The sequence below is a fragment of the Alteromonas sp. B31-7 genome (assembly GCF_015767655.1).
GTDB lineage: Bacteria > Pseudomonadota > Gammaproteobacteria > Enterobacterales > Alteromonadaceae > Alteromonas > Alteromonas australica.
Map to the genome: position 1 here is coordinate 980,411 of NZ_CP065233.1, position 57,671 is coordinate 1,038,081.

Consider the following 57,671-nt stretch of genomic DNA (forward strand, 5'->3'; position numbering starts at 1 on the left):
TAACTCCCCATTTCGTTGCGTGGTTTCAGCCACCGAAAACGTCTCTTGCGCAATCGACTTAGTATGGGATGTTACCTGGTTGGCTAACTCACCGCTAAGATATAAAAATTCGTTGGCAGAGCCCGCCATCACGACGTTAACTAAAAACAAATTTCCTTGGGTAATTTGCGTTAGCGTAAAAAAGTCTTCTTCGGCTTTTTCTAGTCGATAGATAAGTTTGCTTTCAGTGTCACCCTGGGGGATAGCCATCGCTCTCACCGCTGCAATCGCACTGTTAAACTGAGTCATTAACAGCATATCGGGCTTTATCATATATTGCAGGGCAGCGTTTTCTGCTACGCCAATCTGACGTTTAATGGCTTCAATAAGTTGAGTAGGAAAAGCCGCCGACGACTCGGCTTCTTCCAGGACCCTTTCTATCACCACAATATCAGCGAGGGTGCCATCCACCAGTAAATCGTCACGTTGACGACGTGCGTCAACCACTTGCTTAAAGTTTTCTTGATACGCACTAAGGTGTTCACGCATACGTGTGAGTACAAAGTTATTGTTTTCTGCATTCAGTGACACTTGAGATTGAGATAGTGTGTCTAATTTTTCATTAATGGTGGTCATGAGCCGTTCAAAACGGGTCACCGCAGACTGGCTGGCATTTTCTTTAAAGATGAGCACATTGCGCTGTAAGTCCAGTACGTCTCTTTCCAATTCTTTGACTAAGCTAACATCCACAACGGCGGTACTGGTTGCCGTCATTCCTTTAATTAAGGCAGCTTGATTTTCCCTGGCAATATAGCTCTGCAGCAGCAGTAGGGTGACCAATGCAATTAAAACGAGCACTAACTGTGTTCTTATTGATGCGAGCATATGTAGCTTTACGCCTATTATTATTAATTATCTTCAGATGCAGTCTGTAGCATCTATGAGGTAATGAATTCATACCATTTTTGCAGACTGTACTCATAGGTTGGCATAACCGTATTCCACACTGCAACATGACTAAATCTATCTTCGTAGCTTCCCCCTGTACGTTGGCTCCCTTTTTGTACACTAATTCGGCCATCAGTTCCTGCCAGGGGCTCTCGGGCGGGTAACCCTTTATACCAATAATCCCATTCGGCTTGGCTTAAGTGAGCGGCAGAACGTTGCGGGTTAGAAATATAATAGCCCTGCCGGGCGATAAATGCGCCAGGCCAACCTGATAGCCACCAGTTCATATAGTCGTATGCTGCATCTTTGTTTCGCCCATTCACCGCTGAAGATAAACACATTACTCCGTGCCAGCCTCGATAACCTTCTTTTGGGGCAGCAAAGCGCACGGGAAGGTGTTGGCTATTGAGGGCGGATACCGCAGGGGAAAACATGCTCTCAATATTAACGCGCTTGCTCTGCATAAACTGCACAGATTCAGGCACTGATGTCCAAAAGCCGCTGAAGTGATTTAACTGAGACAGCTCGATAAGCACAGTAAATAAGTCGTCTAATTCGATTTTGGTCATGGCGCCAATATCATTGAAGGTTACGTAGCCTTTTGCTTCAGCTGCAAGGGCTAAATCAAATAACCCTATGGTAGGGTCATTCACAATGGCGACTTTTCCTGAGTTTCGGCTATCTAACAACCAGCCCCAGCTTTCAGGCTGACTTTTGAGGCCCTCTGGTAGAGTGTTAAGGTTGTAACCAAACGAATCCACATTGTGCACATAGGGAAGAAAGCTAATGTGGTCGGTATGGTTCACACCCAGTTTGCCATCCTCTTGGATGTGTAAAATTTTATGCGGCGCGTCACCGGCACCCATTTGGGCGTTGGGGGTTATTTTTCCGGTTTTCGTTAGCGAGTTTATTTCCTCCCAATAGGTTAGCTTCTTTTTCTCAATCGGCTGGATGGCTTTCGAACGCCATAGTACATTAATACTGTTCGACCACTGCTCATATAAATCAAAGGAATGGGGGGCCATTGACGCTTTTTGCAATACGGCGGCACTACCTCCCGGTTGAAACGCGATATTGATGCCTAAATCGGCCATGGCCTGTTGGCGAATCTCTTCTTGTAAGGTAACGTGAGTGCCGAGCACTCTGATGGTAGGGGGTGGCTTACCAATAGCAAATGGCGTCACGCCAGCGGTTACCCCAAATGCAGCCGAGCCCTTTAAAAAACTTCTTCGATTTTGCGTAGGGGAAATGGAATGCGGTGATTTCCCTGTCATAGACATTATCCAGCATTGATACTCTATGACTAATTTTGGCACCCTTTTCTTATCTTACCAACTTATTTTGTTAATGCTTTGTTGTTGGGCGTAATTTTTATCAGCAAGCCTTCGTATTGCTGGGAACTTGGGTAATGACTTCTACTCGGTTTCTGCCTCCACGCTTAGCGGTATACAACGCGTTGTCAGCCATATCCGGTAGCTCACGGGCTGTCATGTTCTGTAACATTTGCGCGCAGTAAGCGCCTACACTGACAGTAAATTGCTTTTCTTTGAGCTCAGCATAACGTAAAGGTAACGCTTCTACTTTTTCTCGTAATCGCTCTACTACGCAGTTTACATCGTGCTCCTTGGGTACCACCATACAGAAACCAAATTCTTCGCCCCCCAGTCGACCGATACCGTCCTCTTGTCTGAAAAAGGTTTTTAGGAGGTTAGCGAATATAACTAACACGTCATCACCAAATCCGTGACCGTAGGTGTCGTTAAGCTGTTTGAAGTGGTCTATGTCGGCAATACCCATCAATAATCCAAATTCGTGTCGATGGGCAAAATGAATGGCTTTGTCTAAGGCGTCGTTAAAGGCTCTTCTATTGAGGATATCAGTAAGGGCATCGAAATAGGCTAGTTTTTCTAGCTTAACGTTAGCATTGCGCAACTCTCGGGTCTGCTCAGTCACGAGTGTTTCTAAGTTTTGCTTTATCAACTTCAATTCTTGGTTGCGGCTATTAAGCTGCTCTGAATGAAATTTAGTTGTGCTAACGTCCCGCTCAACCGACGCAAAATGCGTGACCTCACCGAGTTGGTTTTTCAATGGGAAAATGTTCATTTCCACCATCCAGTATGGCGTGCCGTTTTGTGAATAGTTAATTAAGGTTTCAGTCACCGATTCTTTTGCCAGCAGCGCTTCTCGAATTCGTAACGTTGCTGTTGAATCTGTAAGGGCGCCCTGAAAAATACGTGGCGTTTCACCAATAAGCTCGTCTTGTGTATAGCCACTTACCCGGCATATTGCATCGTTAACATAGATAATCTTTGGCGATAAAGGCCAGAGACATTTTGCGCTTCTGTAACAATGATCATGTCCTGAGCATTTTTCACGATATCTTCAAAAGAAAAATGGGTGAGTTGTTCGGTGACTTCAGTGAAGTAAACCACCACAAATCCAAGCTTTGTATCTGAGTAGGTTTCGGGGTAGGCACTCACTTTTGCCCAACGTACCTGCCCAGTTTGCCTGCAAACGATCCCCACGATTTCTTCGTTGATAGCGGCATTCAAACGAATCACCTTATTTACAGGGAATTCATCTTTGTGTAGCCGTCGATTCTGCCTATCGATGAATTCCCATTGCTCATCTAATCCTGAAGACTTTTTGATGTGCTCTAGGGTCACATTAAGCAAAGAAAGTGCCGCTGGGTTGGCATACCCAACTTGGGTATCCCACGTATGAATAACCACGCCAATTTGGGCGTTATCGAGTAAGTGCAGTAGGTTAACGTTTTTTAAGCTCATCATAAAAGCACACCTATATCATAGCCTGATGACAAGATTACCTAACCGAGGAAATCTTCTTTATTCTTTTACTAGGAGGTGTATATGCATTTAACTTCTCGGCGTTTCTTATAAGGTACGGCTTGTATGGTGATGTTAAACGCGTGCTGTTGCTACTTTAGTATAGTAGAAGAAATGCAAAAAGCTGAACAATGATTGTTCAGCTTTTGGACAGTTTATTTTTACCGGTTCAGTTTAGTGTGTGAGACTTTTTACTTTTCAGGTAAAGCGTGGCAAGCAGTAAGGCCAGAATGCTGAATACACCAGTGCTACCGCCGTGTTCTTCCACAATGACCACAGTATCTTCGTAAATATATTCGTGATTATCACTTTCTAAGCTTAAGTAAGCTAAGTCTGCATCGTCGTAGCTATCGCTATAGGCGAGTAATTCATCACTGTGTGCATCATAAATTTCCACGAGTACATCGTATTCTGAGGGAGGAAAGCCACTTAATAGGGTGCTTTCTATCACAAAGCTGTCTGAAGCATCTTCGCCGTATATATTGAATTCCGAACTCATGTGTATGGCATCATAAAGCCCATCTCTTCCTAAATAGAGCACAGCATACACTCTGGCACTTGAAAAGTAGGTGTCGGCATCAAACTCCACGGTAAAGCCTGAGTAGTAGCCATCGTAATCGATATCGCGGTCGAAGGTCACCCAGCTGTCGTAAATCCAAAACTCACTGGTATACACGTAAGAAGATGGCGAATATGATTGATTGTTGGTGCTGACTAACGCCGTTCGTTGTTTGTGTTTTTCACTTTGTTTCGATGCATCTGCGCTGGTAGAGGCGGCTTGCTCTACATAAGGGGTATCAAACTGAAATTCAGACACAGATACTTTGACGGTCGACGCTGAATTATCTTGCGATGCATGAGCAAAGGGTAGGGAAGCGCCACAAACAATCAGTAGCGCCGCTATCATTTTATAAGTGTGTGTTAGAGCTTTCATCGCTTTTATCCTTTCCTGATGAACAATGACAGGGCCATTGTGTGCAGAAATACATGAATAAAAGCTGAAGCAAGCCTTAACTAACCACAGAATTAATCGTCTAAGAACTCACCCTCACCTTCGTAAGACTCGTCGCCTCGTGGCATAAAGTAAGTGCCCCAGCCGTCGTATTGCACGTCGTGCTTGTCGGCAATCTTCAATAATGCATCAGAATCTGAATCTAGTGTTTCGCGTTCAAGTTCGCGTTCTACAACGGCATCAAAACAGAAAATAGTGCCGCCGTCATCCAGCATAAGCTCTTCAGCATCCGTCACTTCAAAGCCTGCTTTAAAGCAGTCAACGGCTGCTTTCTCAAGCTTATCGAAGTCGTTGCTAGCAAGGTGATGTTCGATGGTATAGGTCGCATCTTTTTGGCTACCATCTTCAAGTAGCGCATCAATGGTTTCTTGATTGAACGCGTACCATTCTTCTTTTTCGTCAAACTGGTTCATATTACTTAGGCCTCGTATTTTTCCGCAAGTTTACTCGCTTTTTTCCAATTCATCGACCCGAGTATTAAGCGCTTCAAACTTTTGTTTCATTTCGCCATTAAAGTAATGCATCCATTCTTTAACGTTTTTTTCGTCGGTCAATGCTTGAGGGGCTGAAATATCGATAAGCACAATACCATTATTCCAACGATTCCATTTAATCTTATTGTGCAGATTACTGGCCGTCACCATCACTACCGGTTCGTTTGTGCTTTTGGCTAAACGAAATGCGCCTTGTTTAAAAGGAAGTATCCCCCGTCCATAACTACGAGTCCCTTCAGGAAAGAGCCATACTGACGTGCGTTTTTTGGCGATCCGATTTGCAGCAATATCTAATGTGTTTCTTGCTCTACCGGAGTTTTTTCTGTCGATCATAATATTGCCTGATAGCCAATAAATCTGACCGAATATAGGTATCCACTTTAAACTCTTTTTGCCAATGGTCACCACACCTGGCATGGCGGCTTTACAAATGGTAATGATGTCATAACTATTTTGGTGGTTAGCGATGTACACGTAGGGCTCTGTTTCGTTCACCTTGTCATTTTTGGTGATGACAATTTTAATCCCCATAATTTTCGCCATTAGGGAGTAAAGTTTGCCGGCGGTATGAACGTTATCTTTGTGAAATGGACGACAAATACATACAACAAGCAGTGCAAGATTAATAAGAAGAAAAGCTAAAAATAACAGGGGAACACGTAATAAAGCGATCAAAACAACTCCTAAATACTGGTGACGCGCGCAGTATAATGTAAGTTTCAGCGTACACTTGTCCGATGAGTGTAGACCCGCTTTCCACTAAAAATATAAAATGTTCACCTTAGTCGGCATTCATTTTTCACGAATTATGATAGATACTCACCTTTAGTATGAGGCAAGTAATCGAATAGCCGCTTACAATAAACAAGATATAGCCAATCTCCATAAACCTGGATTTATTACATGCAGACTTTCGTCCCTGATGAATTAGAAGAAGACATCCTTTCCGACTTAATGGAAGAAATAAACGAGCTCTATGAATCCAGTGAACAAACACTCATTGAATTGGAACTACGTCCCGAAGACAACGAACTGCAACGTGCACTTTTCCGTTCTATACATACGATTAAAGGGGATTTAGGTTTAGTTAATTTCACGCCTATGATCCCGCTTCTGCAACACGTAGAAGACTTACTCGATTACTTACGTAAAGGGCAGGTATCGTACACCAGCACCATGAGTGACTTGGTGTTACTAACCATGGACAGGGTTAAAGCGTTTGTTGAGGCCGTGATGGCAGAAGGTAAAGCTGAGTATGACAATACCTTACACGAGCAATTGGTGTTGGCCATTAGCCGAATTTCGCCGGACAACACTGTTGAGCATGAGAAATTGCTTACCGAAGCGGTATTGCTGCTGAACCCCGCACTTGACGTGGTCACTGATGGTGGTGACCCTGATACGGTTCAGATTAAACCCCCCACGCTGGCGACCACCGGCATTCCCAAAGACATGAGTAGCGAGAAGAAGCTAGATGTGCTGTTCTTTCGCGATTTAATGCAAACCATTGAGAGGCGTTCTAATTACTGGGCAGGAAGAGGCGATAGAATTGCTAAGCTTGCTATGTATATCAACGACATTGCGGGTAACCCCATAGAAGAAGATCAATTGGCGGTAGCAAGCTATGTACACGATTTTGGTATGGCTTTTATGCCATTAAAAATACTGCATAAGGGCGACGCGCTAAGTGAAATTGAATTCAACTTAATGCGGTCACACGTCTACAAGAGTGCGCGATTATTAGAACACCTTGACCAGTGGGACATGGCACGAAAAATAGTTATGCAGCATCATGAGCGCACCGACGGCACAGGCTACCCGCTTGGTTTAAAAGAGGAAGGTATTTGCGAAGGCGCAAAGTTGCTTGCCATTATTGATACCTATGATGCCATGACGCATTCTCGTGCTCACAATGAAGACAATTTGTTGTCGAAGAAAGAAGCTGTTATTGCCATTAACCGTTCGGCAAAAGGTCAATTTAGCATGAAATGGGTCAGGCATTTTAATCAGGGCATGACCAGCTTGTTAACCAAAGGGGCGTAGCCAGAAGGGCTGAGAAGTTGCGGGTGGAACAGGAGCAACGCGAGGCAAAGATGAAAGTGGGCTTACTTCCCACTTTCATTGCGTAAGATAGAGGAAAACTAGCTTATTCCAAGTTCTTTTAGTTTACGTGTCAAGGTGTTTCTGCCCCAGCCAAGTCGTTTGGCTGCATCTTGCTTATGGCCATGAGTATGCTGAAGCGCGCGCTCTAGCATGATTTTTTCAAAGGTTAACATGGCATCATTTAAAATGTTGTAATGCCCGTCTTTAAGTTGTTTGTCAGTCCAACTGGCAAGCAGTTCTGGCCAGTCACCGGCAGCGGAACTGGCTTTCTCAATCGAGCTCTCAGAGTGAATCTCAGGCGGTAAATCGCTAGGCAACACTTCTTGGCCACTGGCCATAACGGTTAGCCAACGGCATACATTCTCAAGCTGGCGTACGTTACCGGGCCAGGGCAATTGCGCCATGAGTTTTTCAGCATCTTTACTCAGCGACTTCGCTTCAACGTCTAGTTCTTTTGCGGCTCTACGCAAAAAATGTCGAGCGAGTAACGGAATATCTTCTCGCCTTTCTGATAATGAGGGTAAGTGCACGCGAATAACATTGAGGCGGTGGAAGAGATCTTCCCTAAACTTGCCTTCGGCGACACGTTGTTCAAGGTTTTGGTGGGTGGCAGCAATAATGCGCACGTCCACTGACACTGACTGATGGCCACCTACGCGGTAAAATTGTCCGTCGGCCAGTACCCGAAGCAATCGCGTTTGCACATCTAAAGGCATATCACCGATTTCATCGAGAAACAGGGTGCCACCATCAGCTTGTTCAAAGCGGCCTTGGCGGGTAGTTTGTGCGCCCGTAAACGCGCCCTTTTCATGACCAAATAACTCAGACTCTACTAAATCAGCAGGAATAGCGGCCATGTTAAGCGCAATAAAAGGGTTGCTTGAACGTGGGCTATGGCGGTGCAATGCGTGAGCGACCAGCTCTTTACCGGTTCCAGACTGGCCGTTAATTAAGACACTAATGGAAGAGCGAGATAATCTACCTATTGCGCGAAACACCTCCTGCATGGCTGGCGCTTCACCAATAATTTCAGTTTGCGATTCATCAGGCACGGCTTGCTGAGTTCTAGATTGTTCTCTAGCATGGGCGAGGGCTCGCTGGGTAAGAGTTACTGCTTCATCAATATCAAAAGGCTTAGGTAAGTACTCAAATGCCCCTTTTTGGTAGGCATTAACCGCGCTGTCTAAATCAGAGTGGGCGGTCATGATAATGACCGGCAACATGGGGTGTGACACGTGCACTTCATTCAACAAGGTCATGCCGTCCATTTGTGGCATACGTATGTCAGATATGATCACTTCCGGCGCTTGACCACTTTGAAGCTGTAGCAAGAGGTCTTGTGGGTTTTCAAAGCTCAAGCACCCAATATTTGCTGCCTGTAAGGCTTTTTGAAGCACCCAACGAATTGAACTGTCATCATCGACAATCCATACAGATTCATTCGTCATTGCCTATCTCCTTACGCTCTATCGGTATATAAATTACAAATTCAGTGTGACCAGGGTGGCTTTCTACATCTATCTTGCCGCCATGGTGATTAATTAGTGTTTGAGAAATGGAAAGCCCAAGCCCGCTGCCATTTTGTTTACTGCTCACCATGGGATAAAACAGGGTGTCTTTAATTTCTGTTGGGATCCCAGGCCCGTTATCTACAATACGCAGTTTCGCAACTAAGGCATGACGTTTTGTTTGAATGGTCATCTGCCTTTCAATTCGGGTTACCAACCTAATTTGTGGGTTGGGTGTTTTGTGCTCTGTGAGTGCCTGAACACTATTGCGTACAATATTCAGCACGGCTTGCTGAATCATATCTGGGTCGATGCGCAGATTGGGAATACTTGGGTCGTAATCTCGAATAATAGTAATCGGTGTGTCGGAGTCTACACGCATGAGTGATCGCACTTTTTCCAACGACTGATGCACATTACACTCTTCGAAACGAGGTAAAGAATTAGGCCCTAACAGCCTATCTACCAAATTTCGTAACCGATCCGACTGTTCTATAATCATGCGAGTAAACTCTTTATGTTCCTCGCTGAGTTCTTTTTCTAATAATTGCGCTGCACCACGAATGCCCCCTAAAGGGTTTTTAATTTCGTGTGCTAAACCCCTGATTAACTCACGTGCTGCATAATGTTGTGCATTTTGTAAGTTTTCTCTGGAAATACGTTTTTGCTGGTCAATTTTTTTAACTTCAAATAACAGATGGGGGCCGTCCTCCATCTGTAGGTTTGTCACCGTCAAGTCAGTCATGACATTGCGGCCGTCACGGAACGTCAAGCGCATTTCATTTTCAGTGAAATCTTCACCTCTACGCATAGCCGCTCTTAGGCGCGTTGTCTCTATAGAGCCTGGCATAAAAAAGTCGCTTAACGGATGACCGATAAGTTGCTTTTTCCCCGTTTCAAACAGGGCTTCACCTGCATGATTGGCGAAGGCAATGTTCAGTTGTTCATCAACCATTACTAATGCCGTATTTAGGCTATTGAGTAAAAGTTGCGTTTCTAACTCGGTAGATTGCATCCGAGTTTGTCTCCTTGCACTTTAATGGTGCATTGTATCACGAGTGGAATATAAGCGTGCAATGTAACACGGTTGTCATATTCGCTATGACCCGCTATGGTGCGGGCGCTGCGCTACAATTGAACCCTAGTTATTGTTTATGAGCACTGATGCTTGATGCAAATACAGCGTTCTTACTTCAGACGATGCAAGAGTCTTGCCCTTATTACCAATGAGAATAACTTGGAACTGATGTGCACCACGGTCGACACCTTTTAGCGCAAATTTGCCCGATGTATTGGTTGCTTTTTCTTTACCATCTAAGAGTAGACGGTAGCGAGGTGCGTAAGGCTTTGAAGGCTGTGTTGCCTCTATAGTGATGTTCCCTGCATTGTTTCGTATGGTTTCTTCATCAGCAGGGGAAAGCAGTTTTACCGAGTACGTTGCTGTTGAGGGAGGCGCTGAAGAAGATAAAGGTTTGGGTGAAGAAGTGAGGTTAGCGGCAGGAACCAGGTTTTGGGTTTGGTTCGCAAATGTTATTTGCTCTGCTTGCGCTTGAGGTTTATCAGTAAACACATAGCTGCCGTCGGCAAGCTTCACTTTGAAGATGCTTTTTTCTTCAGGTACAGTTTGCTGTGCCTGAACTATCTGGCTTGCTTGTGCTGCAAGGCCTAACGAGGCAATGCTTAAAGTGATTGCTAAACATACGCGGTTCACGGGGTTACTCAGTCACGCGATTATAAATACATAATAGAAAAGCTTTGCCAATAAAAAAAGCCCGCAATTGCGGGCTTTTGTATCAGACTTAATACCTAACAGCTTATACGCTGTAGTACATGTCAAACTCAACTGGGTGAGTTGACATATTAAGGGTAGTCACTTCTTCAGACTTAAGATCAATGTATGCATCAATCATGTCGTCTGTCATTACACCGCCTTCCTTAAGGAAGTCACGATCGTTATCTAGTGCTTCAAGCGCCATTTCTAGCGAGCTTGCAACAGTTGGGATTTCTGCTGCTTCTTCTGGAGGAAGGTCATAAAGATCTTTATCCATTGAATCGCCAGGGTGGATCTTGTTCTTAATTCCGTCAAGACCAGCCATAAGCATTGCAGTAAATGCAAGGTACGGGTTAGCTGTTGGGTCAGGGAAACGTACTTCGATACGACGCGCTTTATCGCTAGTTACGTATGGAATACGGATTGACGCAGAACGGTTACGAGCAGAATAAGCAAGCATTACTGGCGCTTCAAACCCTGGTACAAGACGCTTGTACGAGTTAGTTGATGCGTTTGCGAAAGCATTGATAGCACGAGCGTGCTTAATGATACCGCCAATGTAGTAAAGTGCTTCTTCAGAAAGACCTGCGTACTTGTCACCTGCAAAGATGTTTTTACCATCTTTAGCAATAGATTGGTGGCAGTGCATACCAGAGCCATTATCACCTACAAGAGGCTTAGGCATGAAAGTCGCTGTTTGACCGTATGCGTGAGCAACGTTGTGAACAACGTACTTGTAGATTTGAATTTCGTCAGCTTTCTTAACAAGGGTGTTGAATTCGCAAGCGATTTCGTTTTGACCCGCAGTCGCCACTTCGTGGTGATGCGCTTCAATAACTAAGCCCATTTCTTCCATTACCATACACATAGCAGCACGAATGTCGTGGGCAGAATCTACTGGAGGTACTGGGAAGTAACCACCTTTTACGCCTGGACGGTGAGCCATGTTGCCGCCTTCAAACTCTTCACCAGAGTTCCACTTTGCTTCTGCAGAGTCGATTTTGTAGAAAGAACCGGCCATGTCAGTATGGAATTTAACATCATCGAATAAGAAAAATTCTGGCTCAGGACCGAAGAATACAGTATCACCGATACCGGTAGACTTAAGATACTCTTCTGCGCGACGAGCAACTGAACGAGGGTCACGTTCGTAACCTTCCATAGTAGAAGGCTCTACGATGTCACAACGAATATTAACTTGCGTTTCTTCTGCAAAAGGGTCAACTACGCAGCTGTCTGCATCTGGAAGAAGAACCATGTCAGATTCGTTGATGCCTTTCCAACCTGCAATTGAAGAACCGTCGAACATTTTGCCTTCTTCAAAGAATTCATCGTCAACTTGGCTAGCAGGGATTGATACGTGTTGTTCTTTACCTTTAGTATCAGTAAAGCGTAAATCTACAAATTTCGCTTCACTCTCTTTAATAAGTTCTAATGCCTTATCTACTGACATCGTGTCCTCCAGGTTTAATGTAAAAATGCGGAATGATCAGCTTCATTCCAACAGTGCTAAAGTGAAAGCGATTATCATGCCATTTATCGCTATTCCTATTTATACGGCATCGCAGCCGATAAAGTCCTTTCTGTCATTAGATTTTTGCACTTCAATGGTGCATTAAGGCACTGCAAGGGTGCAATGTAAAATTATTGTTGTCAGCTAGCCTAGAGTAAGTCGCCGAGGGTTGCCACTTAAACCTGCATCTTTTTCGCTAACCGTTTTACCATATGCGTTCTTTAACACGTTTTAAAGTACGCCATTCAAAAACATTTACGGTTTGTCGAAAAAAAGAGGCGCAAACGTCGTGGTTTTTCTGTACAATCCGCGCAAATTTCTCTATCTGCATTTTTTGCAACAAATCTAATGCATACTATTTTGGTATGTATCGATTTACACAGGCTCTATTAAGCATGAATACCACTGATATTAGTAAATTGCGTAACATCGCAATCATTGCCCACGTTGACCACGGTAAAACAACATTGGTTGACAAACTGTTACAACAGTCGGGCACCCTTGAATCTCGAGGCGAGCAAGAAGAGCGCGTGATGGACTCGAACGACATCGAGAAAGAACGCGGCATTACCATCTTAGCGAAAAACACTGCAATTAACTGGAATGACTACCGTATCAACATTGTTGATACTCCGGGACACGCCGATTTCGGTGGTGAAGTAGAGCGTGTTATGTCAATGGCTGACTCTGTACTTCTTCTTGTCGACGCACAAGAAGGTCCAATGCCGCAAACCCGTTTTGTTACACAAAAAGCGTTTGCTCAAGGTCTTAAGCCAATTGTTGTTATTAACAAAATCGATAAGCCAGGCGCGCGCCCTGACTGGGTAATGGATCAAGTTTTTGACTTGTTTGATAACCTAGGTGCTACAGATGAACAGCTAGATTTCCAAGTTGTTTACGCTTCAGCGTTAAACGGCTGGGCGTCATTGGATGCCGATGCGCCTACCGATGACATGACACCACTTTTCCAAACTATCGTTGACCAAGTAGCTGCGCCTGACGCAGACGTTAACGGCGGTTTCCAAATGCAGATTTCTCAACTAGATTACAACTCTTATGTAGGCGTAATTGGTGTGGGTCGTGTAAGCCGTGGTTCTGTTAAGCCTAACCAGCAAGTCACGGTGGTCACTGCTGACGGTAAAACACGTAACGGAAAAGTGGGCCTCGTATATGGTTACCTTGGTCTAGAGCGACACGAAGTTGATGCAGCCAATGCGGGTGATATCATTGCTATCACAGGTCTTGGCGAACTGAAAATCTCTGACACGATTTGTGATGTCAATGCGGTTGAAGCACTTCCACCTCTTTCGGTAGATGAGCCAACGGTTACCATGACCTTCCAAGTTAATACTTCACCGTTTGCGGGTAAAGAAGGTAAGTACGTTACGTCTCGTAATATCCTAGAGCGTTTGAACGATGAACTGGTTCACAACGTAGCATTGCGCGTTGAAGAAATGGCCGATCCGGATAAGTTCCGCGTGTCAGGTCGTGGTGAACTTCACTTAGGTATTCTTATTGAGAATATGCGTCGTGAAGGTTACGAGCTTGCGGTATCACGTCCAGAAGTTATCTTGAAAGAAGAAAATGGCGAAACGCAAGAGCCGTATGAAACCTTGACCATCGACTGTGAAGAGCAGCACCAAGGTTCAATTATGGAACAACTTGGTTTACGTAAAGCTGAAATGACTGATATGTCTCCAGATGGCAAAGGTCGTGTACGTATTGACTTCGTTATTCCTAGCCGTGGCCTAATCGGTTTCCAAACTGAATTCATGACAATGACGTCAGGTTCTGGTTTGCTTTATCATACATTCGACCATTACGGCCCGTACAAAGGCGGTATTATTGGTAAGCGTAAGAATGGTGTTCTTATCGCGAATGCGAACGGTAAAGCCCTTACTAACGCATTGTTTAACCTTCAAGAACGTGGTCGTTTATTCATTGGCCATGGTGTAGAAGTATACGAAGGTATGGTGATTGGTATTCATAGCCGTGACAACGACCTAACGGTTAACGCGCTTAAAGGTAAGCAGCTAACTAACGTTCGTGCATCGGGTACTGATGAAGCACAAACACTTGTGCCGCCAATCAAAATGTCTCTCGAGCAAGCGCTTGAATTTATTGATGATGACGAGCTAGTCGAAGTGACGCCTGAGTCTATTCGTATTCGTAAGAAGCTTCTTACTGAAAACGAACGTAAGCGTGCTTCTCGCGCACCTAAGTCGTAAACCATTTTACGCGGTAAAAAGCCAACCTTGAGGTTGGCTTTTTTGATCCTGGCGAAAAATATCGACCAAAGGAGTGTTGGCAAAGGCCATTTCTACTTCTATCATCACCAATATACACACAAGAAGGGCGTTATCCGTGCTATCAATTGCAGTTATAGAAGATGATCTTGTTACGCTCGATCTCATTACCGATGCGCTCGAGAATCGAATAGGGGCGACGGTTTATCCGTTTAGCAGAAGTAAAATTGCCCGTGATTTTTTGCTTCAGCAAACCCCAGACTCCTTGCACTTAATCATTAGCGATCAGGTCATGCCTGAGTACGATGGGTTAAGCTTGCTAAAAACCTGTCACGCGGCTCGTTTACAAATCCCCTTTTTGCTGATTACCGCTGACCCTAACAAAAACGTTGTCATGGAAGCCAGAAAGCTAGGGGTGAATGGTTTTCTGGCTAAACCGCTCAATATGGAAGAATTAACCAGCAAGGCGGTGGAAGTCACGAACGGATAAAAAAGTTCGAATTGATATAAGCAGCGCTAGTTTCCTTACGCCTGAGTTATTACACTAGGGGCTAATTAAATTGGTAATAGGACGCTAGTGTGACTTTTAACTTCGACGACACCCCATCTCGCAAAGAGACATTTTCATTCAAGTGGCAGAAATACAACGGGAAGGATATTATCCCAGCATGGGTCGCCGATACGGAGTTTCGTTGTGCTGAACCCATATTAAATGCCATTTCACGCCATGTAGATCATGGTAACTTAGGCTATATTCTACCTGCCCAACAAACAGACGCGGTGAATGCCGTTGTCCGCTGGCTTGCCGACAAACATGATTGGAAAATTAAGCCTGAATGGCTGGTATGGACCCCAGGTGTGGTACCCGCATTTAATGTTGCATGTAAAGCCTATTGTGAGCCTGGCGATAAGGTGCTAATTCAAACGCCTAACTATCCACCTCTATTAGCTGCGCCTAAAATTAACGATTTGGAGCGAGTGGATATTGGCACGGTGATAGATAATAGCGACTCAGAAAACCCTCGTTATACCATTGATTTTGAAGCATTGGAAAGCCACGCTGCCGATCCTAAATGTAAGTTGTTTATCGTATGTAATCCGATGAACCCTGTGGGCTCTGTATTGACGCAAGACGAGATTGATAGAATTGCAACAATCTGTAATCAACATAATGTTCGCTTGTGCAGTGATGAAATTCATTGCGATCTTATTTTAGAGCCGGGCAAGACACATATCCCCGCAGGCCGAGTAAGCGAACTAGAAAATAACAGCGTTACGCTGATGGCGGCCAGTAAAACCTTTAACGTGGCAGGGCTTGGTACGTCGTTTGCGGTTATTCCAGACGCAGGGTTACGTCGTCAGTTTACGCAAGCTGCAGCGGGTATTATGCCGTGGGTGACCGTGTTAGGTTTAGCTGCCACACAGGCGGCATTTACTGAGTGTGATGACTGGCATCAAGCGCAATTAGCATATTTGAAAGAAAATCGTGACCGCGTATTTGAGGCCGTTAACAGCATTGAGGGGTTATCCATGATAAAGCCTGATGCGACCTTTTTAGCGTGGGTAGACGCTAGTGGCTTGAAGGTGGATAACGTGCTTACTTGGGCTGAGCAAAAAGGGGTGGGGCCATCACCGGGCGCAGATTTCCATCAAGCGGATCACTTTCGCATAAACTACGGCTGCAGTAAGCAAATGCTAGAGGATATTCTTGCGCGCCTTTGCCAATAAATAGTCGGTAATCCTATCAGTGAACGCACCTGCATTTTGCAAGGTGCGTTCATGTTCGTTCATGTAGCCTAGACTCGCCGCCGAAATAGTTAGAAAAACAGCCCCAGCACTTTGTAGCTACCTAGTCCTATCACGGTTGCAACCACGCATCCTCCAGCAATATTACTCAGTGTGGAATTGCGATATTCACCCAAAGCTTCTTTGTTGTTCATTACCATTAATAGAAACAGCGCGATGATAGGAAGCAGTAATCCATTGGTGGCTTGGGCAAACAAAATGGCGGGTAAGGGTTTAAAGCCCATCATGGCAACGCTTACGCCCACCAGGATAATGATTAACCAAACAGCACGAAACGCCTTTCCTTTCATGTTATCAGAGATACTTAAAGCACCACACACAGCATAGGCTGCGGCAAGGGGAGCGGTTATGGCGCTGGTTAAGCCGGCGGCAAATAACCCTAGAGCAAAAAACCATTGGGCTTTATCCCCTAATACGGGCTTAAGTTGCTCAGACATATTAGCGGCGTCCATGGTGATGGCATGGTTAAAAAACGCCATCATCGCGGTTGCCATCACTATAAGGGTAATTAAACCACCCACACTGATTGCCTGTGCCGACTGACGTCTGCAACGCTTAACAGCCTGATCTTTATCTAGGCCTGCGCTAGACTTAGCCACAAGACTTGCATGCAAGAACAAATTATAAGGCACAATCGTCGTGCCAATTAACGCAAGTACGGTGGTAATGACATCGCTATCTAGCCTAGGGGTAAGCAGTTGTGACGCCATGGCGACCACGTCTGGTTTAGCCACAATAAACGTAATAAAAAATACGCCAGCCATGATGAATACTAAAGCGACCAAGACAGATTCTATCCATTGGTAGCGACCGGTCCATAAGAGTAACGCAGCGCAAATTCCTAGGATAAAGGCCCAGGTGCCTGTGCCTAAATTGGCAAAGGCGTTAAGCCCTATAGCCGCCCCGGTTAAATTGCCAGACTCATAAGCTGCATTACCAATACCAATAGCAGAAACAATCAGCGCCACTAAGAGTATTTTTAGGGTGGGGTGAGCAATCTGATCTTTCATCGCATCAGCCAGCCCTTTTTGGGTAGCGACACCTAAGCGCGCTGCCATATCTTGCAGCATTATGGTGGCGAAAACAGAAAAGAGTAATGCCCACACTAAATGAAGACCGAAGTTTGCCCCGGCAAGGCTAGCCGTGGTCACTGTGCCAGGCCCAATAAAGGCAGCTGCGATGATATATCCAGATTTATCTTTTGCCATGTCAACGACTCTTGGTTAAGTTTTGGTATCATGACAATAGGGAGAAGAACACGCAATAGCATTACCTCACCCTATTGTCGTGTGCTTCACTTCGTTAATGATTACCTGTTTGGGTCACCCGTAAAGAAGGGGCGCGAAGGGTACAGGTGGCAACAGGGTATTTGCAACCCTAGGAAGGAAGTTTTGTATGAATACAGCGCCTATAGATGCGTTAGCTCAGGTTTATGAAAATCAAAATTTACACGCTGTTCTGCCAAGTAAGCATGAAGCGGATGGTATGATTTTCGCGGTAGCCGCGGCGCCTGAAATTCCTATGCCAGAGGCGTGGATGCCATGGCTGATCAAGCAATCATCCAGTGTCATGGTGGATCAAGATGTGGATGCGTTGGCTGACGTGTTAATGAATACGCTGCGCGCACATCTCATGGCCATGCGTGATAGTAACCCTAACCTTCCCTCTACTTGCTATTTCAGGCCGGGTACCGATATCCGACAATCCGCAGTGACGCAATGGTTAACTGGGCTGCTCTATGCACATCAGCAGTTAGAAAGCGTATGGCAAGAGGCGTGGGATAGGTACGAAAAACAGCCTCCTAATGAACAAACACCCCACGCTGAAGCGCCTGAAAAGGTCCTCGCGCGGTGCTTAAAGTTATTCTCTACACTTGCCAATGTAGAGCTTGCGCTTGCCCAAAGAAATGACGTGCAGAAAAAGATGTTGCAGGAAAACCTTCCACAATTGTGGCAACAGCTACCGGCGATGCTAAATGAATATGTGACGTTATCAGGGGAATTGGCGTCAGCGTTGCCTAACCAATTTGAGACTTTCACTCAAACCAAGACGTAAATCGCTTTCCCGCATTATCGGCCACGATGATGCTTTTGCTGTTCCTGGCGCTGAGAGAGAGTATGTTTAAGTGACACCATATAGGTATCTAGTTCGGCCTTTGCGTCATCGTAGGCTTGGTTCAGCGCTATGGAGTCCGGCTCGCGCATAAGGGCCTTAAATGCGTTATCCGTGTTTTGTAATAAGGTTTTCAAATGTTGATTGCTATCTTCCATGATATGTCCCTATACGTTTGCAATTACCGCATATCCTTAGTGTGAATTAATCGTGATATTTTTGCACTCACGCTCAGCGTTTATAATGGTTTAACTACCGCAAGACAAACAATACCCAGAATGAGTAAAACGGGGGCTTCGTTGAGTATGCGATAAAACTTAGCACTATGCCTGTTTTCATCACGTGCAAACTGTTTCATCAGTTTAAATAGATAGAAGTGATAGCTGTAAATTGCAACTAAAAAAAGCAGTTTAATGTGCAACCACCCAGACATTTTAAACCACGTGGCGCCGTAACTGACAATAAGTGCCACGCCGAAGACGAGTGTCAGAACCGCAAAGGGTGTCACGAAATACCATAGCCGTCTTTCCATGACCTTAAATTCGTCTTTTACCACCTGCGATTTTGCATTGGCGTGGTAAACAAACAGGCGCGGTAAGTAAAACAGCCCAGCCATCCAAGCAAGCATAAAAAAGATGTGAAGTGCTTTAAACCATAAAATATACATAAACTAGTACTGTGCCTTCTGTAAAAAGCTTTGTAAGATATTCCACGTAATAACGCCAATAATATCATTGAACTCTTGGTCGTAAATATAAACAGCGCCAGAACGGGTGTTTTTCAATTGCTCATACACTTCATGAAGCGTACTTTGCGCGTTTAACCCTTCCATTTGGTGATAGCTTAACGCATTTGCATCATGCTCTAAGCTGACATTGTATTGGACCAGTTTATACTGCACATCTATTTCAAATTTTGATTGCTGAATCACAACGTTTGTCGGGTTGTTCGACAAATACTCTTCAAGCGCTTGTTCAGGAGCGTCAACAAACAGCTTATAGTCAGTGCTCATTGCCGCTAGCACCCCAGTTTTTTCCAACGCCTCGCGAATGGATGAAATCGCATAGGGTAAGTTTTGGTAATCAAGCTGACGGATGAAGATAGAGCGATTGCCAAAAAATTGTGTTGAGGTGACGTACGCAGGCACAATAACCAGCATTGCTGGTAATATAATTTGCGGGCTGTACGACAGTTCCATTACCGCGGATAAGGCAGCTAAGGGAGCATGCAGTACCGCGGTGAGCATGCCCGCTATGCCCAAAAGGGCGAAACTGCTGGTGAATTCGGGCACGTTGATAAAGTAAGATAAAGGCAATAGAAGCACTGCGCCAGCGAGCATGCCAATGACCATAACAGGGCCAATAATGCCGCCGGGTACACCAAGGCCAATGGCACATACCGCGAGAATCACTTTACTCACAAGAATCGCGCACAATAATAAGGTGCCTGGGTCGCGGTCGAAAAGCTTTTCGACGTCTACAAAATTGGCGCCCAATGCCTCAGGTAACAAGGTTCCAACGGTACCCGTTATCAAAGCGGCCAGCACTAATCGCCAGACCATAGAGACGGGTCTGAAAAATGTCATTACGCGCATGAGTTGATGGTTAAACAAGGTGGCTAACATGCCTAGCAAAACACCAAGGAGCACTAAGTAAAGGTACATCCATTGGCTAAATGCATTAAACGACAAAAATGACAGTTCGTTGAATTCGCCAAAGACGATACGAGTAAGTACAGAGCCACAGGCAGCGGCAAGCATCACAGGAACAAATATATGGATTTTATATTCCCGAAGAACAACTTCCATCACAAAGATAACGGCGGCGAAAGGTGTATTAAACGACGCTGAAATGCCCGCTGCAATGCCGCAACCGGCTAAAATGCGAATGCTGTTGTAGGGTAAGCGAAGCCATTGCCCGAGAAAGCTACTGCCTGATGCGCCAAGGTGAACAGAGGGCCCCTCTCGGCCGACAACAAAACCGCCAGCCAGCGCCAACATACCACCGAAAAATTGGTTAATTGTGGTTCTAAATGGAATATGGCCGTAGTAATACTTAACCCGGTGGATGACGAAAGGGATGCCCATTCGATAATGCTTAAAGCCAGTAATATAGGCTATTAGCAAGATAAGTCCCACACTGACTAAGGGAAGAAGTAAGTACGCTGGCCAGTCACTATTAAACCAGCCTTGTAAGGTGGTAAGCCCCGTGGATTGCAGCCATTCCACACACAATCGAAATAGAATGATCAGCGAAGCCGCGCACACGCCTCCGACGATACCGAGTAAGCAAAGTTGGACAGACGTTCTTGGGTGAGCGACTTCTTGTCGTAAAGCCTGCAGGCGCATGATATGTTAATGTAATGTCGAGATATAATTAGCTTACCACAAACACTTGCAATTCATAATGTTAACTACAGCATCCACCCGCAAGTTAAGTATTAACAAAAAATAACCATGACAACAGACGAATTAAAACAAAGATTGGGCAACCACAAATGGTCGCTTTTAATGGCGCTGCTTATGCTGCTAATGATTGCGCTAGGGTACAAGATTGCCAGAAAACTCGATGCCGGAGATAGTCAGAAAGTTCTCGCACAAGCAGATACCATTGCCTTGTTGTTAGAGGAAAATAACCAACTCACCACGAAAGTTAATCAGTTAGAAATCGCCTTGGCCTTGGAAGGCGAAGAAAAGCAAAACATTCTTGCTGCGCTAACTAAAGAGCGTAATTCGCAGGTAGCACTGATTGAAAAGATTGCTTTTTATGAAAGGGTAATGTCACCAGAGAATGAACAAGGCGGTTTTTCAGTGGAAGGGGTACAAATTCACCCCACCGACGTGGCGGGTCAATATCAGCTTCGCATGGTGTTATTACAACAGAGTAAAACCAAAAGAGTGCTTCGAGGCGATTTGTCGATTGCAATTGTAGGGGACCGCGAAGGTAAAGAAGTGACGTTGAATTCCTCAAATACAGGCAGTATGCCAAGCAAGGTTGCCTATCGATTTAAGTACTTTCAAGCGGTGAATGAAGTGATTCAACTACCAGAAAACGTGCAACCCCGTGATATTGTGCTAACCACAACCGTGTACCAGTATAAAACCCGAAAGGGGAAGTATACGCTAAGCGTGCCGTGGCAAGAGGCGCAGCAAAATGGCTTAAATAATCAGGAAGAAGAGTAGCTACTCGAACAAAAAGTAATAGCCATAACCCACAATAAACGCGGGCAGTGCAGAGTAAAACGTTGCTAACATGGCAGCCTTAGGTGATAACGCTATGGCAGGAAATAACGCATCACCATCGTTACTGATAGCATTGCCTAATTGGGCTGAAAAGGGAATGGCGCCATTGAGGTATAACGTGGTCACGAGAATTTGTGGCCCGCAACCAGGAAGAAAACCAATCACAATGGCCAATGCCACTAAGCCTAAGCCCATTCCTTGAAACAGTTGGGTAATATCGATAGCAAACCACAATATGGACAGTTCAAAAAGCAAAAAGGCAACCACTACCCAAGCCAACACAAATTGGGTATCAAGGGCTGACTTTTCTTGCCAGCTTACCGGGGGCGAAATAGCCTCCTCTTTTGTGATGGAAGCGTAACCGGTAGATGAGCCGCTAAATGCCCAGAGTGAAATGCCAATAAAACAGAGTGTTGCGCCTATATATCCAAGGGATTTTGCTGATATCCCAAGGTATTGATGAACGGGAAGTTGAAGGGCAATGCCTAAGGCGATGGCTAAAGAAGGTATGGCTACCGCCATCCAAAACTTAATCGATGCTCGCTTAACGTTATCACCAAGGCTGAGGTTCGCCTCACTTTCACTTGATAGAGATGTCTCGGAGACAACCGTATTCTTTAGGGTGTCAGACGGTTTGTAGTTATGAAATTTGTTGACTACTAAACCCGTAAGACTTCCTACCACAACGCCTACTGCCATAACGGTTAAGCCGTCAATGGGGGATTGCGCTAAAAGCAGAAATGCGGCGTCCCCCATGGTGCTTGTTAATACTGCCACCACCGCCCCAAAGCTAGTGACTCCCTTGGTGTATTGAGTGACGACGATAATGGCACCGCCGCAGCCGGGCAGGGCACCAAGGCATGCAGCCAGCCCAACTTCATAAACTGGATGTTGGTTCATAAATCGGCTTATCGCTTCTGCCGATATTCTTAACGTAGCAAGGTAGTAAAGCGCTAACGAAGCATAAACGAATGCGGCAACCTGAAAGTAAGCGTCTGCCAGTACCGCGATTGTGACTTCACGAGTCGCGCTTAACCCCAGTAATACCGACAAGATGACGGGCAGTATCACCCGCTTGTTTATCAAATAAGGGTGCTGATTAATCACTGACAGCAGGGTGCGTGAGGTCGTGGTCATTGATGTCACTGGATTGCCTTTTTGAGGAAAAGAGAAACGGCTAACCGTTTCTCAATAAAAAACACTAACTTTCAAAGGTCACTGTGCCCTTCATAATGCCAATGTGGCCTGGGAAAGAGCAGAAGAAAAGATAGGCGTCAGATTTGTTTAGCCCCTTCACTGAAAAGGTGGTAGAGGTTGATTCACCGCCGCCAATAATATCAGTGGCGGCAATAACACGTTCATCGTCAGGCTTAACATAATTGTTTTCCATTCCTGCGCTAATTCCTGCAGTGGCCACCGGCTGTGCATCAGCCTCTTTGGTCATTACCCAGTTATGGCCCATTGCCTGCTTAGGGAGGTTTCCCGTGTGTTTCAGGGTGACAGTAAAGTCTTCACAGGTGGCAGGAATAACAAGTTCACTTTTGTTGTACTGCATAGCATCATTACTTTCGATAGTGGTTGAACACTCATCAGCCAGACTAAATTGTGAAACGAGTAAGGTGCTAGCGCAAAATAACAAACGTTTTAACATGGTCGAAAATCCTTAAATGGGTGGTTTTACAAACGAAGAAATATCGCATTCAGAACTAGGTTTGTTTAACGTTACGAATCAAGCATACTATGAGATCACTGTTAATGCTAATGATTATCATTAAGCTTGTTTCGTTTGATACTAGATGCTGTCCGCCGGGTTTTGGATATGGGGTGGGCGTGAATAGGGGGAGGCGCCATAGTGGTTTACGTTTGCCGCTGGGGCTTAAGGATTGATCAAGGCGTGATATTCCGTAGTACAAACTCACAAACTAGTGAGTCTTTTAATAGAAAGATAACAACACTTCTTATAGGTTAACGGTTAGGGAAATAAACCATGAAAGCAACGCGAACTGAGCGAGACAGTATGGGCGAACTAGACGTCCCTAAAGATGCACTCTATGGCGCACAAACCCAACGAGCCATTCAAAACTTTCCTATTAGCGGGCAGCGCATGCCGCTGGCATTTCTTCAGGCTTTAATACTACAGAAAAAAGCCGCCGCACAGGCCAATTTAAACTTAGCCACGTTAGATGAAAGTAAGGCGACTGCCATTATTAAGGCGTGTGATACCTTGTTAGCAGACGATATTTTGAAGCATTTTCCTGTGGATGTGTTTCAAACAGGGTCAGGCACCAGTACCAACATGAATGCTAACGAAGTCATTGCCCATATTGCCCGGCGAGATAGTCAGCAAGATATTCACCCCAACGATCACGTTAACTGTGGGCAAAGTTCTAATGATGTTATCCCCACCACAATACATATCAGTGCTGCTTTAGAAGTCAGCCAACGGTTGTTACCTGCTCTTAAAGCGTTGGTGAGTATCATTGAAGAAAAAGCCGACGAAGTTGCTTGTTTTTGTAAAACAGGGCGTACCCATCTGATGGACGCCATGCCAGTGAGGATGGATCAAAGTCTTCGGGCTTGGTCCTCACAAATCAGCCAGCAAATTCAAACACTCAATGCAGTGCTCCCTTCAATTCAACAATTGGCGCAAGGCGGAACAGCGGTGGGCACAGGTGTTAATGCCCATCCAGATTTTGGCCAAGAAGTGGCACGGGAACTGTCTGATATGACCGGGATTGCGTTTAAACAAGCGGAAAATGTGTTTTCCCTCATTAGTGCGCAAGACAACGCTGTTACCTTGTCGGGATGCGTAAAATCAACCGCTGTTTCGTTGATGAAAATTGCCAACGATTTACGCTGGATGAATTCCGGTCCTTTAGCGGGGTTAGGCGAAATAGCATTGCCTGCATTGCAACCGGGATCGTCCATTATGCCAGGTAAGATAAACCCCGTTATTCCGGAGGCGGTAGCGATGGCTAGCGCACAGGTGATGGGTAACGATTCCGCTATTTCAGTTGGTGGGCAGTCGGGTAATTTTGAGTTAAACGTTATGTTACCTATGATTGCGAGCAATTTGTTGTCGAGCATTCATTTAATGACTACAAGCGCCACCCAACTGGGGGAAAAAGCGATTAAAGGCTTTAGTGTGAATCAGGAAAATTTAGATCAGGCGCTTGAGAAAAACCCCATACTCGTCACCGCACTTAATCCTATCATTGGTTATAGCAAAGCGGCAGAAATTGCTAAGGCGGCTTACAAACAAAAGCGTCCTGTGCTAGATGTGGCATTGGAAATGACCGATATACCAAAAGAAGAACTCATTACCCTGTTAGACCCAGTAAAACTAACTGATAATAGCGAGTAAATGTGGTTTGTGTGTCGCAGCAAAACCTGTTGCTGGCGTACGCAGAATTTAGTGTAACTTGCTTAGCTTTCGCTATTTATTACGGGTTTAAAATTTAACTGCCTATTAATTGAGCGCTTAGTGAGGTGATACGCACTTGGCTATTGCCGTTGAAGGGGAATTTGGTAGAGTGCATACTCGCCAAAGCCCTTTAAATGGGTGCGTGCGCAAAAAATTACTCAGGAATAGTTAATGACAGATACGTGCTTTCGAATGAAAGGCACTACGCTTACTAGCATAGTGTTAGAGGTTATCGAATTTGACCCCGACAGGTTTGAATCGCAACTTGCCCAAAAAGTGGCGAGCGCGCCGCAATTTTTTACTCGTTCATCCCTTATTCTTCATCTAAATACGTCCTTGTCTGCCACCGAACTAGAATTGCTGGTGGCGCTATGCCGTAAATTTGAGCTTCAGCCCATGGCAGTGCGTGGCAACACACTGAATTTGAAGTCGGTGATTAACGACCTTGGTTTGGCTGATGTTAGCCAAAGTAAGTTTACGGAAAGCACGCTCAAACCATCAAGCATAAAAACGGCCTCTGATGGCGCTAACCACGAAGCGCCCAAGCCTGCCTCGCCTCCACAAATCGCACCAGTGCCAGTTATTAAGCCCGCGAAAGTGGTTAATCGACCTGTGCGTTCAGGCCAGCAAGTTTACGCGGAAGGCAGTGATCTCGTGATTACCGCGGCGGTTAGCGAAGGCGCAGAAGTCTTAGCCGATGGTAATATTCATGTGTACGGTACGCTAAGAGGGAGAGCCCTAGCTGGGGTGAAAGGGAATACTCAAGCGCGGGTATTCTGCCAGTCGTTAGATGCAGAACTCATATCAATTGCGGGGCAATTTATTATGCACGACAAAGTCAAAACATCGTGCTGGAAGCAACCCGCTCAAATCTACTTAGAAGACGAATCCTTACATATCGAGCCTATTGCTTGAGACAACAAGATGCCGTCGAGGAATAAATAATGGCTAAAATAATTGTAGTGACATCAGGAAAGGGAGGTGTGGGTAAAACCACATCAAGTGCAGCAATCAGTACTGGGCTTGCACTTAGCGGTCATAAAACGGTTGTCATTGATTTTGATGTTGGTCTAAGAAACCTAGATCTTATCATGGGCTGCGAACGTCGCGTAGTGTACGACTTCGTGAATGTGATTAATAAAGAAGCTTCGCTAAAACAAGCATTAATAAAAGATAAGCGAACCGACAACCTCTTTATTTTACCCGCTTCACAAACCCGTGATAAAGACGCGCTTACCATCGATGGTGTTCAAGCGGTGCTTGACGAACTAAAAGAAGACTTCGATTTTATTATTTGTGATTCCCCAGCAGGTATCGAGCAGGGCGCACAAATGGCACTTTATTTTGCTGATGAAGCCATTGTTGTGACTAACCCAGAAGTGTCCTCAGTGAGGGACTCAGATCGTATTTTAGGCATTTTGCAAAGCAAGTCTATGCGCGCTGAACAAGGCAAAGCGGTGAAAGAGCATCTATTATTAACCCGTTATAATCCTACTCGGGTTGAAAGCGCAGAGATGCTAAGTGTGGCTGATGTTGAGGAAATATTGGCGATACCTTTACTTGGGGTTATCCCTGAATCCGAGTCTGTGTTAAAAGCCTCGAACCAAGGGCAACCTGTTATTCTTGATGAAGAAGCCAATGCTGGTCAAGCCTATGCAGATGCAGTTAAACGTCTATTAGGCGAAACGGTAGAACATCGTTTCCTTGAAGCTGAGAAAAAAGGATTCTTCAAGCGTCTATTAGGAGGGAAGTAATGGGTATTTTCGATTTGCTCAAAAAGAAGCAAAAGCCAAGCACTGCAGCAGTGGCCAAAGAGCGACTCCAAATCATTGTCGCTCATGAGCGTAAAAAGCGAACGGAACCAGACTATCTTCCTATGATGCAACAGGAAATCATTCAGGTTATCCGTAAATACGTCACCATTGCTGACGACCAGGTCTCAGTACAGCTTGATAACAATGACGACTGTAGCGTGTTAGAACTTAATGTGACGCTGCCTGACAGTTAATCACTGTTAGCGAATGGCTGTTTCATCAATATCTAATTGAGAGGCGGCCATTTTGATTAAAGACGCATCTAATGGCGGCGGTGCTATGTCTACCCCTTCACTTAGTTTTGAGGTGATGTACTTTAACGTATCTACCCGTGCTTGCCACTTATGCTCCCCATTTATCACTTTCCATGGTGCGAAGCGGGTGTGCGTTTTAGCCAGCATTTGATTAATGGCGGTAATATATTCCTCTCGTTTCGCTCTATTATGCAAATCTTCTTTGGTCAGCTTCCAGCGCTTATAAGGGTTATTTAATCGCTCCTCAAAGCGGCGTCGCTGTTCGTCCTTTGAAATATGCATAAAGACCTTCACTATACGCACCGTATCGTCGCTTAACGTTTTTTCAAACTCGTTGATTTCGTGGTAAGCACGTTGCCATTCATTTTGTGTTGCAAGGTTATCGATACGTTCAACCAATACCCTTCCATAATGGGAGCGATCTAAAATTGCAAATGTGCCAGGTGAGGGGATCTTCATCCAGAAACGATAGAGAAAATGCTTATTCATTTCCTCGGAAGTGGGCTTCGCGATAGGGTAGACTTGTACCCCTCTAGGATCTAACTGCTCCGTTACCCGGCGAATTGCCCCTCCTTTTCCCGCTGCATCCCAGCCTTCAAAAATAATCAGCGCCCTTTTGTTTTGGTGGTAGTAGGCTTGCTGAACGTGAAAAAGGGCTTGTTGCCATTCTTCGAGAGCACGCTTGTAGTCATCTTTTTGCTCAAATTGTGAGGGGGGAAATGTTTCCTCTAACTGAGGTGGTGCAGATAACTTGGCGTGTTCTTCCATAAAATCCTCACGTTGGTTCGCGTAGTCTTCAATTATTAATACGGTGCCTGGTTTTTGTATGTAAGCGCTCGCTAACTCGAATCTTCTTTGAAAATAGGTAGTGTCATAAGATGTCATAAGGGGCGTCATCAAACGTGACACCGCCAAACTATAGCACTGACGGTGGTTTGTCGTCACGGTACTCATCAAAGTCTTGCTTAAATTCCTTGGCACTCGGTTTGGCGGCAAGCGCACAATCTCAATAAGCGTCTGCTGCAATCTGTGAGGTGAAAGGCGTTGGAATGGCCGTGGAGGCGATGAATTAGCCAACGGGAATAAATAAGATGATGAGGTGAAAAAGGAAAAACTATGGCACACTCAACAAATACGACAAGCAACGAAAAAACGAAAATGGCAACATCTGGTATTAGAGAGGGATATTGGTTTTACTTCAACGATGAAGGCGTAGACATTGCCGTCAATGGCTCTATGTGGTCTGGTCGGGAAACGGTATACGTCAATGATAATCCCGTTTCGGATAAGCGAGAAATGCTCAAGGTTAAAAGTAGCCACACTTTTACCCACGCAGAGCAGGCCTACAGGGTGAGCTTTGAAATGGACAATATTCTTACCGGGCGACTTGAATGCAGTCTTTTCAAAAACAACAGGCTAATTGCCAAGCAGGAAAAGGCGGCTTTTGACTCTGCGAAATCGTTTATTAAGATTATTGGAGTGGGCTTTCTCTTTGGCTTGCTGATAGGTGGTGCCGCGCTAGCCTTATTTATGCAGTTTGCCCCAGCCTAGGAGGGGCTTATTGTGGAAGTTAACGCGTCTCGGGTAAAAGCGCTTAGGCAGCAGTACCAATGGACACAACAAGCGTTCGCTGACCTATGTTCAGTGAGTTTAAGAACAGTACAACGGGTTGAAAAGACCGGTAATGCGTCGACCGAAACAGTCATGGCGATGTGCGCCGTGTTTAATATTGATCAAGCTGACTTAAAGGTTATTCCGCCACAAGGCTCTCAGGCTGAAACAGAAGTACGATTTGCCCCCATGTGGACGCTGTTAATTGCTGCGCTCATGCTAGGGAGTATGGTAGGAGCTGGGTTAATGTATTGGCTGATGTCGTAAACTAAGCTTGATTCGTTAAGTTTTGCCCCAATAGTTGCTAGCAGTACGCAAGTATTAGATAATTGCGCTCAAGCAAAAGTGCATAGGCACTCGGTTTATTAAGAGGTGGGTATGACTGTAGAAACAGCGTTGCCAATTGAGTTTTCTGATGCAGCGGCAGCGAAGGTTAAAGCCCTTGTGACAGAAGAAGAGAATCCCGACCTAAAGTTGCGTGTGTACGTGACTGGCGGTGGATGTTCGGGCTTTCAATACGGCTTCACATTTGATGAAAAAGTTAACGACGGCGATATGACTATCGAAAAGGATAGCGTAACACTCGTGGTCGACCCCATGAGTTTACAATACTTAGTTGGCGGCGTGGTGGATTACGTTGACGGGTTAGAAGGGTCACGGTTTTTGGTTGAAAACCCCAATGCCACCACCACATGCGGATGTGGCGCTAGCTTTAGCGTGTAGTCAGCGACAGTGAATGAAAACTAGGCATACATCGTATTATTCCGTATGCCTGTCTTCTTCTTGTTAAAAATCATTTCCCAATCTTCATTTTATCTGGCTACACTGGTTTCTTAAGCTAGTTCAATTTATGGACGTATTTTATGAAACTTTATGGTTCAACCACTTCTCCTTATGTTCGCCGTATTCGTATTGTTTTATTTTCAACAGAGCATGAATTCTTAAATTTGCAGATTTTTTCGGGTGAAGATAGAGCGCTTTTAGCGTCTCGCAACCCCACATTAAAAGTGCCTTGTTTAGAAGATGATGGCGAAATGATTTTCGACTCTCGTGTCATTTACAACTATTTAGCAGAAAAGTTAGACCATGACGGGCTGAGTTGGGAAGAAGAAAACCAGCTGACACTAATCGACGCCGCTAACGATTCTTTTGTACAGCTGATGTTATTGAAGCGCTCTGATATAGATATAACCCAAGACAAATTATACTTCAGCTTACAAAACGAGCGGATTGAAGCAGTACTTTCCACCCTTTCTGAGCAGTTAAGTCAAGGTGGCTTCAGTGGCTGGAGTTACCCTGAAATATGCCTTTATACTATGATTGACTGGGTGTTGTTTAGAGAATTACACGACATGAAAGCCTATCCTCAGTTACTGGAATTTCATGAAAAACACCAAGACCGAATTGAAATTACGGCCACTAACCCACGAGATTAGTGACTCAGAAAGGCTTAATATCCTTTTGCAAAATCACATTGGTACAGCAATGTGTCACCATGAGCAAAGCGTGTGGCATTGTCGAGAAACACGCTCGCCACATCAGCAGGGCGAGACTCTGCTGCTGTGTGCGCGGTAACGGTTACCTTAGGGTGGCGCCAAAAAGGGTGTGAGCTAGGCAAAGGTTCTTGTGTAAATACATCTAGCACAGCATGGGCAAGATGGTGCTTGTCGAGGCTGCTAAGAAGCCCTTCGTCATCTACTGCGTTTCCACGGCCTGCATTAATAAAGATGCTGTGAGGCTTTAAACAGGCAAAAAAGTCTTCGTTTAGTCGCCCATAGGTGCCCGGCGTGTCAGGCATGAGATTAACCACATGATCTGCCTGTTGGGCAAACTGGTGAAGTTCTGCGGTGGCATACATGCGTTCAACCCCCTTAACCGCGTTACCACTTCGCGAGACACCAATCACTGTCATTCCAAAGCTTTGTGCCACCGGCATTAACGCTTTGCCAATATCTCCCACGCCTATTATCCCTAGTGTTTGCCCACGCAAAGGCATGCGTGTAGCCGATTCCCACCGAGGGGGCGTAGCGGCTTGCTGTTCAGCAAATCCGTCGAGGTTTCTTGCATGTTGCAAAAGGTAAGCAAAGACATATTCACGCATGAGCGGCCCAAATACCCCTCTTAGTGCGGTTAAGGTGTAGTCGGTTTTGCCTCCGTTAAGCAAAGGCGCGTTCCCAGCCCAGGTAGACTGGCACCAGGTTAAATTTGTGCAGTCAGGAATAATTTGTGCGGCTAAATCTGGGTCGGCAATCATGACCTCAACGGCGTCACAATTAATCTGTGAAGGGGTGTCTGTGGCTTGTCTTATCAGCACTTCTGGCCCTGCTTTTAAACAGCTGTTTTTCTTCATAGCAGTATGGAGTGCTGTGCGTATGGCGTCAGCGTTTTGGCTTAAAATGGTGATAGGCAAAGCGGGTAAAAAGGGGCGTGTCATTGGTTTAAATACTCCACGGTAAACTCATCTTTCCTCTTGTTATGACGATGATTAACGACACAGTCCTTTAACGCAATGGGATATCTCGTTATATTTTTGACTTCAAGTTGTTGTTTTTAGCGTTGGCGATATAACAAAAAGTCTAACAAATGTGTGGTTAAGTTATTTCCTAACCATGCCGATAAAAACAATGAAGATGTTCTCCTTCACCCGAGCCTATTAGTTTCACAGGCTCGGGATTTTTTCGTTGTATCAGCACTAAGGGTGTTTTCATGCATCAATTTACTATAGATGTCACATTAGACGGAAGCTTACCGTTTATCTACGCAGCTTTTCACGAGCCTGAATATTTATCAGAATGGTTTGCTCCAGGCGATTGCAGCGTAACCCAGGTTATGAGTGATTTTAAAGAAGGTGGCCGTTACCGCATTAAAATGCTAGAACCCCATGGCACAGAAATGTCCTTGACCGGCGAATACGTGACCGTGTTAGCAAACGAGAAGCTTGCATTTTCCTGGGCATGGGAAGATAACTTGGAAGACTCAGTGATGACAGCGGTAGATGTTCATTTTGAAGCGGTGAATGATGGTCAGGTTAGACTGGTGGTCATGCAAAGTGGCTTTGCCAATCAAGATGAAACAGATCAGCATCAATATGCATGGATGTCTTGTTTAGAAAAGCTGGCTGTTTTAGCCAGCGAAACATCGAACTTTAATTAATCAGAACACCAGTTTAACGAATTGAAGGTACGCTAACTGCCAATGAAAAAGCCGTTAGCGCACTTAATCTTCCTAAGCCTGACATCAGGTGAGAGAAGTCATCGCGTCTTTACCCGTTTTCTCGCGATAGGTGGGAAAATCTGTATACCCTTCTTCACTTCCACCGTACCAAGTAGACGGGTCATCAAATGCCGCCAATGGGTAGTCGTGTTTAAATCGGGTGGGTAAATCTGGATTGGTGATCCAAGGGCGGCCAAACGCAATCATGTCTGCATCGCCATCATTAATACGCTGTTCGGCATCTGCCTTAGTGTAACCACAATTGCCTATCAACAAACCATCATAAAGCGCTCTAAACTCTGCCAGTGACATAGGCTCCCCCCGCTCATGAAAGCCAAATGCGAGGCCGTCCATGACATGCAAGTAACCCAGCTTGCGCTTATTTAACTGCTGAGCCACGTAGGTGAAGGTTTCTCTGAAGTCGTCGGCGCCCATATCGTTAAACACGCCATTGGGAGAAAGGCGAACCCCTACGTTTTCCGCAGGCCATACATCGAACACGGCATCGAGAATCTCGTGTAAAAAACGATAGCGATTTTCAAGGCTCCCGCCGTATTTGTCATCACGTTGATTGCTACGACTGTCCAAAAACTGATTGATCAGGTAGCCATTGGCAGCATGCACTTCGATACCGTCGAAGCCTGCGGCTTTCGCATTGACGGCGGCCTTTTTATAATCATTAACCGTGCGCTGAATATCATCGTACGACATCGCTTTTGGCACTTCGTACGCTTTTTTACCTTTTGGGGTATGAATCTCATCCCCTTGAATAGCAATAGCAGAAGCAGAAAGGGGAAGGGCACCGTCATGGAAGTCACTGTGTGATGCTCTGCCTGTGTGCCATAGCTGAAGCACTATTTTGCCATCCACTTCATGGACGCGATCAACCACTGAACGCCAGCCATCAACCATTTTGTCAGTGTAGATCCCCGGTGAATCTACCCAACCTATTCCTTCTTTTGAAATTGCGGTGGCTTCGGTAATAATTAATCCTGCATCAGCTCGCTGTACGTAGTGATCCCCCATTATTTTATTAGGGATGCGATCACTGCCAGCACGGCCTCGGGTCATAGGTGCAAGAACCATTCTATTGTTAAGGCTGTTATCGGCCCATGTCAGTGGGCGAAAAAGAGCAGAGTCTGTCATTTTGTAATCCTTTATATGCGGTTTTATTTAACATGTAGTGATTACTTAAATGGCTTCTTCTTGGATTGATTCAATGGTGAAGGTGAGTGCAAAAATATCTTTCATAGTGTGAAATTGAATATTGAGGGGGCTTGAAAAAACTACCATCAAGGGGGGCCTGGGATCTGTGACTACACAATGTTAAGAAGCTTGTTAGCGTGGGTAGTTGCAGTTTCAAAGTCGTACAGCCGCAGCGCTTTTGCTATGCACTCAAGCTCACTGATAACTTCGCAGGACAGGCCTTTTGCATTTCTGTTGAGTTCTTCCACCACGTCTACTGCTTCAGTGTCATAATCGTCAAGTAAGTCGAGCAGTTGGTGTAATCTTGCGGTAAATGTTTCAACATCAATGCTGTCGTTTTGCAGGGACTCTGTCGCAGTGAGCTGCGCGTCGACAGCGTCAATGGATGAAACCACACGTTGCAAACTCTCTAGCATGGTGGCTGTGGCTTCATCAGCTTCGATGTGGATATTGGTATTTAACTTACGTTCCAGAATCTCTGCGTCTTGGTATAATGTTTGTGCCCCAATACTGCCCGCTAACCCCTTCAATGTATGGATTTCACGGGTAACATCTTTGTAACGACGTTCTTCTATCGATGTCTTCAGCGTGTGCGCAAAATACCGATATTTTTCGGCAAATTTCAGCAGGTGCTTTTGATAAAGTGCAACATTGTAATTGGCGGATAAAAGCCCTTTTTGAAGATCCACGCCAGAAATAGAATTAACAGGGAATTCAACGTGCTCGGGGTCATTATTTTCAGTAATAGCATGAATCTTTGACGGCACTAAAATACGGCTAAGGGTTTCGTACATCACCCTCACGTTTATGGGTTTTGCAATGTGGGCATTCATGCCACAGGCGCTAACTTTGGCGATATCGTCGGCCATCACATTCGCTGTCATGGCAATAATAGGCAGCGTTTGATATTTTGCTTTTTTGCGAATTTCTCGAGTGGCGGAATAGCCGTCCATAACAGGCATTTGGCAGTCCATTAGCACGCCGTCAACGTTGTGTTTTTCCAGTAGCGTGAGTGCTACCTCACCATTTTCAGCCACCGTTGTTTTTACACCTACGGCATCAAGTAATTCACACGCTAATTCCTGGTTCATCTCGTTATCTTCAACCAGAAGTAGGTGTAGGCCGCCAAGAATGTGTGCAAAGGCGGTATTGTCATTGGCACTTTTTAACCTGGTCTTAGCGACCTTATTTACCCCGACACTGCGTGATATGGCCTCTAATAACGTGGACGCGGTAACAGGCTTGGTTAACGTATTCTCAATATCAAGGTGTCTGGTTTCTTCTTCCATGTCGTTACTGTTAAATGCAGTCACCATGATAATTTTAGGCTGATAGCAAATTGAAGCGTGTTGACGAATCTGAGCCACGGTTTCGAGCCCATCCATGTGTGGCATTTTCCAATCCATAAGAATTAAATCAAAGGGCTGTATGTGTTGTTGTTCTAACAAAGTAATGGCTTCATGACCGCTACTAACCACTTTATGTTGGATGCCAAAGCTTGTGAGTTGGCTATGCAATACCTCTCTGGCGGTTTCACTGTCGTCAACGACCAGGATATTTAAGTGTGGTTTTACGCTATGTTGTATATTGGTTCTTTCTGATTCTCTGTAGCCTAAATTAACGGTAAAGAAGAATTGACTGCCTTTATCTATTTCAGACTCAACCCAAATGTCTCCGCCCATTAGCCCCACAAGATCTTTTGATATTGCGAGTCCAAGCCCAGTGCCGCCATATTTTCGTGTAATAGAGGAATCTGCTTGGCTAAAGGATTGGAATAATTTCCCTTTTTGTTCCGGCGTCATGCCTATGCCGTTGTCCGACACGCAAAATTCAAGGCAACAATGTGAGTGGTTTTCGTTGCGTAGTTTCACCACGACAACTATCTCCCCCTCTTCGTTGGAGAACTTAACCGCATTATTTCCTAAATTTAGTAGAATTTGGCCTAGTCTTAAGGGATCTCCAATAAAGGTTTTGGGTACGTCATTGTCTATGTCGAAGTAAAGTTCTATCCCTTTTTCATCGGCCTTAAAAGCGATGGCGTTTGCCATATTTTCGAGCACGTCGTCTAGCTCAAACGGAATTTCTTCAATTTCTAAACGACCCGCTTCAATTTTAGAAAAGTCGAGGATGTCGTTGATAATTCCCAGCAGTAACTCGGCGCTACGGTGCACTTTCTCAATATAGTTTTGCTGCTTTGCATTCAATTGGGTTTGTAAGGCAAGGTGGCTCATGCCTATGATAGCATTCATGGGCGTGCGAATTTCATGGGACATATTGGAAAGAAAATCTGACTTAGCTTGTGTTGCGCTTTCTGCCTTTTCTTTCGCTTCTTTTAACGCGGTCTCCATGGCTTTGGCTGTATTCACATCAAGGTGAATACCAAACATTTTAAGGGAGTGAGTGTCGCTGTTTTCTCTGACTGCGCGGCCTACGCTCAGCACCCATTTGTATGCACCATCAGCACATTGCATACGATACTCGCAGCGGTAATCATGTGTTTCGTTGCTCAGGTGCCTTTTTAAGCCAAGTTCGCACTTTTCTTTATCATCAGGGTGAATTAAAAACGGAAGAATATTCGTATCTGCACCATAACGAGACGCTAGCTCATCCTTGGTATAGCCAAGCATCGAGGCCCATACCGCGTTGGTAATCAAGGTATCGCTGGCAGGATCCCATTCCCAGGTACCGGCATTCGCGCCCGTCATAGCCAGCTCTAATCGTTGTTCTGCTTCAGCTAACTCTTTAAATGACAGACTGTTTGATATGGCAACAGACGCAAAGCTTGAGGCAATGCGAAAGATATTTACTTGTGATGTGTCAAATGCGTTTGGCGCGTTTGCATAGATGGCGACTACCCCTAGCAAGGTGTTTCCTGCCATTAGCGGCTGGCATACCGCCGATTGGGTGTGTTCACCATTAAAGCATTGCGAAGGCGCTAATCCGGCCTGCTCCCATTGTTCTGTTGTTTGTGCAATAAACTCTCTCTTGCAATTGATTGTCCAAGCGACAGGGTCATTAGATTGATTGGTATCAATGGATGTCGGTTGACTACGTTGGCCGTCAACCATGGTGAAAATAAAACTCACTTGATGGGATTGCGGGTGATATAGGCCCACCATAAAGCTATTCGCTTCAAGGGCTTGGTCGAGTTGCTGAAACAGCAGTTTCGCAATGTTTTCTGTATCTGTAGTGGCAGCGAGGTCGCGCCCTACATCGCCTAGTACAAATATATCTCGCGTTCTTCGCTCTACTTGGGCAGAGAGGTATTTCTCGGTTGCATAATGCTTGTTAAGCCGGTTTTTGTAAAAAGCGTAGATAAGCAGTAATAGGCTAAGTGGGGCTAATATTTTGAACCACAGTGTTTGATACCATAAGGGCGGTACAATCAGTGTTAAGGTTTGCGGTTTAAGGTTCCAGGTACCATGGTTATTACTGCCAATCACTTCAAAAAGGTAGGTGTCAGGTTGCATGCGCGCATAAGACACTGTGTAGCGATCGGTTATGTCACTCCACGTATCATAGTAGTTGACTAGGCGGGTGCGATATTGGTTATCTTCACTCGCATGGTAATCGAGAGCTGCAAACGTTATGGTTAATTGTTTATAGTCGTTAGGAAGTACCAAAGACGTGGGTACGGGAAACACTTCTTCGCCGTCTATTTCAACGCCAGTAATGGCGAGCGGGGGAATTGCGTCGTTGGCACTAACGGCATTAGGGTTAAAGCCGGTAAGCCCATCAATACTGCCAAAATAAATAAAACCATCAGAGGCTAACAAGGCGGAGCGGGGGAGGAAAGTATTGCTGTGTAAACCGTCGTTAGTGGTAAAATACTGAAATTCCTGAGTATTAGGGTTTAGCCGATAGATGCCTTTCGAGGTGGCTAGCCACAGCATTCCTTGACGGTCTTGCACCAAAGACAGTACCGCGAACCCTACACCATCAATATCTAAACTGATGGTTTCAAATGACTTTGTAGACGGCGTATATTTTTCTAAGCCGCGGTTAGTCGCGAACCAAATAGTATCGTCAATTGCCTGCATAGCCGCATTGATATGGTTGCTGCTTAAGGTGTTTGCATCGTCATTAGCGTTGTAGTTGATAACCCCTTGCGTTGATGGGTCAATTCGAAACAAGCCTTCTCCTTGGGTGCCCACCCAAGCGTTATTTTGATTGTCAATAAAAGTGAACTCCGCATCAACTTCATCAAGGTAACGCTGCACTTCGTTCGTTTTAGGGTTCCAGCGCACTACATGGCGATACTTGGCTAAATTCAACCATAGCCAACCCTCAGCGTCGTGCGCCACCCATTCAACCGTGTTGTTTAAACCGCCAGCCCAGTCTAAGGCTATTTCTTCTAAATCACTGGAAGAGGTGGCTAAATAATAAAGACCAAAGTCGGTGCCTAGGTATAGCCCCTCGTTGTTATCGTAGGTCATGCTATCAATACGAAGGCGATTCAAATTGTCTAAATTTTCTTGTGACATCTGTGGGGTAAATTTAGATATACCGTCGAAATTAACCAAGCTTCTTCCTGTACCCAGCCACATTTCTCCATTGGGTTTTTGCGCCATAGAAATTATTTGCGAAAACAACCCCGACAACATTTGGTTGCTTAGAATATTTGTCCAACCCTGGAAGCGAGGTGGGTTTAGAAACACTTTTTTTATCCCTGAGTAGCGGGTGGCCGCCCACAGCAGACCGGAGGATTCAACCATAACTTGCCGGACGTCGCGGTTGTCTAACAATGCCCAATCACCATTCTCAGCCGCGGGCTCGAAAGTGGCTTTGCGGGTATTGAATTTAAAAATACCGGCAAAGGTAGAAAGCAGCAGCGCATCTTCGTAAGGGGTAATTTTAGTGACGCTAGGTATGGCTCCAGCAGGGAACTCAATGGGAGCGTAGCGATTAGATTTAGGATAAAAGCGGCCAAAACTATTGCGTGTCGCTATCCACATATACCCTTTTTTATTAATATAAATCGCTCGTACTTCTGGGTGATCTAGGCCATTAGGCGTATCACCAAAACGTTCAAATTGGGTGGTATAACGGGATTTTCTATACAGCCCATCAGAGGTGCCAACCCAGATATTATTGCTAGGATCCTCGGCAATACTCCAAACGCGGTTGTGACCGAGTGAGGTTTTATCATTAGGGTTATGTTCAAATCTAACAAAGGTATTGTCGACGTCGTTAAACAGGTTTAAGCCCCCACCATTGGTGCCTATCCAAATTTGCCCTGAACGCGATTCGAAAATAGCTTGGATTTTATTCCCACCTAATGACGACGGGTTTTCTTCATCTTGCAAGAAGTGCTTAAAGTTTTGCGTTTTTCGTTGATAGAGGTTTAGTCCCCCTCCCCAGGTGCCTATCCACAACCTATTTTTGCTGTCGATGAGCATGGCGCCAACACTGTTATTTGACAGCGAGGAAGGGGTATTTTTATCGTGTCGAAATGAGGTGAATGTGTAGCCGTCGTAACGCTTTACACCGTCGGCAGTCCCAAACCAAATAAAGCCTTGCTCGTCTTTAGCGACATCGTAAACCTGGGGGTTAAGTAGGCCGTCGTGAAGAGAAAGGCTTTCAATTTTTTGTTGACCATGCACGGGAAGCAAAGCGCAACAAAATAGCAAAATGGCTATCATTGCCCTTACGATATATGCACTGCCAGTGCGATAGGGGAAATGTCGCATCATGGGCTCTTCTTCGCGTGAATGTCGGTGGGCATGACGAACACCTTATTTGTGCGCTGCAAATATCTCGTCGCCGAAACGTGTTTGTATTTCCCTAATTTCTTCTAAACATTCTAAAAACAGGGGAACAAGAGTAGGGTCGAAATGCTTACCAGCTTCAGATTCTATCAGTGCAATTGCGCGTTCTTCGCTCCACGCTTTTTTGTAGGGGCGCTCACTCGTTAGCGCATCAAATACATCGGTAATCGCTACAATTCGTGCAGAAAGCGGAATAGCCTCTCCTTTTATACCCTGAGGGTAACCACTTCCATCCCATTTTTCATGGTGATAAAGCGCGATTTCTCTAGCCATATTTAGCAAGGGCTCGTCACTATCGCCGATAATTTCGCATCCGAGCTGCGCATGTTTTTGCATGATCTCCCACTCTTGCGGATCAAGCCTGCCTGGCTTTAGCAAAATTGAATCAGGAATACCTATTTTTCCCACATCATGCATAGGGGCAGCGTTATGAAGAAGGTCTATCCATTCTTCAGACACATCTAATTTTTCAGCGAGGAATTTGCTGAAGTAACTCATGCGAATAACGTGCATGCCGGTTTCGTTATCTTTGTATTCTGCTGCTTTGCCTAAGCGACGAATAATCTCAAGACGCGTGTGGTGCAAGTCTTCTGTGCGTTGTGCAACAAGTGCTTCAAGGTGACGCGCCTGATCGTAAAGTGCAATCTGAGCTTTAACTCTCGACACGACGATGGGCGGGCTTATTGGTTTGGCGATATAGTCGGCAGCGCCTAAATCGAAGCCCTTTTGCTCGTCTTCAATTTCACTTTTTGCGGTGACAAAAATGACAGGAATTGCGGCGGTAGACACATCCTTTTTTAGGCGGCGGCAAACTTCATAGCCGTCTAGGTCGGGCATCATGACGTCAAGGAGAATAATATCGGGTTTGTTTTTACCCTGCGCAATTTTAATCGCTAAGGCACCGTTCATGGCAGCTTTAACTTTAAAATAAGGGCTAAGTACAGCTGATAGTAGGTCGATATTTTCCGGGGTATCGTCTACAACCAGAACGGTTTTCTTTTCTCCTGACAACGCGAAATCTCCTTTTTCATGCGTTTATTAAACAAGTCAAACAGGTTGTGTTATTTGCACTGCGTTTAATCTGAAGTGACGAAGCTGCTTGGAAGGTGATGATAGATTCGACTTTAGTATAAAGTTTAGCCTAGTGAAGGGGAAGCAGACAATGATTATTTGTGCTAAAGGTATGTTTATCTATACCTGTGTAGTTATTTGTATAACCCGCCCAGTACCGTTGCGGCAGATGCGCCAGTGACAGCGGGAATATTACCGGGAATATCGTGAATATATGCATAGGCTAGCCACGCAAAGGCGGCGCCTTCAACGTGTTGGGGATGTATGCCAAGCGCCTCGCTGGTTACAACCCTATAGGCTGGAAGCCGGTCTTTTAACTGTTGCATAAGGGCGAGATTAAATACGCCTCCACCGCAAATGACGACGTCGCTTTTCTCGTCATTGGCGCCACACTCGTTAAGTTCGCGAGCAACATCATCAGCAATAGTTTGTGCGGTCAGTGAAAGCAAAGTGGCTTGCACATCTTGAGGGGGAATAGAGGAAGGGGACGTATTTGCGTCTCCTTGCTGACGGGGATGCTGTGGTTTGTCTGCTGGTGCATTAAATTGTGACAAGTAATTGGCTAGCCATGCAGGATTAAAATACTCACGCCCCGTACTTTTAGGGGGGGAAAGTGCAAAATACTTATCTTCCAACAGCCGTGCTAACAGCTCAGCATGCACCTGGCCTTGCCGCGCCCAGTTGCCATGCTTATCGTAGGGCAGGTTTTGGTGCCGTTTAATCCAATGATCCATGAGGGTATTACCTGGGCCAGTATCGAAGCCCTTTGGCGGCTTTGTTGACTGGCTGGGAGGTAAAACCGTGATATTGGCGATGCCGCCAATATTCACTAATGCGCGATACTTTTCAGGGTCAGAAAATACCGCAGCATGGTAGGCGGGCACTAGAGGCGCACCCTGCCCGCCAAGGGCAATATCTTTGCGGCGAAAGTCGGCCACCACGTTAATATTCGTCAGTGCAGCAATGGTGCTTGGATCGCCAATTTGGCAAGTGAACCCACGCATGTCCTGCGGCTTAAATACTGCCGATTGAATGTCGCTATTTGGATAATGGCGAAGGGTCTGGCCATGAGAACCAATGGCGCAAATCGTCTTTGCAGAAACCTGATACTTATTCAGAAGTCCTAAAGCCGCCTGAGCAAAGACTTCCGCTACCCATCTATCGGCAATGGCAAGGGTGTTGACTTCGTCCGTTGAGGGCACGCAAAGTGCGTGTAAGGCACGCAGTAGTGACTCAGGGTAGGGAAGAGAATAGGCGCCTAGCGTTGTACATTCATGCTCAGATATTTCGCAAAGGACGGCGTCTACGCCGTCCATGCTGGTACCTGACATAAGGCCAATGAACTTAGCCATTCAATGGTTATTTCATCGCAAGCATAATGCGCTTGTTATTGTTAAGTTGCTGTTGGCGAACGTCGACAATTTCCATAAATCTTGCACGCTCTTCTTTAGCAATAGGCTGCGCTTTGGGCAATTCCACCGTTCGCGGGTTTCTGTGTACACCATCCACTAAGAATTCATAGTGTAAGTGCGCGCCAGTCACCATACCTGTGCTACCCAAATACCCAACCGTTTGCCCTTGCTTAACCGTGTCGCCCACTTTTACCGCACGTTTCTTAAAATGCAGGTACTTGGTGGTGTACTTTTCCCCATGCTGAACAAACACATGGTGACCATTGTATTTATCGTAGCCTGATTTAATGACTTTACCATCACCGGCAGCCATAACCGGCGTGCCGACTGCCGCAACGTAATCGGTGCCACGGTGTGCCTTCCAGCGTTTTTGCACTGGATGGAAACGCGCTTTAGTAAAGTTAGAACTCACATACCTGAAGTTTACCGGTGCGCGTAAGAAACTCTTACGCATACTGCGTCCTTCCGGGGTATAGTAGGTGCCGTCTTCATGCAAAATGGCACTAAAAAGCTCACCCTGGTTGGTAAATTCAGCGGCCACGATGTCGCCGTAACCGACAAACTCACCATCAATGTATTGTTCTTCGAATACCACATTGAAGGTATCACCAGAACGAATTTCCATGGCAAAGTCGATATCCCAACCGAATATACCCGCAAGATTCATAATTTGGTTGCTGGTAAGGCCGGCTGTTACGGCAGCGTTCCAAAAACTTGAGTGAATTTCACCTTGGGCAAAATTGTATCGAATATCTACATCTCGCTTTTCAAGTTCAGCCACCAAAGGCGCATTGTCCTTTGACGAGTCTGGACGTACAAACAAGGTCTCTGTTGAAGACAGCTTATACTTTAACTCGCCAAACCCGCCTTCTTTATTCGTTTTGAAGGAAAGTTCATCGCCAGGCAACAAGGTCACGAGAGTTTTTGTCAATTCGCCAGCTTGAGTCACGTTATACACGTCACGAGAAGTAAAGCCTGCACGTTTGAAAAGCTTAGCTAAGGTGTCGCCACTTCTCACTTTGTACGTTTGCCAGCTAGACTCTTCTTCACCGGTTAATACATCGGTAGAGGGGGTGATATGAAGCTCTACTGGATAGCGAACACCCGCATCAAGAATATAGGCTTCTTGATGACGACTGGCTTCTACCGATTCTGACGGTAAAAGAATCAGCGTGCCTAGAAATAAGCTCGCTACGGCGATGCCTGTTCTATGCTGCTTGGGTAATTTTTTAAATAGATTCAGCGCCTTTGAGGCGTCTAATTTCTTTCTCATACTACTGCCCACCTGAGAATTTTTATGTGTACTACACGGTTTCACATACGTCACTATTAATGTGACTTTTCTCATTATATTGTTAGCGCAAATTGTTACACCCAAAAGCTCTTATCTTCGCGATTGATTCATTCAAATCAGGACAATTCAATGCGCAGCGTTGCCCGTAAAGCTGTTGGGTTTAACAACATGACAGTTTGTAATTCGTTTTTTGACGCGCAAACCTTTCAATGGTTCCGTTGTACGCGTAAAATGCGGCCAAAATTATATTAATGTTATCAAAGAGTGTGAATAACTAATGAAAGATTGGCAAACAGCGCTAGCTGAGATTAAACGGGGTGTAGATGAAATACTCCCCGAAGAGGATTTAATCGAAAAACTAAAATCCGGCAAAACCTTAACTATTAAAGCGGGTTTTGATCCAACTGCGCCTGATCTGCATCTTGGTCACACTGTTCTGATCAACAAGTTGCGTACATTCCAGCAACTTGGTCACAAGGTTGTTTTTCTTATTGGTGACTTTACTGGCCTTATCGGCGATCCTACAGGTAAAAATGTCACACGCAAGCCCCTAAGTAAAGATCAGGTATTAGAAAACGCAAAAACTTATCAAGAGCAGGTGTTCAAAATCCTCGATAAAGAGAAAACTGAGATTCGGTTTAACTCTGAGTGGATGGATGAGTTAGGTGCAGCTGGCATGATTAAGTTGGCCGCTAGCCAAACCGTGGCGAGAATGCTTGAGCGTGATGACTTTAAAAAGCGTTACAACAATGGCCAACCTATTGCTATCCATGAGTTTCTCTACCCGCTAGTGCAAGGGTGGGACTCAGTGGCTCTGAAATCTGATGTTGAACTTGGTGGTACTGATCAACGATTTAACCTGCTAATGGGGCGTGAGCTTCAAAAAGAGCAAGGCATTACCCAACAATCTATTGTGATGGTACCGCTCCTTGAAGGCCTAGATGGCGTTCAGAAAATGTCTAAATCACTGAATAACTACATCGGTATCACAGACGCACCGAATGAGATGTTTGGTAAAGTGATGTCTATTTCCGATGATTTAATGTGGCGTTACTACGATTTGCTAAGCTTCCGTCCGCTTGAAGAAATTGCTGAGCTTAAAACGCGTGTGGAACAAGGTGAAAACCCACGAGACATCAAAATTTTGTTGGCGAAAGAAATTATTGCTCGTTTCCACGATGAAGCTGCTGCTGAAGGCGCGCATCAAGACTTTATCCAGCGCTTCCAGAAAAATGCAATCCCCGATGATATGCCAGAAATAGAGATTGCGTTAGGTGACGAAGGCATCGCTATTGGTAACCTTTTGAAAGAAGCTAAGCTAGTGGGTTCTACGTCAGATGCCATGCGCATGATTAAGCAAGGTGCCGTTAAAATTAACGGCGACAAAGTAGAAGATACCCGTTTAGTTATTGCTGAGAAAGGTGAAAACGTGTATCAGGTGGGTAAACGCAAGTTTGCGCGTATTACCCTAGCGTAAACGTTAAATCGCACTATCTAAAACCGCTGATGTTTTCAGCGGTTTTTTTTGCCTAGCGCTAAAGCGTCAGCAAAGGCTCAAAGCCGCCATAAATTAATCGTTTACCGTCGAATGGCATGGGGTTTTCTCCCTCTTGCATTCTGGGGTCATCCATAATTTTCTGCCAACCAGAGTCCCTCACCTCTTTAGAGGGCCATATTGCAATGGAGAATACAACGGTTTCATCCTCTTTTGCCTTCACTGCAAGGGGGAAGGAGGTTATCTCTCCACTTGGTACATCGTCGCCCCAAGCTTCTATGATTTGAAGTGCGCCGTATTCTTTAAAGATACTGCCTGCCAACTTAGCGTGTTCAAGGTAGGCTTGTTTATTTTCAGTGGGTACCGCTACGACAAAACCGTCTATGTAGGACATGGTTAGGCTCCGTTTTTGTGTGGAATGATTAACCTAACCTATATTTTTGTTTTGAGGCAATAGTATTTATTTTCGAGATTTCATAGTAGGTGCGTTCTTAATACCGTCTAAATGAACGTCCAGTGCTTCTACGGAAATGAGAATTTCTCTTACCGACATCCATAACGAATATAATAAGGACACAAGACTCGCTGCAAATACCCAATTTCCAACTTGCTGGTAGGTGAGGTAAATAGCGAGCATAGAGACTACACACAAGAAAAAGCTTCCTACACCCGCTATCTGCATGCGCTTAATCAGCTGTATTCGTAAACGAAGATTTTTAATTTGCGCTTGAGTGTTGTCATCAGCTTCTTCTTTAGAAAAGTTTCTAATAATGGTGGCGAGTGTGAGAAAGCGATTGGTGTACGCCAACAACAGTAATGATATTGCCGGAAACAACATGGCTGGCGTTGCGATATCTATCTTCATAAAAGAGCGGGCTTAAAATGGAATAAAAAAAGTGTATCACAGAGAGGGCGTTAGCACATATACAAGCATTACATTCTGTCTATTGTGGCCCCCGTACCGTTCCAACCTAGCATATCTCCTTCAAAATGAATGACTTCACTGAAATTCATTTTTTCGAGCATCTTCATAGCGATATGTGCTTCTTTATCCCTTTGGCAATAGATAATGATAGGTTTGTTTTTGTGCTGCTCAAGCTCACTTAAATAGTCGTTTATCTTTTCGTGAGGCATATTAATAGCGCCAGGAATATGGCCATTGGCATAGGCCTGTGGTGAGCGTACGTCGATAAGCATCCAATCGTTGTTTTTTATTCTCTCCATTAAAAATGGCGACTTAACAACAGGGGTATGCTGCGCGCGAGCCTTGGCGGTGCACTGTAAAGAAACGAACAGAGATATCGCTATGATAACGATACAAGCGGTCACAACAATACGCATGGGGATCCTAAAATTCTTAATTCTACTTTAGTATAACTTTAGCTGTGTGTTCTTTATACCTTAAGTTGGTCTGATTAGTTCAATAAGTAGGCGAATTGTTGTTTGTCAGGCAGGCGCGTTTTATCAATATTAAGAGCGCAGATTTATAGTAGGTGGGCTTTAGACTGTAGATTTACGGCGATCAACAACAGTGTCAAGCTCGCTAAGGCAACCATGACACACATGCCACTAAAAATAGTGCGTTTTGCACGTACCATGTCGGAGTGTGTTACTTGTCGCTGACTGCCCACGCGAGGAAACCGATATTTCTTTTCATGATAAATAGCAGGGCCGCCTAACTGAAGGTTGTTTACACCACCAAATAAGGCTAAAAGCAATGATGTCTTATCTTTCGCAGGACTTTGCCTAAATGCTGTCAGTCCCTTAAGGGGGTGAGAAGTTAGCAGCGTCATTAGCGCGCCGCAGGTGGCGGGAGGAATAACTAGTAGTTGCACTAGTTTTCGAATCGGCTTGGCAAAATGTTTCATTGCTGGGTGTCGATAATGCCATTGCCACGAGGTGAGCAAGAGCAATCGATAGGTAAGCGCAGCCACGGGACCGGCAAGAACAAAGTAAAAAATCACGCCGCAGTATAAGTATAAAAACTTTAGCCAGAGACTCTCTATGGCTGCTTTAGCCACGCCAACATCGCTTAAGCGCGCGCAATCCCGTGCCACAATGGTGGATAATATTTCACGGGTTAACACTTTCTTGTTTTTCCCTACCACGGTAAGCACTTTGCCAAATTGTTTTCGTTGGTAACCGAAGTCGAGCACAGTCATCATGATAACCACCTCGAAAAATACCGGGTATTCAGCCATGTATACCAACATGCCTAAGCAGACAATGAGCGGGCCCAACAACACTACCGCCGCAAGAGAACCGGAAATATAGTGCTGCTTTGGGGGGTACTCTTTGCCGGGTAAGACCCTCGCGCCCATTTGTTTAACCAAATAGCGCATAAGCGTAAGCGGATGACTACTTAGCGGCCATCGCCATAATGCATCTACCAATACGGCCAACCAAAGCACCAGTATGCTTTGGTAGGCAGAATCAGTTAACAGGGCATCCATCAGTTAGGCAAGTGCTTTAACCATGGCCATCACCAACTTTGCGGAGTTTTTCGCCGCTGTTTCTAGGTATTCTTTAAAGGATACTGATGAGGTTTTTCCAGCGATATCTGAAAGAGAGCGAATGACTAAAAATGGCACGTCGAGCATGTAACATGTTTGACCTATCGCTGCGCCTTCCATTTCGACGGCTTTCATCGCTGGAAACTTAGTTCTCAGCGCCGCCACGGCTTCGTCGCTGCCGATAAAGGCATCACCGGTACAAATAAGGCCACTAGTCACCTGAATACCTGATATATCATTGGCAGCATGTTGTGCGGCTTCAATGAGTTTAGGATCGCTTTTATAGTCTTCGGGCATGCCGGCACATTGGCCCAATGAGTAGCCAAAGTGAGTGAGATCGACGTCATGGTGAATGAGGTTTTCTCCAATGACCAAGTCGCCAATATTGAGTTGCGTATCGAAACCGCCAGCAGAACCGGTATTAACAATAGCATCCGGCGAGAATTGCTCGATAAGCACGGTAGTGGCAAGTGCTGATGCAACTTTACCTATACCACATTTTACGAGGATAACGTCCACCCCGTGTAACATGCCTTGATAAAAGGTTAGATGCTTCCATTGCACTTCTTTTACTTCTGACAGCGACGCTTTCAATAGCGCCACTTCTTCATCCATTGCACCTAAAATGCCAATTTTGTTCATAACTTTACCAATAACCAAATAATAATGATGCGTATAACTGCACGTGAATGCGCTAATTGTATAAGGAAAGCGACCTTCCTGGTAGGAAAAAGCCTTTGTCGCCGTAACAAGCGAGAGCAACAAAGGCTAGGGGGAAACTAAGGGATACTAAAGTGTGTAAATTACGCAGCGGCAGCGCGACTCGAACGAATTGGACGGGTTGGGCGTTTCGTCGGCTCTGGATTGTGTGTGGGTACTTGCGAAAGCTTTTGTTGCACACGGCGATAAGGAATTAATTTGTTTTCTAGACATTCCCGAATGTCATCCACACTGTACCCAGATTTTACTTTAATTCTTGCGTGGGGCACACCAGCGGCATCAAGTGCGCCAGAGACAAACCAGTCCCGCTGAGTTTTATAACCCTCTTTACCTTGATTATGTACCAAGTCGATGGCCAGTATTGGGCTCATGTCGTGCTTGTCGACTAAAACAAAGTCGAGTTGTCGAGATGATGCGCGGGACAGCGCTTGGCTCGCCGTTTTCTTATTCGCCGATTGGCGTACAGAAACAATGTCGCTGAGTTTAACGCGACACACAATTCTGAATTCTCGTCCCATGGCTTGTTCAATTAAGTTTAAGAATGAGTGCTCAACGGGAGTAAAAAGTTGAGGCTTTCGTCTAAAAGGGAAGGCAACGCCGCCATCAGACAGTTTAATAGCGCCCAATGCCACAACAATAAGTAACATCATTAAAATAATTGCCAGTTCCATCGTAATCCTCGCATATCAACGTGTAATGTGCGTCATAAAAATGACGCTTTTTTTGACACCTTTGGGGTTCGAGAAAGAATTTGCAAAGGCGGTGCCACATTGAACGAGGAGAGAGATGTTGAAGTGTTAACGGCAGCTAGGCTAGGGTTGTTGGATGATGAGCACATCAACTTGAGTGCCCAAACTGTCTGGCGATACCACAATACGAACCGAATCATCTGCAGCGGTAAGCATGGTGCGATGGTTAACAGGGGGGGTTACAACCCATCGCGGGTAGGTATTTTGATAGAAGGTAATTACCTGTTCTGGGGAGCGTTTTGTGAAATAGACTAAGCTAGCGGGTAAGCTATCGTCGAATTGCTGACACTGACGGGCATCGGTCATTAGCGAGACGTCAAAAAAGAAAGTAGGGCAAGACTGAGTAACAGGTACATTGAATGAACCGTTTGTGGTCACAGTATCGGCTAGAGCGTGGCTCGCCACTACTAGCCCGCTAAGTAAAACTAGATTGATGCTTTTACGTAAACCGCTCGTCATTATGCTTGTTAACCAATAATCGATTCTTTGAATCGATAATAGTGGGCTCGCTTCACAAGCGCAAAAGATAAATGGGGGCACTAGGTATGTTCATAACATAATGGGTATGAGGTTAAGCGATTTGTGAACGGGGTTTTCATCCCCCATCACGCCTCTTTGAAATACTGACACTGGGCATTGAATGGCTTATCAAATACCAGTGCAATGTTGACAGCGACTCTTATGGATGATGAGAATGTTCAATTGTTTACACCCACAAAAAAGCTCGCCGGAGCGAGCTTTTATATAGGCTAATTACAACGAGCCATGTGGACCAATAACGCGGTTATACGCCAATGTAATCCAAAATACCTTCAGCGGCTTTACGGCCTTCATCAATTGCCGTCACCACTAAATCACTGCCTCGTACCATATCGCCACCAGCAAAAATTTGCGGGTTAGACGTTTGGTAAGCAAACTTGCCAGCAGACGGCGCGCGAACACGGCCTTTTTCGTCTAGCATAATGCCAAACTCTGCAAACCAAGGGGCAGGGCTCGGTTGGAAACCGAATGCAATGATCACAGCGTCAGCTTCAAGCACATGTTCTGAGCCTTCAACTTCTACAGGGCGTCGACGACCGTTAATATCCGGTGGCCCCATTTCCGTTTTCACTAACTTAACGCCGCACGCTTTTCCGTTTTCATCAACCGCAATATCCAAAGGCTGTAAGTTAAACATAAACTCCACGCCTTCTTCTTTTGCATTCACCACCTCTTTACGTGAGCCGGGCATACTTTCTTCGTCACGACGGTAGGCACAGATAACTTTATCGGCACCTTGACGAATAGATGTACGTACACAGTCCATAGTGGTATCACCACCGCCGAGTACAACAACTCGCTTGCCTTTCATATCGATATAATCAGCTTCGTCTTTCTCTAAGCCCATAACACGATTCGTGTTAGCAATAAGAAAAGGTAGCGCGTCGAATACACCTTCAACATGTTCATTGTCGAAACCACCTTGCATAGATTTATAGGTACCCATGCCAAGGAAAACGGCGTCGTAATCGTCAAGGAGTGATTGGAATTCAACATCTTTACCAATCTCAGTATTGAGAACAAACTCGACACCCATTTCAGTAAAGATTTGACGACGTAGTTTGATAACGTCTTTTTCTAGCTTAAACGACGGAATACCAAAAGTGAGCAACCCACCAATTTCTTCGTATTTGTCGTAAACCACCGGTTTTACACCGTTGCGAACAAGTATGTCTGCACACGCAAGACCTGCTGGTCCTGCGCCTACAATAGCCACTTTCTTGTCGGTCCACACCACATCAGACATATCTGGGCGCCAGCCCATTTTAAAGGCGGTATCGGTAATGTATTTTTCAATACTTCCAATGGTGACCGCACCAAAGTCGTCATTCAATGTGCAAGCACCTTCGCATAGCCTGTCTTGTGGACATACGCGTCCACACACTTCAGGCAAGCTATTGGTCTTATGCGACAATTCCGCCGCTTCTATAATACGTCCTTCATTGGCGAGACTTAGCCATTGAGGAATGTAATTGTGAACGGGGCATTTCCACTCACAATAAGGGTTACCGCAATCTAAACAGCGGTCAGCTTGACCCTCTGTTTGAGGTTGGCTTAGCGGCTGGTAAATTTCAGCGAACTCTTGTTTACGCACCATTATCGGCTTTTTAGGCGGATCGATACGTTCAACATCGACAAACTGGTAAACATTCTTTGCCATAAACTTTATCTCCTCCTATTGCGCCTGAATGCGCAATTCCGCGCTAGAACGACTGATGTGGCCAAGTAGATTTTTCACATCACTGGTTTTTGGCTTAATAAGCTTAAAGCGTTTAAGCGTAGCGGCGAAATCGGTTAGCAACGACAATGAGTGATCGCTACCGGTTTCTTCATAATGCTGGTTGATTAGGCCACGTAGGTGCTCAACCAAAATGGCTTTATCTTCGACTGGCATGACATCAACCAATTCGGCATTCACACGATTATCAAGGTCGTCATTGTCATCCATCAGATAAGCAAATCCACCTGTCATACCCGCACCAAAGTTGACGCCTACAGGGCCTAGTACAGCAACAATACCACCGGTCATGTATTCACAACCGTTATCACCAATACCTTCAACCACGGCAATAGCACCAGAGTTACGAACCCCAAAACGTTCACCTGCACGACCAGCAGCAAATAATTTCCCGCCAGTAGCGCCGTACAAGCAGGTGTTACCCATGCTTGAACTTTCATGTGCGTTGTACTCAACACCTCTAGGCGGATTAATCACAAGCTTACCGCCTGTCATACCTTTACCCACGTAGTCATTGGCATCGCCAATAAGGTGCATATGAAGACCGCCAGCGTTCCAAACGCCGAAGCTTTGCCCCACTGTACCGGTCAATTCAACCTTAATTGGTGTGTCTTCAAAGTCGTGATTACCGTGATGTTTCGCAATTTCACCAGACAGCAATGCACCCACAGAGCGGTCTGTATTGCGAACCGCATACTTAAGGTTTATCGACTTGCTGTTCACCACGGCATCTTGCGCATCTTTTAGCATTTGCGCGTTTAACTCGCCTTTATCAACGGGCGCGTTAGTGGTTTGCGAACAGAACAAGCGTGTATGTTCACCCGCTTTTGGCTGGGCTAACAGGGGAGACAAATCCAGTCGATTCTGTTTAGCCGTAATGCCATCAATAACTTTAAGAAGTTCGGTACGACCAACAAGGTCGTCGAATTTCTTCACGCCCATGGCAGCCATGATTTCACGTACTTCTTGGGCAATAAATTTAAAGTAATTCATGACCATCTCAGGTAGACCAATGAAGTGATCGTCCCGAAGTTTTTGATCTTGCGTTGCTACACCAGTCGCACAGTTATTGAGATGACAAATACGTAGGTACTTACAACCCAGTGCCACCATCGGCCCAGTACCGAAACCGAAGCTCTCAGCACCTAAAATACCGGCTTTTACTACGTCTAAACCTGTTTTCAAGCCACCGTCAGTTTGTACTCGCACCTTATGGCGTAAGCCATTTTCGATGAGCGCTTGTTGCGTTTCTGACAAGCCAAGTTCAAATGGGCTACCGGCATACTTCACAGAAGTAAGTGGGCTTGCACCCGTACCGCCATCATACCCAGATACCGTAATTAAATCGGCATAGGCTTTGGCTACACCGGTGGCAATCGTACCTACACCCGGTTCAGAAACCAGTTTCACAGAGATAAGCGCGGTGGGGTTAACCTGCTTAAGGTCGAAAATCAACTGAGCCAAATCTTCGATAGAGTAAATATCGTGATGTGGCGGTGGTGAAATGAGGGTCACGCCAGGCACAGAAAATCTAAGCTGTGCAATGTACTTGTTAACCTTATCACCAGGCAGCTGACCACCTTCACCCGGTTTTGCACCCTGCGCCACTTTAATTTGAATAACGTTGGCATTAACCAAGTAATGCGGCGTTACACCAAAGCGACCAGACGCCACCTGTTTAATTTTTGAGTTTTTCTCAGTACCGAAACGAGATGGGTGTTCGCCACCTTCACCAGAGTTAGATTGACCGCCCAAGCGGTTCATCGCAATGGCTAAGGCTTCATGTGCTTCAGGGCTTAATGCCCCAATAGACATGGCTGCGGTATCGAAGCGAGGGAATAAATTCTCAGGCGCTTCAACTTCACTAACATCAATCGCATCGCAATCTGGGTTTAACGCAAGCAAATCGCGGATATGCGCAGGAGAGCGTTCATTCACTAACTTCGCATATTGCTGGTAATCGCTATATTCACCAGAAACCACGGCCTTTTGTAGCGTGCTTACCACGTCTGGGTTGTAAGCATGGTACTCACCGCCGTGTACATATTTAAGCAGACCACCGTGACCCACTGATTTACGTTTAAGCCAGGCTACGCGGTTAAGGTTGATAATATCTTGGTGAAAATCGTCGAACCCTGCACCTTGAATACGTGACGTAACACCTTTAAAGCACAGCTCCATCACTTCATTATTTACGCCGACGGCTTCAAATAACTTTGAGCTACGGTAACTGGCAACAGTGCTGATACCCATTTTCGACATGATTTTATACAAGCCTTTATTGATACCTTTGCGGTAATTCAATGTGGCTTGCATTGGTGAGATATCTAATTCACCTTTTTCGCATAGTTGCTCAATGGTTTCATAAGCTAAGAACGGATATACCGCTGTTGCACCTAAACCAATAAGTACAGCAAAATGGTGTGGATCGCGGGCACTGGCGGTTTCAACCACGACGTTGGCGTCACAACGTAGCGATTTCTCTACTAAGCGTCGCTGAACGGCACCTACTGCCATCGCTGCCGGGATCACTAAACGATTTTGTTTAATATTACGGTCTGAAAGAATAACAAACGCCGCGCGCTTGTTCTTAACCAGCATTTCAACTTCATTACAAATACGCTCTATAGCTTTTTTCAACCCTTCTTGCGGCGCGTATTGCAGTTCGATGACTTCAGAGTAGTAATTCTCTGGATTGAATTCTCGAAGCTGTTTAAGGTCGGTATATAACAATATTGGTGACTCAAACAATACGCGGTCAGCGTAGCCTGAGGTTTCACTGAATACGTTTTGTTCTCTGCCAATACAAGTAGCCAACGACATGACGTGATTTTCACGCAGCGGGTCGATAGGCGGGTTAGTCACCTGAGCAAACTGTTGACGGAAATAGTCGTAAACCGTTCGCTGTTTGGAGGACATTACCGCCATAGGCGTGTCATCACCCATAGAGCCGACGGCTTCTTGACCATCTTTCGCCAATACTTTTATCACTTGCTGAATTTCTTCATAGCTGTAGTTATACAGCTTGTGATAAACCGACATGGTGTCGTCATTGAACATACGCTTGCCAATTTGTGACGCGTCTAGCTGTTCAATGGGCGTAAGGTGACGAATATGCTTGTCTAACCACTCTTTATAGGGGTGGCGCGCTTTTAAGTCTTCATCAATTTCCGTTGAGCGCCAAATTTTGCCGGTGTAAGTATCTACCGCTAGCATTTCACCTGGCCCCACGCGACCTTTTTCAATCACATCAGACTGCTCATAATCCCAGATGCCAATTTCAGAGGCGAGGGTAATAAAGCCATTTTTAGTGATAACGTAGCGCGCAGGACGTAAACCGTTTCGGTCGAGGTTACAAGCTACATGGCGGCCGTTAGTTAAAACGATACCGGCAGGGCCATCCCAGGGTTCCATGTGCATAGAGTTAAACTCATAAAATGCACGTAGGTCGTCGTCCATGGTTTTGTTGTTTTGATACGCTGGTGGCACCAATAAGCGCATGGCACGGAATAAGTCCATACCGCCCGCAAGGAACAATTCCAACATGTTATCTAATGAAGACGAGTCAGAGCCTTCTGTATTAACGAAGGGAGCTGCGTCTTTAAGGTCAGGAATAAGCGGCGTTGAAAACTTAGCGGCACGGGCCATTGCCCAATCTCGGTTACCCTTAATGGTGTTTATCTCACCATTGTGAGCAAGAAAACGGAAGGGTTGCGCGAGTGGCCAACGGGGCAGTGTATTCGTTGAGAAACGTTGGTGGAAAACACATATCGCGCTTTTCATACGTTCATCAGCTAAGTCGTGATAAAAGGCGGGTAAGTCTTTCGGCATTACCAAGCCTTTATAAATAGTCACTAACCCTGATAAACAGGCAACGTAAAAGTCGGGGTCAGTTTCTAGGCGTTTCTCAACACGGCGACGCACCATATATAGGCGGCGCTCTAAATCACGCTTGCGCCAACCCGCAGGGGCATTCACAAACACTTGTTCAATTTGAGGAACACCGGTCGCGGCCAATTCACCCAGAACAGAATGATCAACAGGCACTTCGCGCCAGCCGACTACACTCAGGGTTTCTTTTTCTAGTTCTTCATTTAGTACTTCGCGTGATGTTTGCGCGAGTACTGGGTCCTGACTTAAGAAAATCATGCCCACGCCGTACTTTTTGCTGAGTTTCCAGCCATTTTCGTCGGCGATTGCATGGAAGAACGCATCCGGTTTTTGTAGCAACAAGCCACAGCCATCACCGGTTTTTCCATCGGCGGCAATACCGCCTCTGTGCTGCATACGGTCTAAGCCGTGGATAGCAGTGGTAACCAATTCGTGACTGGCTTCTCCATGAGTATGGGCGATTAAGCCGAACCCACAGTTATCCCGGGAATCGTTGGGATTATATAAACTCATCTCTTAACTCCTTCAACCTTTGACTGGGTAAGGTATGCGTTGCGTGTAGATGCGCCTAGGTTTTGCGTATCACAACATTGTTCAGACGTCTTTTAGCAGCCGGCAGTATTACCCGCTTAACGCGCCTTTCTTGTCGTTATTTATTATTAGAGGATTCCAGTCGAATTCCGCATTTTTATGCATTATTGCTGTGCGGGCCGTACAAAATACCCACATTGAAAACTAAAATCAAACGTAAAAATGAATGTCCTTTTAAAGATTTGATATAAATAATTATAAAATTAACTAATACAGTAACTTATAAACATTAAATTCGATTTGTAATAAAAATGTTATCAGTAACAATCGTAGATAAAAATTTGTTATCGTAATGATAATTACTCGCATTTGGCTGGGTGTGATGAATAAAAATTCATTTAATTTCGAGTTTTATGTATCTCAAGGCGGTGGTCATGTATTTTTATTTAGAAACGTAAACTTTGAACTTCACCCTTTGACTGCTATATTGATTGAAAATTATACAGTGGTAAAGCGCTTAATGGAATGAGTAAAAGTTTTATCTGAACATCCATGTTGTCGGTGCAAAAACGTTTAAAGGAAAAAACATGCCGACGCTACAACATAATGCCTCTGCTGATAACCTTGTTATTAGTAAACATCGCCTTTCAGGGAGTGATGTTTCTTTCACGCCTTCATCTAACACGTCTGGCCCTTTCAAAGACAGTTTTCCCGATACCATCGTTATCCATTTTACCGCCGGGAGTAGTTTGTCATCGTCAGTAAATGTGATGACAAACCCAAATAACAAAGTGTCGGCGCATTTAGCGGTAGGGCGGCAAGGTGAAATTGTCCAAATGCTGCCGTTTAATAAAATTGGCTGGCATGCGGGGAAAAGCAGTTGGCAAGGACGCACAAGCCTAAACCAGTACTCTTTAGGCATTGAATTAGATAATGCAGGTGAGCTTACTCCAAATGGCGAAGGCTTTTATACCAGCTGGTTCGGTGGTGTTTATGAAAGCAGTGATGTGTTCAAAGGCACACATCGAAATCAAACTGCCCCTCGATATTGGCACCGATATACCGAGGCGCAAATTATGCGTACGTTTTCTTTGTGCCAATTATTATGTCGCCAATACGGCATCACCTGCATTGTAGGGCATGAAGAGATAGCGCCTGATAGAAAGGTCGATCCTGGCCCCGCTTTTCCATTAGATAAACTGCGTTCTCGCATGTTGGGAGATGCCGAGCCCTCACACGTTGACGTGACAGAATCAAATACTCAGATAAACACCTTCGACGTACCGCAACCGGCAGTGGTTAGGGCCAGTAAGTTAAATGTAAGAAGCGGGCCTGGTACACACTATGAAAAGCAAGGGCTACCTTTACTAGCCGGTGACAAGGTTGAAATTATTGAGGTTAAAAAGGGATGGGCGAAGGTTGAACGCACCACTACCGGTTGGGTAAGTGAGCAATATTTGGCCACGGTTAAAGCGGAATAAATAAGCCTAACGCGGCTATACGTTCCCGAAATAGAGAAACCCTGATAGGATAGGGCGAATATAATCCTAACAATAGACGTTCATGCATTCAGACTCACCCAATGATTCCTGGGCTATTAGGTTTGCTCAGTTTGTACAACGGTTTGGCACGCTTAAACTCAGCATCCTTTTCGTTGTTTTATCTTTAGTCTTTACCCTTGGTGGCTCGTACGTTATTCGTGTCAGTATGGGCAGTGATGTAGAACCCGATGATTTCATTAGCGCGGTTATTCTCACTATGCTTTCTGCACCTTGGGTACTCTATTTCTTCAGTGAGCTTATAAAGCAACTGGAAAACTCCCGCACCAATTTAAAAGAAGTGGTAAGCCAATTAGAGCGTTTACGTGAAGAAGATGTTTTTCTTAACCGTGAGCTGCAAAGCAATATTCGCCAACTCAACCACGAGATAGAGCAACGCAAGCAAGCGCAAGAAGAGCGCGAGTCTGTGTTTAAAGACCTTGAGCGGGAAATTCAGGATAAGTCTGAACAAGAAGCTCAGGCTCGCCGTTTATCTACCTTATTACGTTCTATTATCGATGCGTCACCGGACCTTATCTATTATCGAAATGAAGAGGGGCGATTTGCCGGTTGTAACCGCATAGCGGAATTAATGACAGGCAAAACTGAACAAGAGTTACTTGGACTGACGCCTACAGACGTGTATGAAGAAGAGTTAGCGCGACAAATTGTTGCCAGTGATCATGAGGTACTTGAAACCAATGCCAGTATTACCGAAGAGTTATGGTTAAGGTTTGCTGACGGCCGTCGACGTTACTTTGAAATGAAGCGTGTGCCCTTTTTCGATAAAGAGGGTAACCGTTTAGGTTTATTGTCATTTGGTCGCGATATGACTGAACGCAAACAGGCTGAAAACGCCGCTGCCAAAGCCAGTACTGATAAAACCCGTTTTATTGCAACCATTAGTCACGAACTTCGTACACCGTTAAACGGTATCGTGGGCTTGAGCCGTATGTTGCGTGATACTGAACTTACAGAAGAGCAATTTAACTGGGTGAGTACCATTTATGCCAGTGCAATAACCTTAGGGAACATCTTCAACGATATTATCGACCTGGACAAATTAGACAGGGATAAACTCGAACTGAGTTTAAAAACCATATCGTTAAAAGACTTTACCGATGAATTAAGCAGTATTATTCGCTTATTGGCTGGGGATAAACAACTTGAGTTTAAAACCACCCTCCACGAACCTTTACCGAGATTAGTGGAGATTGATGGGACTCGGTTGCGTCAAATTCTCTGGAATATCCTATTTAACGCGGTGAAGTTTACCCAAAAAGGGTATGTGAGTTTAACGGTTTCATCCA

Annotated in this window: 51 protein-coding genes (2 of these 51 running past the window's edge); 18 read left to right on the plus strand and 33 right to left on the minus strand. The window is 45.2% G+C overall.

All coding sequences use genetic code 11. The features are described 5' to 3' along the window. From IUA53_RS04125 to IUA53_RS04150, 7 genes are all read right to left on the minus strand, one after another. Window positions 1–864: the start of an ATP-binding protein gene (locus tag IUA53_RS04125; RefSeq protein WP_044448494.1), read on the minus strand. It extends 1,794 nt beyond the left edge of the window; only the first 864 of its 2,658 coding nucleotides appear in the window; the start codon lies at window positions 862–864; its stop codon lies beyond the left edge, outside the window. 53 nt (window positions 865–917) lie between these two features. Next, window positions 918–2,201, minus strand: coding sequence for an ABC transporter substrate-binding protein (locus tag IUA53_RS04130; RefSeq protein WP_044448493.1), 1,284 nt, complete (start codon window positions 2,199–2,201; stop codon window positions 918–920). Between the two features lie 100 nt (window positions 2,202–2,301). After that, the gene (locus IUA53_RS20255; RefSeq protein WP_332310819.1) at window positions 2,302–3,234 is read right to left on the minus strand and encodes a GGDEF domain-containing protein; all 933 of its coding nucleotides are present in this window, start codon (window positions 3,232–3,234) and stop codon (window positions 2,302–2,304) included. Continuing rightward, entirely contained in the window at window positions 3,201–3,716 is a 516-nt protein-coding gene (locus tag IUA53_RS20260) for a PAS domain-containing protein (RefSeq protein WP_231401254.1), read from the minus strand. The genes IUA53_RS20255 and IUA53_RS20260 overlap by 34 nt, the downstream gene beginning before the upstream one ends. A gap of 226 nt (window positions 3,717–3,942) precedes the next feature. Beyond that, on the minus strand, window positions 3,943–4,707 hold the full coding sequence (locus IUA53_RS04140; protein WP_044448490.1) for a choice-of-anchor H family protein: 765 nt from the start codon (window positions 4,705–4,707) through the stop codon (window positions 3,943–3,945). Window positions 4,708–4,799: 92 nt separating this feature from the next. Continuing rightward, the gene (rraB, locus tag IUA53_RS04145; RefSeq protein ID WP_044057985.1) at window positions 4,800–5,198 is read right to left on the minus strand and encodes a ribonuclease E inhibitor RraB; all 399 of its coding nucleotides are present in this window, start codon (window positions 5,196–5,198) and stop codon (window positions 4,800–4,802) included. Between the two features lie 30 nt (window positions 5,199–5,228). After that, window positions 5,229–5,954, minus strand: coding sequence for a 1-acylglycerol-3-phosphate O-acyltransferase (locus tag IUA53_RS04150; RefSeq protein ID WP_044448488.1), 726 nt, complete (start codon window positions 5,952–5,954; stop codon window positions 5,229–5,231). A gap of 228 nt (window positions 5,955–6,182) precedes the next feature. Here IUA53_RS04150 and IUA53_RS04155 point away from each other — a divergent pair, with 228 nt between their 5' ends. After that, entirely contained in the window at window positions 6,183–7,322 is a 1,140-nt protein-coding gene (locus tag IUA53_RS04155) for an HD-GYP domain-containing protein (protein ID WP_044057983.1), read from the plus strand. A gap of 98 nt (window positions 7,323–7,420) precedes the next feature. Here the strand turns inward: IUA53_RS04155 and glnG are convergent, their stop codons facing one another. The 4 genes from glnG to glnA all read right to left on the minus strand — a co-directional run bounded on the left by glnG (window position 7,421) and on the right by glnA (window position 12,114). Continuing rightward, entirely contained in the window at window positions 7,421–8,830 is a 1,410-nt protein-coding gene (gene glnG, locus IUA53_RS04160) for a nitrogen regulation protein NR(I) (RefSeq protein ID WP_044057982.1), read from the minus strand. Continuing rightward, entirely contained in the window at window positions 8,820–9,905 is a 1,086-nt protein-coding gene (gene glnL, locus IUA53_RS04165; protein ID WP_044057981.1) for a nitrogen regulation protein NR(II), read from the minus strand. Before glnL ends, glnG begins: the two co-directional genes overlap by 11 nt. 126 nt (window positions 9,906–10,031) lie before the next feature. Then, window positions 10,032–10,601, minus strand: coding sequence for a hypothetical protein (locus IUA53_RS04170; protein WP_052806711.1), 570 nt, complete (start codon window positions 10,599–10,601; stop codon window positions 10,032–10,034). Window positions 10,602–10,704: 103 nt separating this feature from the next. Then, window positions 10,705–12,114 (minus strand): glutamate--ammonia ligase, encoded by a 1,410-nt coding sequence (glnA, locus tag IUA53_RS04175; RefSeq protein WP_044057980.1) that lies wholly within the window; start codon window positions 12,112–12,114, stop codon window positions 10,705–10,707. 455 nt (window positions 12,115–12,569) lie between these two features. Here glnA and typA point away from each other — a divergent pair, with 455 nt between their 5' ends. The 3 genes from typA to IUA53_RS04190 all read left to right on the plus strand — a co-directional run bounded on the left by typA (window position 12,570) and on the right by IUA53_RS04190 (window position 16,148). Beyond that, entirely contained in the window at window positions 12,570–14,402 is a 1,833-nt protein-coding gene (gene typA / locus IUA53_RS04180) for a translational GTPase TypA (protein WP_044057979.1), read from the plus strand. Window positions 14,403–14,538: 136 nt separating this feature from the next. Beyond that, window positions 14,539–14,910, plus strand: coding sequence for a response regulator (locus tag IUA53_RS04185; RefSeq protein WP_044057978.1), 372 nt, complete (start codon window positions 14,539–14,541; stop codon window positions 14,908–14,910). Between the two features lie 89 nt (window positions 14,911–14,999). Next, entirely contained in the window at window positions 15,000–16,148 is a 1,149-nt protein-coding gene (locus IUA53_RS04190; RefSeq protein WP_196898484.1) for a MalY/PatB family protein, read from the plus strand. Window positions 16,149–16,237: 89 nt separating this feature from the next. Here IUA53_RS04190 and IUA53_RS04195 read toward each other — a convergent pair whose 3' ends face one another. Further along, on the minus strand, window positions 16,238–17,434 hold the full coding sequence (locus IUA53_RS04195) for an Nramp family divalent metal transporter (RefSeq protein ID WP_044448486.1): 1,197 nt from the start codon (window positions 17,432–17,434) through the stop codon (window positions 16,238–16,240). Window positions 17,435–17,621: 187 nt separating this feature from the next. Between IUA53_RS04195 and IUA53_RS04200 the strand changes: the two genes are divergently transcribed. Then, window positions 17,622–18,281, plus strand: coding sequence for a UPF0149 family protein (locus IUA53_RS04200; protein WP_044448485.1), 660 nt, complete (start codon window positions 17,622–17,624; stop codon window positions 18,279–18,281). 14 nt (window positions 18,282–18,295) lie between these two features. Here the strand turns inward: IUA53_RS04200 and IUA53_RS04205 are convergent, their stop codons facing one another. The 3 genes from IUA53_RS04205 to IUA53_RS04215 all read right to left on the minus strand — a co-directional run bounded on the left by IUA53_RS04205 (window position 18,296) and on the right by IUA53_RS04215 (window position 20,685). After that, window positions 18,296–18,496: a hypothetical protein gene (locus IUA53_RS04205; RefSeq protein WP_044057974.1), complete on the minus strand. Its 201-nt coding sequence runs from the start codon at window positions 18,494–18,496 to the stop codon at window positions 18,296–18,298. Window positions 18,497–18,576: 80 nt separating this feature from the next. Continuing rightward, window positions 18,577–19,005: a protoporphyrinogen oxidase HemJ gene (gene hemJ / locus IUA53_RS04210; protein ID WP_044057973.1), complete on the minus strand. Its 429-nt coding sequence runs from the start codon at window positions 19,003–19,005 to the stop codon at window positions 18,577–18,579. Between the two features lie 3 nt (window positions 19,006–19,008). Then, the gene (locus tag IUA53_RS04215; RefSeq protein ID WP_044448484.1) at window positions 19,009–20,685 is read right to left on the minus strand and encodes a chloride channel protein; all 1,677 of its coding nucleotides are present in this window, start codon (window positions 20,683–20,685) and stop codon (window positions 19,009–19,011) included. A gap of 108 nt (window positions 20,686–20,793) precedes the next feature. Here IUA53_RS04215 and IUA53_RS04220 point away from each other — a divergent pair, with 108 nt between their 5' ends. Beyond that, on the plus strand, window positions 20,794–21,519 hold the full coding sequence (locus IUA53_RS04220; RefSeq protein WP_044057971.1) for a DUF6776 family protein: 726 nt from the start codon (window positions 20,794–20,796) through the stop codon (window positions 21,517–21,519). Here the strand turns inward: IUA53_RS04220 and IUA53_RS04225 are convergent, their stop codons facing one another. Continuing rightward, window positions 21,520–22,716: a putative manganese transporter gene (locus tag IUA53_RS04225; protein WP_044448483.1), complete on the minus strand. Its 1,197-nt coding sequence runs from the start codon at window positions 22,714–22,716 to the stop codon at window positions 21,520–21,522. Between the two features lie 64 nt (window positions 22,717–22,780). After that, complete coding sequence (gene azu, locus IUA53_RS04230) at window positions 22,781–23,230, minus strand: azurin (RefSeq protein ID WP_044057969.1); 450 nt, start codon at window positions 23,228–23,230, stop codon at window positions 22,781–22,783. Window positions 23,231–23,566: 336 nt separating this feature from the next. On the opposite strand from azu, the gene IUA53_RS04235 reads away from it, so the two are divergent. From IUA53_RS04235 to minE, 4 genes are all read left to right on the plus strand, one after another. Continuing rightward, a complete protein-coding gene (locus IUA53_RS04235; protein WP_044448481.1) occupies window positions 23,567–24,943 on the plus strand; it encodes a class II fumarate hydratase in 1,377 nt (458 codons plus the stop codon). A gap of 231 nt (window positions 24,944–25,174) precedes the next feature. Then, entirely contained in the window at window positions 25,175–25,918 is a 744-nt protein-coding gene (gene minC / locus IUA53_RS04240) for a septum site-determining protein MinC (protein WP_044448479.1), read from the plus strand. A 29-nt stretch (window positions 25,919–25,947) separates the two neighbouring features. After that, complete coding sequence (minD, locus tag IUA53_RS04245; protein ID WP_044057966.1) at window positions 25,948–26,757, plus strand: septum site-determining protein MinD; 810 nt, start codon at window positions 25,948–25,950, stop codon at window positions 26,755–26,757. Next, a complete protein-coding gene (gene minE, locus IUA53_RS04250) occupies window positions 26,757–27,011 on the plus strand; it encodes a cell division topological specificity factor MinE (RefSeq protein WP_044057965.1) in 255 nt (84 codons plus the stop codon). Before minD ends, minE begins: the two co-directional genes overlap by 1 nt. Window positions 27,012–27,017: 6 nt before the next feature. Here the strand turns inward: minE and IUA53_RS04255 are convergent, their stop codons facing one another. Further along, window positions 27,018–27,839 carry a polyphosphate kinase 2 family protein gene (locus tag IUA53_RS04255; protein ID WP_044449725.1) on the minus strand — a complete coding sequence of 274 codons (822 nt, stop codon included), beginning with the start codon at window positions 27,837–27,839 and terminating at the stop codon, window positions 27,018–27,020. A 348-nt stretch (window positions 27,840–28,187) separates the two neighbouring features. Between IUA53_RS04255 and IUA53_RS04260 the strand changes: the two genes are divergently transcribed. The 4 genes from IUA53_RS04260 (at window position 28,188) to IUA53_RS04275 (ending at window position 30,118) form a co-directional block, all read left to right on the plus strand. Continuing rightward, window positions 28,188–28,622 (plus strand): hypothetical protein, encoded by a 435-nt coding sequence (locus tag IUA53_RS04260; protein WP_052806710.1) that lies wholly within the window; start codon window positions 28,188–28,190, stop codon window positions 28,620–28,622. 12 nt (window positions 28,623–28,634) lie between these two features. Continuing rightward, entirely contained in the window at window positions 28,635–28,949 is a 315-nt protein-coding gene (locus IUA53_RS04265; protein WP_044448477.1) for a helix-turn-helix transcriptional regulator, read from the plus strand. A gap of 111 nt (window positions 28,950–29,060) precedes the next feature. After that, window positions 29,061–29,405 carry an iron-sulfur cluster insertion protein ErpA gene (gene erpA / locus IUA53_RS04270; protein WP_044057963.1) on the plus strand — a complete coding sequence of 115 codons (345 nt, stop codon included), beginning with the start codon at window positions 29,061–29,063 and terminating at the stop codon, window positions 29,403–29,405. Window positions 29,406–29,545: 140 nt separating this feature from the next. After that, window positions 29,546–30,118 carry a glutathione S-transferase family protein gene (locus IUA53_RS04275; protein WP_044057962.1) on the plus strand — a complete coding sequence of 191 codons (573 nt, stop codon included), beginning with the start codon at window positions 29,546–29,548 and terminating at the stop codon, window positions 30,116–30,118. 14 nt (window positions 30,119–30,132) lie between these two features. On the opposite strand, the gene IUA53_RS04280 is transcribed toward IUA53_RS04275, so the two are convergent. Then, entirely contained in the window at window positions 30,133–31,116 is a 984-nt protein-coding gene (locus tag IUA53_RS04280) for a D-2-hydroxyacid dehydrogenase (protein WP_044448474.1), read from the minus strand. Window positions 31,117–31,388: 272 nt separating this feature from the next. Between IUA53_RS04280 and IUA53_RS04285 the strand changes: the two genes are divergently transcribed. Further along, window positions 31,389–31,835: an SRPBCC family protein gene (locus IUA53_RS04285; protein WP_044448472.1), complete on the plus strand. Its 447-nt coding sequence runs from the start codon at window positions 31,389–31,391 to the stop codon at window positions 31,833–31,835. An 84-nt stretch (window positions 31,836–31,919) separates the two neighbouring features. Here the strand turns inward: IUA53_RS04285 and IUA53_RS04290 are convergent, their stop codons facing one another. The 5 genes from IUA53_RS04290 to IUA53_RS04310 all read right to left on the minus strand — a co-directional run bounded on the left by IUA53_RS04290 (window position 31,920) and on the right by IUA53_RS04310 (window position 42,625). Beyond that, on the minus strand, window positions 31,920–33,041 hold the full coding sequence (locus IUA53_RS04290) for an alkene reductase (RefSeq protein ID WP_044448471.1): 1,122 nt from the start codon (window positions 33,039–33,041) through the stop codon (window positions 31,920–31,922). A gap of 170 nt (window positions 33,042–33,211) precedes the next feature. Beyond that, window positions 33,212–38,794, minus strand: a complete 5,583-nt coding sequence (locus tag IUA53_RS04295) for a response regulator (RefSeq protein ID WP_082052926.1) — start codon at window positions 38,792–38,794, stop codon at window positions 33,212–33,214. A gap of 42 nt (window positions 38,795–38,836) precedes the next feature. Then, on the minus strand, window positions 38,837–39,880 hold the full coding sequence (locus IUA53_RS04300; RefSeq protein WP_044448469.1) for a response regulator: 1,044 nt from the start codon (window positions 39,878–39,880) through the stop codon (window positions 38,837–38,839). Between the two features lie 194 nt (window positions 39,881–40,074). After that, entirely contained in the window at window positions 40,075–41,292 is a 1,218-nt protein-coding gene (locus IUA53_RS04305) for an anhydro-N-acetylmuramic acid kinase (protein WP_044448468.1), read from the minus strand. A 7-nt stretch (window positions 41,293–41,299) separates the two neighbouring features. Next, complete coding sequence (locus IUA53_RS04310) at window positions 41,300–42,625, minus strand: OapA family protein (RefSeq protein WP_044448466.1); 1,326 nt, start codon at window positions 42,623–42,625, stop codon at window positions 41,300–41,302. Between the two features lie 298 nt (window positions 42,626–42,923). Between IUA53_RS04310 and tyrS the strand changes: the two genes are divergently transcribed. Next, window positions 42,924–44,123, plus strand: a complete 1,200-nt coding sequence (gene tyrS / locus IUA53_RS04315) for a tyrosine--tRNA ligase (protein ID WP_196898486.1) — start codon at window positions 42,924–42,926, stop codon at window positions 44,121–44,123. A 58-nt stretch (window positions 44,124–44,181) separates the two neighbouring features. Here the strand turns inward: tyrS and IUA53_RS04320 are convergent, their stop codons facing one another. From IUA53_RS04320 to gltB, 9 genes are all read right to left on the minus strand, one after another. After that, window positions 44,182–44,535, minus strand: coding sequence for a DUF1428 domain-containing protein (locus IUA53_RS04320; protein ID WP_196898488.1), 354 nt, complete (start codon window positions 44,533–44,535; stop codon window positions 44,182–44,184). 66 nt (window positions 44,536–44,601) lie between these two features. Beyond that, entirely contained in the window at window positions 44,602–45,006 is a 405-nt protein-coding gene (locus IUA53_RS04325; RefSeq protein ID WP_044057954.1) for a DUF2721 domain-containing protein, read from the minus strand. Between the two features lie 68 nt (window positions 45,007–45,074). Further along, window positions 45,075–45,482 (minus strand): rhodanese-like domain-containing protein, encoded by a 408-nt coding sequence (locus tag IUA53_RS04330; protein WP_196898491.1) that lies wholly within the window; start codon window positions 45,480–45,482, stop codon window positions 45,075–45,077. Between the two features lie 143 nt (window positions 45,483–45,625). After that, on the minus strand, window positions 45,626–46,594 hold the full coding sequence (locus IUA53_RS04335; protein ID WP_196898493.1) for a cobalamin biosynthesis protein CobD/CbiB: 969 nt from the start codon (window positions 46,592–46,594) through the stop codon (window positions 45,626–45,628). A 3-nt stretch (window positions 46,595–46,597) separates the two neighbouring features. Beyond that, window positions 46,598–47,296, minus strand: coding sequence for a 5'-methylthioadenosine/adenosylhomocysteine nucleosidase (locus IUA53_RS04340; protein WP_044057935.1), 699 nt, complete (start codon window positions 47,294–47,296; stop codon window positions 46,598–46,600). Window positions 47,297–47,457: 161 nt separating this feature from the next. Then, the gene (locus IUA53_RS04345) at window positions 47,458–48,045 is read right to left on the minus strand and encodes a DUF2726 domain-containing protein (protein ID WP_044448435.1); all 588 of its coding nucleotides are present in this window, start codon (window positions 48,043–48,045) and stop codon (window positions 47,458–47,460) included. 141 nt (window positions 48,046–48,186) lie between these two features. Continuing rightward, the gene (locus IUA53_RS04350) at window positions 48,187–48,582 is read right to left on the minus strand and encodes a hypothetical protein (protein WP_196898495.1); all 396 of its coding nucleotides are present in this window, start codon (window positions 48,580–48,582) and stop codon (window positions 48,187–48,189) included. A gap of 325 nt (window positions 48,583–48,907) precedes the next feature. Continuing rightward, window positions 48,908–50,323 carry an FAD-dependent oxidoreductase gene (locus IUA53_RS04355; RefSeq protein WP_044057933.1) on the minus strand — a complete coding sequence of 472 codons (1,416 nt, stop codon included), beginning with the start codon at window positions 50,321–50,323 and terminating at the stop codon, window positions 48,908–48,910. 15 nt (window positions 50,324–50,338) lie between these two features. Further along, window positions 50,339–54,805 (minus strand): glutamate synthase large subunit, encoded by a 4,467-nt coding sequence (gene gltB / locus IUA53_RS04360; protein WP_044057932.1) that lies wholly within the window; start codon window positions 54,803–54,805, stop codon window positions 50,339–50,341. 605 nt (window positions 54,806–55,410) lie between these two features. Between gltB and IUA53_RS04365 the strand changes: the two genes are divergently transcribed. Further along, window positions 55,411–56,304, plus strand: a complete 894-nt coding sequence (locus IUA53_RS04365; protein WP_044448433.1) for an N-acetylmuramoyl-L-alanine amidase — start codon at window positions 55,411–55,413, stop codon at window positions 56,302–56,304. 82 nt (window positions 56,305–56,386) lie between these two features. After that, a protein-coding gene (gene arcB / locus IUA53_RS04370; protein ID WP_044057930.1) for an aerobic respiration two-component sensor histidine kinase ArcB crosses the window boundary here: on the plus strand, window positions 56,387–57,671 show its 5' portion. It continues 1,070 nt past the right edge of the window; only the first 1,285 of its 2,355 coding nucleotides appear in the window; it begins with the start codon at window positions 56,387–56,389; its stop codon lies off the right edge, out of view.

Excerpts from the sequence above, each read along its gene's own strand:
- IUA53_RS04130 (WP_044448493.1), bottom strand. The coding sequence starts at position 2,201 with ATGACAGGGAAATCACCGCATTCCATTTCCCCTACGCAAAATCGAAGA.
- IUA53_RS20260 (WP_231401254.1), bottom strand. The coding sequence starts at position 3,716 with ATGATGAGCTTAAAAAACGTTAACCTACTGCACTTACTCGATAACGCC.
- IUA53_RS04140 (WP_044448490.1), bottom strand. The coding sequence starts at position 4,707 with ATGAAAGCTCTAACACACACTTATAAAATGATAGCGGCGCTACTGATT.
- rraB (WP_044057985.1), bottom strand. The coding sequence starts at position 5,198 with ATGAACCAGTTTGACGAAAAAGAAGAATGGTACGCGTTCAATCAAGAA.
- IUA53_RS04155 (WP_044057983.1), top strand. The coding sequence starts at position 6,183 with ATGCAGACTTTCGTCCCTGATGAATTAGAAGAAGACATCCTTTCCGAC.
- glnG (WP_044057982.1), bottom strand. The coding sequence starts at position 8,830 with ATGACGAATGAATCTGTATGGATTGTCGATGATGACAGTTCAATTCGT.
- glnL (WP_044057981.1), bottom strand. The coding sequence starts at position 9,905 with ATGCAATCTACCGAGTTAGAAACGCAACTTTTACTCAATAGCCTAAAT.
- glnA (WP_044057980.1), bottom strand. The coding sequence starts at position 12,114 with ATGTCAGTAGATAAGGCATTAGAACTTATTAAAGAGAGTGAAGCGAAA.
- typA (WP_044057979.1), top strand. The coding sequence starts at position 12,570 with ATGAATACCACTGATATTAGTAAATTGCGTAACATCGCAATCATTGCC.
- IUA53_RS04195 (WP_044448486.1), bottom strand. The coding sequence starts at position 17,434 with ATGGCAAAAGATAAATCTGGATATATCATCGCAGCTGCCTTTATTGGG.
- IUA53_RS04200 (WP_044448485.1), top strand. The coding sequence starts at position 17,622 with ATGAATACAGCGCCTATAGATGCGTTAGCTCAGGTTTATGAAAATCAA.
- IUA53_RS04205 (WP_044057974.1), bottom strand. The coding sequence starts at position 18,496 with ATGGAAGATAGCAATCAACATTTGAAAACCTTATTACAAAACACGGAT.
- hemJ (WP_044057973.1), bottom strand. The coding sequence starts at position 19,005 with ATGTATATTTTATGGTTTAAAGCACTTCACATCTTTTTTATGCTTGCT.
- IUA53_RS04215 (WP_044448484.1), bottom strand. The coding sequence starts at position 20,685 with ATGCGCCTGCAGGCTTTACGACAAGAAGTCGCTCACCCAAGAACGTCT.
- IUA53_RS04220 (WP_044057971.1), top strand. The coding sequence starts at position 20,794 with ATGACAACAGACGAATTAAAACAAAGATTGGGCAACCACAAATGGTCG.
- IUA53_RS04225 (WP_044448483.1), bottom strand. The coding sequence starts at position 22,716 with ATGACCACGACCTCACGCACCCTGCTGTCAGTGATTAATCAGCACCCT.
- azu (WP_044057969.1), bottom strand. The coding sequence starts at position 23,230 with ATGTTAAAACGTTTGTTATTTTGCGCTAGCACCTTACTCGTTTCACAA.
- IUA53_RS04235 (WP_044448481.1), top strand. The coding sequence starts at position 23,567 with ATGAAAGCAACGCGAACTGAGCGAGACAGTATGGGCGAACTAGACGTC.
- minC (WP_044448479.1), top strand. The coding sequence starts at position 25,175 with ATGACAGATACGTGCTTTCGAATGAAAGGCACTACGCTTACTAGCATA.
- minD (WP_044057966.1), top strand. The coding sequence starts at position 25,948 with ATGGCTAAAATAATTGTAGTGACATCAGGAAAGGGAGGTGTGGGTAAA.
- minE (WP_044057965.1), top strand. The coding sequence starts at position 26,757 with ATGGGTATTTTCGATTTGCTCAAAAAGAAGCAAAAGCCAAGCACTGCA.
- IUA53_RS04255 (WP_044449725.1), bottom strand. The coding sequence starts at position 27,839 with ATGGAAGAACACGCCAAGTTATCTGCACCACCTCAGTTAGAGGAAACA.
- IUA53_RS04260 (WP_052806710.1), top strand. The coding sequence starts at position 28,188 with ATGGCACACTCAACAAATACGACAAGCAACGAAAAAACGAAAATGGCA.
- erpA (WP_044057963.1), top strand. The coding sequence starts at position 29,061 with ATGACTGTAGAAACAGCGTTGCCAATTGAGTTTTCTGATGCAGCGGCA.
- IUA53_RS04275 (WP_044057962.1), top strand. The coding sequence starts at position 29,546 with ATGAAACTTTATGGTTCAACCACTTCTCCTTATGTTCGCCGTATTCGT.
- IUA53_RS04280 (WP_044448474.1), bottom strand. The coding sequence starts at position 31,116 with ATGACACGCCCCTTTTTACCCGCTTTGCCTATCACCATTTTAAGCCAA.
- IUA53_RS04285 (WP_044448472.1), top strand. The coding sequence starts at position 31,389 with ATGCATCAATTTACTATAGATGTCACATTAGACGGAAGCTTACCGTTT.
- IUA53_RS04290 (WP_044448471.1), bottom strand. The coding sequence starts at position 33,041 with ATGACAGACTCTGCTCTTTTTCGCCCACTGACATGGGCCGATAACAGC.
- IUA53_RS04295 (WP_082052926.1), bottom strand. The coding sequence starts at position 38,794 with ATGATGCGACATTTCCCCTATCGCACTGGCAGTGCATATATCGTAAGG.
- IUA53_RS04305 (WP_044448468.1), bottom strand. The coding sequence starts at position 41,292 with ATGGCTAAGTTCATTGGCCTTATGTCAGGTACCAGCATGGACGGCGTA.
- IUA53_RS04310 (WP_044448466.1), bottom strand. The coding sequence starts at position 42,625 with ATGAGAAAGAAATTAGACGCCTCAAAGGCGCTGAATCTATTTAAAAAA.
- tyrS (WP_196898486.1), top strand. The coding sequence starts at position 42,924 with ATGAAAGATTGGCAAACAGCGCTAGCTGAGATTAAACGGGGTGTAGAT.
- IUA53_RS04320 (WP_196898488.1), bottom strand. The coding sequence starts at position 44,535 with ATGTCCTACATAGACGGTTTTGTCGTAGCGGTACCCACTGAAAATAAA.
- IUA53_RS04325 (WP_044057954.1), bottom strand. The coding sequence starts at position 45,006 with ATGAAGATAGATATCGCAACGCCAGCCATGTTGTTTCCGGCAATATCA.
- IUA53_RS04330 (WP_196898491.1), bottom strand. The coding sequence starts at position 45,482 with ATGCGTATTGTTGTGACCGCTTGTATCGTTATCATAGCGATATCTCTG.
- IUA53_RS04335 (WP_196898493.1), bottom strand. The coding sequence starts at position 46,594 with ATGGATGCCCTGTTAACTGATTCTGCCTACCAAAGCATACTGGTGCTT.
- IUA53_RS04340 (WP_044057935.1), bottom strand. The coding sequence starts at position 47,296 with ATGAACAAAATTGGCATTTTAGGTGCAATGGATGAAGAAGTGGCGCTA.
- IUA53_RS04345 (WP_044448435.1), bottom strand. The coding sequence starts at position 48,045 with ATGGAACTGGCAATTATTTTAATGATGTTACTTATTGTTGTGGCATTG.
- IUA53_RS04350 (WP_196898495.1), bottom strand. The coding sequence starts at position 48,582 with ATGACGAGCGGTTTACGTAAAAGCATCAATCTAGTTTTACTTAGCGGG.
- IUA53_RS04355 (WP_044057933.1), bottom strand. The coding sequence starts at position 50,323 with ATGGCAAAGAATGTTTACCAGTTTGTCGATGTTGAACGTATCGATCCG.
- gltB (WP_044057932.1), bottom strand. The coding sequence starts at position 54,805 with ATGAGTTTATATAATCCCAACGATTCCCGGGATAACTGTGGGTTCGGC.
- IUA53_RS04365 (WP_044448433.1), top strand. The coding sequence starts at position 55,411 with ATGCCGACGCTACAACATAATGCCTCTGCTGATAACCTTGTTATTAGT.